Raw genomic sequence first — 57,671 nt, 5'->3', positions numbered from 1 at the left:
GACAGGCAGCCATATTGGTTTCATCTGAGTTGGTTACCGCAACCAGCATATCTGCGTCCTGGGCTCCGGCTTCCTGCAGAGTACCCGGATGGCTGGCGTAGCCGGTGACTACCCGTAAATCATATTTGTCCTGAAGCTCTCTGAGCCTGTCTCCATCGCGGTCAACAACGGTAATATCGTTGTTCTCACCTACCAGGTTCTCTGCCAGTGTTCCGCCTACCTGACCCGCTCCAAGAATGATGATTTTCATAACGGTTTGTTCTCTGTTCTAAGTTTTATTGTGCTTTTTGTAAAACTGCGTAGTAGAAGCCATCCATATCCTCTTCACCCGGAAGGATCTGGCGACCCGGATTCTCAGGGTCTGACTCTACAAGAACAGCATTTTCGGTTCTTGCTAAAAATGCTTTCACCTGCTCACTGTTTTCCTGAGGAGTAATGGAACAGGTTGCGTAAACCATTGTGCCACCAGCTTTTAGTTGTTGCCACATAGCATCTATGATTTCAGACTGAAGTTGGGAAAGCGCTTCAATATCTTCTGCACGACGCAGCCATTTTATATCCGGGTGACGGCGAATAACGCCGGTCGCAGAACATGGCGCATCCAGCAGGATGCGGTCAAACTGTTCACCCTGCCACCACTCTTCCGGGGCTCTGGCATCTCCGCAGATCACTTCCGCTTTCAGGTTCAGACGTTTCAGGTTGTCATAAACACGTTTAAGGCGGCTGTCGTCACAATCGATAGCCACTACTCTGCTGTCCTGAGTTCTTTCAAGAATATGGGCTGTTTTTCCGCCCGGTGCTGCGCAGCAGTCAAGGATTAGCTCGCCATCTTTTGGTGTCAGATAGTTTACCGAAAGCTGAGCGGCGGCGTCCTGAACCGAAACCCAGCCTTTATCAAAGCCGGGCAGTTTGGTGACATCACAGGCACTTTCAAGTTTCAGTGCATCTTCCGCTTGTGGATGAAGTGTTGCACTGATGTCTTCTTTTTCAAGAAGAGCAAGGTACTCATCTCTTGTGTGATGCTTGCTGTTTACCCGTAGCCACATAGGCGCTTTGCTGTTATTGGCTTCAACGATAGATTCCCAGCTGTCCGGATAAGCTTCCTTTAACAGCTTGAGAAGCCAGCTCGGATGGGCATATTTACCGGCATCATGGCTGACAGAGAAGGTATCCAGCTCTTCCTGGTTTCTCTGGTAGTTGCGCAGAACCGCGTTGATAAGACCGCGAAGTCTCGGTTCTCTGAGCGTCTTGGTAGCTTCTACGGTTTCACCGACTGCAGCATGAGCCGGAATACGCATGTAGTTTAGCTGATACAGGCCCACAAGAATCAGGTGGTGCAGGACTCTCTTTTTGCCTTTAAGCGGGTTATCCATCAGCTGTCCGGCAATGGATTCAAGCCTTGGCAGATAACGAAGAGCACCGTAACAGATCTCCTGTAACAGGGCGTGGTCTCTGGGTTTAATTGTCTGCTGGGCAAGTGGCAGTGCGGTGGACAGTGATTGTCCCTTATCGACTACCTGGAAGAGAACTTTGGCTGCTGCAGCGCGAACATTCATTCTGTGAACCTATTGAATTCTGTTGCTAAGGTCCCTGCGCAGCAGGGACGACTTAATGGATTAATTTAGCTGAGAGTTTACTTCAAACCAGCTTGCACGAGAGTTCAGTACGTCCTGAACTGACATGGCTTTCTTACCCGGAATCTGAATCTGTTCCAGTACAAGAACATCTTTCCCGGTCATCACGTGGATGCCGGTTTTATCTGCTTTGAGGATGGTTCCGGCGGGTTTATCTGAACTGCTTTGTTCAACCTTTGCCTGCCATACTTTGACGTTATTCTCTTCAACAGAAAAATAACTCATCGGCCATGGATTAAAGGCGCGAATGCATCGTTCAATAAACTCAGCATCCTGAGTCCAGTCGATTTTGGCTTCTTCCTTGGAAAGCTTTTTCGCGTAGTTAGCTTGTTCATCGTCCTGCTTAACAGGAACCGCTTTACCTTCAGCGATATCCGCAAGGCATTCAACAAGCGCTTCAGGGCCTAGCTCAGCCAGTTTTTCATACATGGAAGTACTGGTATCTGTGGCTTCAATAGGCAGAGTTGCAATCTTTAGCATATCGCCGGTATCCAGCCCGATATCCATCTGCATAATGGTTACACCGGTTTCTTTATCACCAGCCCAGATAGATCGCTGAATCGGAGCGGCACCACGCCAGCGTGGCAGGATAGAGCCGTGCACATTGATACAGCCCAACTTAGGCGTATCCAGTACCTGCTGAGGCAACAACAAGCCGTAAGCAACGACAACCATAATGTCCGCGTTAAGCTCAGCAAGTTCCTGTTTAGCTTCGTCAGATTTGAAGTTTTCTGGCTGATAGACAGGAATATCATTTTCCAGGGCGATATTTTTTACAGGACTTGCAGTAAGTTTTTTACCGCGACCGGCAGGTCGGTCAGGCTGGGTATAAACCGCAATGACCTCATGCTCCGAAGACAACAACGCCGCCAGGTGACGGGCGGCGAAGTCCGGAGTACCTGCAAAGACAATACGTAATGACTGGCTCAAGGTAACCTCTTATTAATTGTTGCGTTCGTTGAATTTTTTGATTTTCTCAAGCTTATCTTTGATGCGCTTGCGCTTCAGAGGAGAAAGGTAATCAACAAAAAGCTTGCCTTCCAGATGGTCCAGTTCATGCTGAACGCAGATAGCCAGCAGATCTTCAGCTTCGAATGTAAACTCTTTACCGTCACGGTTCAGAGCTTTCACCGAAACCTCATGAGCGCGGGGAATAAGAGCACGTGCCCCCGGAACCGACAGACAGCCTTCTTCAATGCCGTCTTCACCACGTTTTTCTGTGATTTCAGGGTTAATCAGAACCATTGGCTGATCACGGCTATCTGAAATATCGATAACCACTATGCGCTGATGAATATTAACCTGTGTCGCCGCAAGACCAATGCCTTCTTCTGCGTACATGGTTTCAATCATATCATCGATAATTTGTTGAATTTCCGGTGTTACCTCTTCAACAGGCTTTGCGACTGTACGAAGGCGATCATCCGGGAAAACTAGAACTTGTAATACAGACATATCTTCTCGAAATATTGAGTTGTTGAGCCAGCTTTATAAAATTTACGCAATTTTAGACACTTTTTAGCCTAAATGACAGCGCTGCTACTGGCGTATTGCAGGTATTTTACTCCTTTTTTCCGGCAGGTTTTATTTCTTTTTTCATCAGTAAAGCTTTTGCGCTCAGAATCTTATATTTCATAACGGGTTAGCTGAAATACGCTTTTTAAAAAAAAGCGTTATAGATCGGCTGATAAATGCTAAGAATCCTCGAAAGATAAGTGAATAATATAGATCCAGAGCCTTCGAATCGCAGATTATTGCTCCACCTGAAACTACTGGTTCTGAATATGACATCTGAAAAACTTTCCGCATGGTTAACTCTGAGTTTTACTCCCTACCTGGGAGGAAACCGGCTATCACGGTTACTCAGATACGGTTCGGCTGAGGAAATCATTAACTTTACTCCGGAAAGGTTGAGGGGGCTTGGGTTTAAAGAGGTTCAGATCTCCTTTATTAAGGATAAAGCCAGAGCGGAGGTTGAATCTTGTCTTAAGTGGCGCGAGCGCAGTCATGACCAGCATATTATTACCTCTGCCAGTCCTGATTATCCGCCTCTTCTCAAAGAGATTAGTGCTTTTCCTCCGGTTTTATTTATTAAAGGTAACCCTTCCGTTTTATCTGAGCCTCAGCTTGCGATTGTGGGCAGCCGTAATGCTTCTGTTCATGGCTTAAACCACGCCCGGCAGTTTGCCCGGGACTTAGCTCAAAAGGGGCTGACAATCACAAGCGGAATGGCTTTGGGAGTAGATGGCTACGCTCATGATGGTGCGCTGGCCGGTGAGGGGAATACGATTGCTGTTCTTGGCTCGGGGCTGGATAATCTCTACCCAAAAAGGCATAAAAAGCTGGCACAGAGAATTATTGAAAATGGAGGGGCGTTGGTATCTGAGTTCCGGCCGGATGCTTTTCCAAGGCCTGAGCACTTTCCCAGAAGAAACCGCATCATTAGCGGCATGTCTCTTGGTGTGCTGGTTGTTGAGGCGGCGGAGAAAAGCGGCTCTTTGATAACAGCAAGATATGCCCTTGAGCAGGGCAGAGAGGTGTTTGCTCTGCCTGGTTCAATAAACTCACCGGGTGCAAGAGGTTGCAATGCCTTGATTAAGGAGGGTGCCTGCCTGGTTCAGTCCTCATCAGATATCTTAACTGAGGTCGAATACATCATGACCTGGTCAGCAAACAGGCAAAAAGACCTTTTTCACCACGAAGCGGACAATGAAGAATTGCCATTTACCGAACTCTTAGCTAACGTAGGAATAGAAGAGGCGACACCGGTTGATATTTTGGCAGAGAGAACCAATATCCCTGTCAATGAGATCATGATGCAGCTTCTGGAGCTCGAGCTTCAAGGGCATGTTGCCGCTGTATCCGGCGGTTATATTCGAACGAGGAGGGGTTAGCTATGATGGACATTCTGATGTATTTGTTCGAAACCTACATTCATAGCGATGTAGAGTTGATGGTAGACCAGGACGAGCTTGAAGAAGAGCTATTGAGAGCAGGCTTTCACCAGGAGGAGATCTATAAGGCTCTGGACTGGTTAGAAGACCTGGCTGCTCTACAGCAGAGTGATGCGCAGTCTGCGATCACTATGAGTGCTGCCACATCAACCCGTATTTATACTGCCAAAGAGATGGAAAAACTGGATGTGACAAGCCGAGGTTTCCTTCTTTTCCTTGAGCAGGTGAATGTGCTGACCACAGAAACCCGGGAAATGGTTATCGACCGAGTGATGGGACTGGAAACCCCGGAGCTGCAACTTGATGATCTGAAGTGGGTGATTTTGATGGTTCTGTTTAACGTACCGGGTAATGAAAACGCTTTTACCTTAATGGAAGAGTTGTTATATACCGCGGAAACCGGAGTCTTGCACTAATTGAGTGGAAAGATAGACCACAGTTTATTTGAGGCGCATGAGCATGCGCTGGAACATGAGCCTTGCCCCTTATGTGGTGGAGAGTTGACTCTCCGCCATGGAAAGCATGGCCCCTTTCTTGGTTGCACTAACTATCCTGAGTGTGACTATATCAAACCTCTCCATCAAAATGATGGGCATATCGTAAAAGAGCTGGGAGTGCCTTGCCCTGAGTGTCAGCGTGAGCTGGTTTTACGTCAGGGACGCTATGGGATGTTTATAGGTTGTAGCGGTTATCCGGAGTGTAATCATATTGAGTCTCTGGATCAGAGTGAAGAAGAGGCAGAACCTGAGAAACTGGCTTGTCCTGAGTGTGGCAAAGGGCATCTGGTGGAGCGTAAGTCCCGCTACGGCAAGACTTTCTATGCCTGTGATAACTATCCTAAGTGTAAATTTGCAGTGAATCAGAAGCCTGTTAAAGGTAAATGTGAGAAGTGCGGGTTTCCGTTGCTGGTGGAAAAGTCACTGGCTAGCGGGGTTCGTTATCAGTGCGCTGATCGTAAGTGTCATCATACGCAGGAGGTTTAGCTGTCAGTTATCGGCTTTTAGCTGTCAGAAGGTGAGCGGATTAAATCAGGCCGCTTTAGTTTAAGGACGCCGCGAGTACGTCCATGTAGGCTTCAATTTTTCGTCCATGAAAAATAGACCTTAAACTAAAGCAACCTGATTCAATCAGTTAGAACTTGGCTACGCTTTCCTTTAGAGCCGGGTAAGCTTCTTCATCAAGAATTGCTGCTAACTTAGTTAGCTCCTGCTTGAGCTCTTTAACTGAAGCGGCTGACACGTTTATGTGTCCCATCTTTCTTCCCGGACGCTTTTCCTTTCCGTACCAGTGGATATGGCAGGATTTCTGGGAAAGCACTTCTTTTGGAAGCGTGTCTTCTCCAAGAATATTGACCATGGAAGTCGGGCGAATCAGTTCTGTGCCTCCCAGAGGCATCCCACATACTGCACGCAGATGATTTTCAAACTGACAAACTTCAGCGCCTTGCTGAGTCCAGTGACCGGAATTATGAACTCGTGGTGCGATTTCGTTGACCAGAAGCTTTCCCTGTACATCAAAGAATTCAAGTGCCAGAACACCGACATAATCCAGTTCATTTGCCACAGAGGTAAACATCGCTTTTGCCTGAGCCTGAAGCGCTTCGTCAATTATGGCTGTAGAGAGTGTGAGTACGCCGTTGGTGTGTACATTTTCTGCAAGCGGGTAAACGGCAACATCACCACCTTTACCACGCGCACCTACCAGAGAGACTTCTCTGTCGAATGGCACAAACTCTTCTGCCACAATCGCCTGATTTGGTGTTTCAGCGATGCATTGAGCCATTTCCGGCCAGATAGCTTCTGCCTGATCTGCCTGCTTTAAGCGCCACTGGCCTTTACCATCGTAACCGCCAAGTGTGCTTTTAAGAACCATAGGAATGCCTACGTGTTCAATGGCCGCTTTAAAGTCTTCTTCGTTGTTAATAACGAAATACTTGGCGTTAGAAACGTCGGCTTTATCCAGAAGCGCTTTTTCCAGCCTGCGGTCACCACCGGCTTTGATTGCTTCTGTACTTGGAAGGAACTTACCGCTCTTCTCACAGATATCCAGCACATCGTGAGGAATATGTTCAAACTCAGCGGTAATCACATCCGCCTGATCTATGGCGTTCTGCAGGCCATGACCAAGAACTTCAAGTGTCAGCGGATGCACAATATTCTCGCTTCGCACGTCGAAAGCGGATATCTGAATATTCAGCGGAGCACCGGCAAGAGCCATCATTCTTGCCAGCTGTCCAGCACCTAAAACCAATACCTGCATTGAAATTAGTCCTCAGCCGGGTTTGGGTTTGCCAGAACAGTGTCTGTTTGCTCAGTGCGGAAGGCTTCTACCTTCGCCATTACCTCTTCATCGTGTGTACCTATGATCTGTGCTGCAAGGATACCTGCATTGGCCGCACCTGCTTCACCGATAGCCAGCGTGCCCACTGCAATGCCTTTAGGCATCTGAACAATGGAAAGCAGTGAATCCATACCTTTCAGAGCTCGTGACTGAACAGGTACACCAAGAACAGGAAGGCTTGTGAAGGCTGCTGTCATACCCGGAAGGTGAGCTGCACCGCCGGCACCGGCGATAATCACCTTAATACCACGCTCTTTTGCACTGTTAGCATAGTCAGCCAGCAGTTGTGGAGTTCGGTGTGCAGAAACCACTTTGGTTTCGTATGGAACGCCAAATTGATCAAGCATATCTGCTGCCAGTTTCATTGTTGGCCAGTCTGACTTTGAACCCATGATAATTCCGACTTTCATCCCTAACTCCTGCAATTTTAATAAAGGTAAGTAGATAATTTGCGCGCATTATAAGGGGAAAATAGCGCAAGGAAAACGTTTGCGTCAGTTATTTTTACCTTATTTATATTTTGCAAACAATTAGGCTTAGGCAGTTTAAATGGGAATTAGTACACTATTCTTTATAGAAAACAGAGATGAGCTGACGATGAGTGATTTAAAACAGGCTGTTCAGGCATTGGTTGATGGCGAAGTGATTGCCTATCCGACAGAGGGCGTATTTGGCGTTGGATGTGACCCTGATAATAAAAGCGCGATCCAAAAACTGCTGGATATCAAGCAGCGCCCGATAGAAAAGGGGCTCATTCTGATTGCGGCAAACTATGAGCAGCTTATTCCCTATATTGATGAAAGCCAGCTTAGCGCTGAACAGCTGAAAGAAATTCATAGCACCTGGCCCGGTCCGGTAACCTGGGTGATGCCGGTGAGTAAAAAGGTGACTGACTTTGTATCCGGCCAGTTTGATTCTGTAGCAGTCAGGGTTACGGATCATCCGTTGGTCAGAGAGTTATGTCATGCCTTTGGTAAGCCTGTTACTTCTACCAGTGCAAACCTAACAGGGCAGCCTCCCTGCATGACTACGGAAGAAGTTGTCGATCAGTTAGGTGAGACGGGTGTTGTGATTCTTGATGGTAAAACCGGTGGCAGGGATAAACCCTCAGAAATCAGAGATGCAAGAAGCTCTAAGGTACTGCGTCAGGGGTAAAACAGAGTTGTTGCTAAATTTGTCTGAAGTGATAGGGTCTTAAGATGACCCTTTTTTAATTTTGTAGGCAAGGAAATGGCTAGCGCACCCGAACAGTACCTCGTATTTGGTAACCCTATCTCTCAAAGTAAATCTCCTTTTATTCATACGCTTTTTGCTCGTCAGACGATGCAGAATATGGTGTATGCAACGGCACAGCCGGAAGTTGATGCTTTTCAGGAATCAGCTAAAGCTTTTTTTGAGCAAGGCGGAAAGGGGTGCAATATCACGGTTCCATTTAAAGAGGATGCTTTTAAGTTCGCTGACCGCCTGACGGAAAGGGCACAGTTAGCAGGAGCGGTAAATACGCTCAAAAAGCTTGATGATGGAGAAATCATTGGTGATAACACTGATGGAGAAGGCCTGGTTCAGGACTTGCTGCAGTATCAGGTTCCGTTAAAAGGCGTGCGAATTCTGATTATCGGTGCAGGTGGTGCGGCAAGAGGGGTTATTAAGCCTCTGTTAGATAAAGAACCGGCAGAGCTGGTTATCACTAACCGTACTTTTGAAAAAGCTCAAACACTTGAAGAGATGTTTCAACCATATGGAAACGTAAAAGCGGTTCCTATGGAGTCGATCAATGAATCTTTCGATGTGATTATTAACTCTACTTCAGCAAGCTTACACAAACAGCTACCGGATATTTCGGCCGCAATATTCTGCGAAACAAGCGTGTCTTATGACATGATGTATGGTGCAGGTATCACTACTTTCAGCCAGTGGGCAATGGATAGTGGTGTTGCAAAGGCTTATGACGGGTTGGGAATGCTGGTAGGACAGGCTGCAGAAAGCTTTATGCTATGGCGTGGTATAAGACCGGGCACCAAGCAGATCCTCAGAGAACTAAGAAAGAACCTGGAAGGTCAATAATGAATCAGTCTATTCTTTTTCCTGATATTCAAACCTGGGATGCAGACAGTGAAAAGGTGGTTTTTCCTGCTCAGCAATCTGGTGCGCTGATCGAGTGTGAGATATCAAAATCAAAACTGGAAGGCATTTCGGGAGCGTCTGTAGATAGCGAAGAAGAGGCTCTTCAACAGTTCAAAACTTGTCGCTTTGATATTGAAGAGCTGGCCGAAGAGTTAATAGAAGACGAGATGTTTAACTCAAAAGGCAGAATAGAGATTAATTAGCCTTCTACCGGCATTACATGCGTAAGGTAGTCATTTTTAGTCTCTACATAGTTATCTGCGGACTTTTGTAAGAAGGCTCGTTCCTCATCCTTTAGTGGGCGAGCCTGTTTTACCGGACTTCCTATATAGAGGTAGCCGCTTTCCAGTACTTTATTTGGCGGAACCAGGCTTCCCGCACCTATCATAACCTCTTCTTCTATTACCGCGCCGTCCAGTACGATAGAAGCCATGCCGACTAATACTCTGTCTTTAATAGTACAACCATGCAGCATGACTTTATGGCCTACAGTAACATCATTACCGATTATTAAGGGATAACCGATCGGGTTTTCCTTATTCTTATGCGTAACATGAAGAACACTGCCATCCTGAATATTGGTGCGCTTTCCTATAGAAATATGGTTAACATCACCTCTGGCTGCCACTAAAGGCCAAATACTTGAGTTTTCTCCAATGGCGATATCGCCTATTAACACAGCGCTATCGTCAATATATACGTGTTCCCCTACTTTGGGGCTAATTCCTTTATAGCTTCGTAATTTGCTCATAATTTGTCCTCAACTTGGGTTTTCTAGCATATAGGTTTGAAGAAAATTAGTAAAATTGGCCCTTTTCGAACAAAAAACATCCGAACAGTAAAAAAAAAGAAATAATTGCAAAAAAGGGCTTGCCAATGTGACGCATGTCTCTATAATGCGCCCTCACTGACACGGCGGACACCGAAAGGAAACGTCGAAATCAGTTGGACGAACCGCTGGCAACAGCGGCTAGCAAAAAGATTTAAAAAAGTGTTTGACACTGTGATTTATCTCGCTAGAATGCACGTCCGCTTTGAGGGAAAGCCTCGAAGCAAAGCTCTTTAACAATTTAAACCTATCAATCTGTGTGGGCACTCGTTGATGACAATCAAAATAGTTTCTTCGGAAACAATTTGGTTTCAATGAACTGAGTGACCAATCGATAGAAATATCGGCACAGTCAATTCAACATTACATGTAATGTTATCAGTATTCATTGAGCCTCAAAATCTTAAATTGAAGAGTTTGATCATGGCTCAGATTGAACGCTGGCGGCAGGCCTAACACATGCAAGTCGAGCGGAAACGACATAAACAATCCTTCGGGTGCGCTTATGGGCGTCGAGCGGCGGACGGGTGAGTAATGCTTAGGAAGTTGCCCTGGTGAGGGGGATAACCATTGGAAACGATGGCTAATACCGCATAACACCTTTGGGTCAAAGTGGGGGATCTTCGGACCTCACGCATCCGGATACGCCTAAGTGAGATTAGCTAGTTGGTGAGGTAAAGGCTCACCAAGGCGACGATCTCTAGCTGGTCTGAGAGGATGATCAGCCACACTGGAACTGAGACACGGTCCAGACTCCTACGGGAGGCAGCAGTGGGGAATATTGCACAATGGGCGCAAGCCTGATGCAGCCATGCCGCGTGTGTGAAGAAGGCCTTCGGGTTGTAAAGCACTTTCAGCAGTGAGGAAGGTAGTAAGTTTAATACGCTTATTATTTGACGTTAGCTGCAGAAGAAGCACCGGCTAACTCCGTGCCAGCAGCCGCGGTAATACGGAGGGTGCGAGCGTTAATCGGAATTACTGGGCGTAAAGCGCATGCAGGTGGTTTGTTAAGTCAGATGTGAAAGCCCGGGGCTCAACCTCGGAAGGTCATTTGAAACTGGCAAGCTAGAGTACTGTAGAGGGGGGTAGAATTTCAGGTGTAGCGGTGAAATGCGTAGAGATCTGAAGGAATACCGGTGGCGAAGGCGGCCCCCTGGACAGATACTGACACTCAGATGCGAAAGCGTGGGGAGCAAACAGGATTAGATACCCTGGTAGTCCACGCCGTAAACGATGTCTACTTGGAGGTTGTTCCCTTGAGGAGTGGCTTTCGGAGCTAACGCGTTAAGTAGACCGCCTGGGGAGTACGGTCGCAAGATTAAAACTCAAATGAATTGACGGGGGCCCGCACAAGCGGTGGAGCATGTGGTTTAATTCGATGCAACGCGAAGAACCTTACCTACTCTTGACATCCAGAGAAGCTAGAAGAGATTTTAGTGTGCCTTCGGGAACTCTGAGACAGGTGCTGCATGGCTGTCGTCAGCTCGTGTTGTGAAATGTTGGGTTAAGTCCCGCAACGAGCGCAACCCTTATCCTTGTTTGCCAGCGAGTAATGTCGGGAACTCCAGGGAGACTGCCGGTGATAAACCGGAGGAAGGTGGGGACGACGTCAAGTCATCATGGCCCTTACGAGTAGGGCTACACACGTGCTACAATGGCGCATACAGAGGGCGGCAAGCTTGCGAAAGTTAGCGAATCCCAAAAAGTGCGTCGTAGTCCGGATTGGAGTCTGCAACTCGACTCCATGAAGTCGGAATCGCTAGTAATCGTGGATCAGAATGCCACGGTGAATACGTTCCCGGGCCTTGTACACACCGCCCGTCACACCATGGGAGTGGGCTGCAAAAGAAGTAGGTAGTTTAACCTTCGGGGGGACGCTTACCACTTTGTGGTTCATGACTGGGGTGAAGTCGTAACAAGGTAGCCCTAGGGGAACCTGGGGCTGGATCACCTCCTTAAACGATAGATTGTTGTTGATTAGTGTCCACACAGATTGATTAGGTTTAGAAAGTAAAGAGACGATGCTGGGTCTGTAGCTCAGGTGGTTAGAGCGTTCGCCTGATAAGCGAGAGGTCGGTGGTTCAAGTCCACTCAGACCCACCAATTTTTCTTCCCGGTTGAATTGGATGGCATCGACACTTTTGATGGGGCTATAGCTCAGCTGGGAGAGCGCCTGCCTTGCACGCAGGAGGTCAGCAGTTCGATCCTGCTTAGCTCCACCATCTTTAAGGGTTTTTCCTTAAGAATCTTTAAAAATGGTTTTCGAAAGAAAATCTTTGCTCTTTAACAATTTGGAAAGCTGACAATTATCTATTTTGATTGAATAGATAATGTAAAAGTTCTCAAATCCTATTTCTTAGGAAATAGGTACCAAAACAACACATTCAAGTGTTCTTGGGAATGACATTTATGTTGTTCATATTTGAGTCCGGCAAAATCGTGTCTGCACATGTATAAAAATGCAGACAAACTTTGGTTGTTTGATTAAACAATCTTAAGCGTTTCTTCGAAACTTCTTGGGGTTGTATGGTTAAGTGACTAAGCGTACACGGTGGATGCCTTGGCAGTCAGAGGCGATGAAGGACGTATTAACTTGCGATAAGCCCAGATTAGGCAGTAAAAGCCACTTGAGTCTGGGATTTCCGAATGGGGAAACCCACTTACATAAGTAAGTATCCTTAACTGAATACATAGGTTAAGGAGGCGAACCGGGGGAACTGAAACATCTAAGTACCCCGAGGAAAAGAAATCAACCGAGATTCCGAAAGTAGCGGCGAGCGAAATTGGACTAGCCCTTAAGCTTTTAATGATACAGGTGAAGGCTCTGGAAAGTGCCGCGATACAGGGTGATAGCCCCGTAACCGACATATCATTTTAAGTGAAATCGAGTAAGGCGGGACACGTGATATCCTGTCTGAATATGGGGGGACCATCCTCCAAGGCTAAATACTACTGACTGACCGATAGTGAACCAGTACCGTGAGGGAAAGGCGAAAAGAACCCCTGTGAGGGGAGTGAAATAGAACCTGAAACCGTGTACGTACAAGCAGTAGGAGCCCCATCACTAAGCTTGGTGATGATGTGCTCATTGCGAGTACTTTTGCTGATGGCGGTTAACAATGCGTCTTTTTGCATTGTTCAACCTAGCAAATCAAGCAGAGGTGGCTTAGTGATGGGGTGACTGCGTACCTTTTGTATAATGGGTCAGCGACTTATATTCAGTGGCAAGGTTAACCATTTAGGGGAGCCGTAGGGAAACCGAGTCTTAACTGGGCGTTTAGTCTCTGGATATAGACCCGAAACCAGGTGATCTAGCCATGGGCAGGTTGAAGGTTGAGTAACATCAACTGGAGGACCGAACCGACTAATGTTGAAAAATTAGCGGATGACTTGTGGCTAGGGGTGAAAGGCCAATCAAACCTGGAGATAGCTGGTTCTCCCCGAAAGCTATTTAGGTAGCGCCTCGGACGAATACTACTGGGGGTAGAGCACTGTTAAGGCTAGGGGGTCATCCCGACTTACCAACCCTTTGCAAACTCCGAATACCAGTAAGTACTATCCGGGAGACACACGGCGGGTGCTAACGTCCGTCGTGGAGAGGGAAACAACCCAGACCGCCAGCTAAGGTCCCAAATTATAGCTAAGTGGGAAACGATGTGGGAAGGCTAAAACAGCTAGGATGTTGGCTTAGAAGCAGCCATCATTTAAAGAAAGCGTAATAGCTCACTAGTCGAGTCGGCCTGCGCGGAAGATGTAACGGGGCTAAGCTATAAACCGAAGCTGCGGCTGCATACTTTGTATGCGGGGTAGGGGAGCGTTCTGTAAGCCGTTGAAGGTGTATCGTAAGGTATGCTGGAGGTATCAGAAGTGCGAATGCTGACATGAGTAACGATAATGGGGGTGAAAAACCTCCACGCCGGAAGACCAAGGGTTCCTGTCCAACGTTAATCGGGGCAGGGTAAGTCGACCCCTAAGGCGAGGCTGAAAAGCGTAGTCGATGGGAAACGGGTTAATATTCCCGTACTTCTTACAATTGCGATGGGGGGACGGAGAAGGCTAGGTGGGCCTGGCGACGGTTGTCCAGGTTCAAGTGCGTAGGCTTGAGAGTTAGGTAAATCCGGCTCTCTTTAAGGCTGAGACACGACGTCGAGCTGCTACGGCAGTGAAGTCATTGATGCCATGCTTCCAGGAAAAGCCTCTAAGCTTCAGATTGTAAGGAATCGTACCCCAAACCGACACAGGTGGTCGGGTAGAGAATACCAAGGCGCTTGAGAGAACTCGGGTGAAGGAACTAGGCAAAATGGTACCGTAACTTCGGGAGAAGGTACGCTCTTAACGGTGAAGTCCCTTGCGGATGGAGCTATTGAGAGTCGCAGATACCAGGTGGCTGCAACTGTTTATTAAAAACACAGCACTGTGCAAAATCGTAAGATGACGTATACGGTGTGACGCCTGCCCGGTGCCGGAAGGTTAATTGATGGGGTTAGACTTAGGTCGAAGCTCTTGATCGAAGCCCCGGTAAACGGCGGCCGTAACTATAACGGTCCTAAGGTAGCGAAATTCCTTGTCGGGTAAGTTCCGACCTGCACGAATGGCGTAATGATGGCCACGCTGTCTCCACCCGAGACTCAGTGAAATTGAAATCGCTGTGAAGATGCAGTGTACCCGCGGCTAGACGGAAAGACCCCGTGAACCTTTACTACAGCTTGGCACTGAACATTGAGCCTACATGTGTAGGATAGGTGGGAGGCTTTGAACCCGTGTCGCCAGATACGGTGGAGCCATCCTTGAAATACCACCCTTGTATGTTTGATGTTCTAACTTAGCCCCATTATCTGGGGTGAGGACAGTGCCTGGTGGGTAGTTTGACTGGGGCGGTCTCCTCCCAAAGAGTAACGGAGGAGCACGAAGGTGGGCTAATCACGGTTGGACATCGTGAGGTTAGTGCAATGGCATAAGCCCGCTTGACTGCGAGAATGACAATTCGAGCAGGTGCGAAAGCAGGTCATAGTGATCCGGTGGTTCTGAATGGAAGGGCCATCGCTCAACGGATAAAAGGTACTCCGGGGATAACAGGCTGATACCGCCCAAGAGTTCATATCGACGGCGGTGTTTGGCACCTCGATGTCGGCTCATCACATCCTGGGGCTGAAGTCGGTCCCAAGGGTATGGCTGTTCGCCATTTAAAGTGGTACGCGAGCTGGGTTTAGAACGTCGTGAGACAGTTCGGTCCCTATCTGCCGTGGGCGTTGGAGAATTGAAAGGGGCTGCTCCTAGTACGAGAGGACCGGAGTGGACGAACCTCTGGTGTTCGGGTTGTCATGCCAATGGCATTGCCCGGTAGCTAAGTTCGGAATCGATAACCGCTGAAAGCATCTAAGCGGGAAGCGAGCCTTGAGATGAGTTCTCCCTGGCAGTTTAACTGTCCTAAAGGGTTGTCGTAGACTACGACGTTGATAGGCAGGGTGTGTAAGCGTTGTGAGGCGTTGAGCTAACCTGTACTAATTGCCCGTGAGGCTTAACCATACAACACCCAAGGGGTTTTGATGGACTCAAAGCAAGAACGAATAAACTTGAATGTGAATTGAGAATCTGGCCCTGGGCCCTGGGAACGGACTTCGTCCTACAGGCACTGGGAAAAGAAAAGACAGCTTTCCGAATTGATAAGGTACTTTGTCCCAGGGCCTATAAACCCAGGGCCCAGGGCCTTATAAAAAGAATTTGCTTGGCGACCATAGCATTGTGGACCCACCTGATTCCATGCCGAACTCAGAAGTGAAACGCAATAGCGCCGATGGTAGTGTGGGGTTTCCCCATGTGAGAGTAGGACATCGCCAGGCTTTGAACACCTTTTTGTTTTCAGATTTTTCAGAAAAATCTAAAGGCAAAAACTGATAGCTGACAGCTTAGGACTGACAGCTTGATGAGTGGAGCGGTAGTTCAGTTGGTTAGAATACCGGCCTGTCACGCCGGGGGTCGCGGGTTCGAGTCCCGTCCGCTCCGCCACTTTATATGAAACCTCAGTCGAAAGGCTGAGGTTTTTTGTATGTGTTGAATTTAGAGGGAAATATTGTGCTTTCTGAAAATCGGCCCTGGGCCCTGGGGACGGACTTCGTCCTATAGGCCCTGGGATGGTGTGCTAGATACCACTTTCCCAGGGCCCAGGCACCAGCAGGGAGCTTGCGACCGATCTTAGGGCCTGCAGTCGAATCAAATTTTGCACAGCCCCATAGTTAGTAAAAGTGACCCCCGTAACATTTAAAATCCAAAACCTAATCCAGTGTATTCACTCGTACTTTTTATTGGAAAAATAGCGGCATATAGCTACAATCACAGCCAGTTTATCGATGTGAGTAGGTTGTATGAACCAGTTTTCAGTTTTGGCGTTTATCGCGGTGGGGGGAGCATTTGGTGCATGTTCCCGGTATTTGATCTCTGAGTTGTGTGTGGTTTTTCTGGGACGAGGTTTTCCCTATGGTACGCTTACAGTTAATGTTGTGGGTTCTTTTATTATGGGGCTTCTGATTGCGGCTTTTGAGAATGAGATGCTTGCGGTGGCTCCATGGCGCCAGATTATCGGCCTGGGCTTTCTTGGTGCACTGACAACCTTTTCTACCTTCTCGATGGATAACGTGCTCCTGATGCAGCAGGGGGCCTTTTTTAAGATGGGTGTTAATGTATTGCTTAACGTACTGCTTAGCATTACAGCTGCCTGGGTGGGGTTTCAGTTGCTAATAAAAAGCTAAGAAAATAGGCTTTAGTAAAAGAAATGAGAAGTGTAGTTAGATTGCTATAGGGGGCTGAAAAGCTAATCTGCGTTTCACGTGAAACATAAAAGCCCTCTCTTAGCTAAGAGGGCTTATTCAATAAACTTTAGCAAAGGTTGCTGTTATTCGTTTAGCGCGCAATAGGTGATGTAGCTTGTTTAAGCCAGTTATATACATCGCTTTCAACTAATGCACTTAGATCATTCCACACTTTCTGATGATACTCGTCAAGCCAGTTTATTTCGAGAGGGGTAAGCAAGCTAACTTCGATACAGCGTTTATCTATCGGGCAGCGAGTAAGGGACTCAAAACCTAGAACATTGAAATCGCCGTGAGTTTCTACTTCGACTACAATCTCAAGGTTTTCAATTCGAATACCGAACTCTTCCTCTCTGTAGTAACCAGGTTCATTAGACAAAACCATTCCAGGAAGAAGAGCAACAGAATTAGCTACTTTAGCTATGCGCTGAGGACCTTCATGCACATTCAGGAAGTGTCCGACACCATGGCCTGTGCCATGGTCAAAGTCAAAGCCATTAGCCCATAGATGCTGTCGTGCTAAAACGTCTAACTGATGTCCTGTTGTGCCGGTCGGGAACTTAGCATTTGCAAGGCTGATATGACCCTTAAGAACCAGGGTAAACTGATTCTTCATTTCCTGAGTTGGTGTGCCTATAGCGATGGTTCGGGTAATGTCTGTAGTACCGTCCGGATACTGGCCACCGGAATCAACAAGATACATGCTGCCCATCGATAGCTGAGTAGGTGAGGGTTGATTGATATGGTTGTAGTGACACATTGCGGCGTTAACACTAGCTGCTGAAATGGTGTCAAAACTTAAATCCACCAGGCTTGGGTCTTCCCGGCGGAAGGATTCAAGCTTTTCAGCCAACTCAGCTTCATCATGCAGCTTGTTCGAGCTGACCTCAGAATCTAACCAACTTAGAAACTTAGCCATTGCCACGCCATCGCGAATATGGCTTGCTTTCATTCCCTTAGCTTCAGTTGCATTTTTTTGTGCCTTCGGCAACAAACAAGGATCATCAGAATGGATTATCAGTGCATCTGCGTTTTCTAATTGACGGGAGAACCATGCATTGCTGTTGTTTGGATCTATAAGCACTGTTTTACCTGATAGGGATTGAATTTCAGAAATCAAACTATCAGGATGTTTAACATTAATCCCTGCTCCAACATGATTCTGGAACTCTGCCGGCAGACGGGTAGGGTCCAGGAAGAGAGTCATACTAGAGTCTGAATAGATTATGGCACTGGCCAGTATAACTGGAAGGCGTGATACATCCAGACCACGAATGTTTAGCAACCAGCAGATGGAATCAAGTTGAGTCAAGATCGCGGCATCAACGTTTTGTGCTGTCAACAAACCTGAGATTTCTTCTCTTTTGTTTTCGCTATTGCGGCCAACATAGTTGCTTTCCATCAGCATAATTTCTGATAGCTCAGCTTCCGGTCTGTCAGTCCAAAGTTGATCAATTGGGTTTGACTCTATTTCTGTGACAGACAATTTCCCTTCCAATGTCGCAATCAGAGAGTCAAACCAGCGCTTGGAGTGCAGTTTAGAATCTAAAGCAACCACAGATTGCTTATCAAGATTCTCTTTCAGCCACTCAGATACAGGCTGCTGGATAAGGTGGCAGTAATCAAAAATCTCAGAAGGAGCTTGCTTAGTTACCTGAACCGTATAACGGCCATCTACAAAAATTGCTGCTTTGTCCTGAGCGATTACAGCCGCACCCGCAGAGCCGGTGAAGCCAGTGGCCCATTGCAGCCTTTCGTTATGGGCAGGTAAATATTCGCCGAGAAACTCATCTTCATGGGGGATGATAATTGCGTCGAAGTTTTGTTCTTTAAGCCACGCTCTTATTGCGTCTACGCGGCTGGATATTGATTGAGTCATCTTGATGTCCTGTCGATAAAGTGGCTACCTGAGAGAAGCGTCTTTGTAAGAGGTAGCCGATGCTGTAAAAGCTATAGCTTTCTGGTTGAATAATCAAATCTTTGATTATCTTAGTTGACGGGTACCTTCACGGATAATGTTTATTAACCATTGCAAACCGGGGTCTGTTTTGCTGGTTGGCTTTAAGCCCATGTGCTGTCCGGATAAAAAGAGGGTCATTAAATTGCTCTCTTAATTTAGCCAGCGATTTGCTTACCGCTGACTGGCTTAGAGAGAGTCTTGAGGCAGCACGTGTAACGCTCAACTCTTCGCTAACTACTTTCAGAACCACCAGGAGGTTTATGTCTAAACGGGCTAACTTATCCAGCTTCATTGAAAATTCTCTATTGGAATATCTGAAATGAGTATAAGTGATTTCTGTTCATATCACTAACCATGTAGAATTGACGCGAATATAAATGATGGACTGTAACGAATTAGATTATGATTAACCCAAGTAAAATGCAGCTGACAATGCTAGTTCTTCTGGTGCTATTTAGCCCTTTAGCGATCGATATTTATCTTCCGGCTTTACCTGAAATCGCAGAAGTGTTTCACGTGAAACATACACAGGCACAGGATACGATCAGCTGGTTTCTGTTTGCTATGGGAGTAGGGCAGTTATTTGCGGGACCTCTTGCGGATAAGTATGGTCGTAAAAGCATCGCGGTGTCGGGAATAGTGATTTATGGAGTCGCGGCTTACCTGGCCAGTGTAGCAGCGAATATTGAGTGGATGCTCGCATCCAGATTGCTGCAGGGGGTGGGTGCCTGTGCAACATCTGTAGCTGCATTCGCTACTGTAAGAGATCTCTACGGAGAAAATAACAGTGGTAAGATGATCAGCTACCTGAATGGTGCTATCTGCTTTATTCCTGCTCTTGCACCGGTTCTGGGCAGTTATCTCACACAAGCGTTTGGCTGGCGCAGTAACTTTACCCTAATGGCACTGTTTGCTGTTGTCGTCTTAGGTATGGTATTGCCCCTGATGCGAGAAACAAACCCAAAGAGAGCCAGCGGTGCTGTTTTCAAACCTTCGAGATATCTGAGTGTACTGTCTTCAGGAACATTCCTCTTCCATGCGCTTCTTTGTATGTTGTCCATGGCGATTATCCTGGCTTATGTAAGCGCGGCACCAATGGTGCTAATGAGCGAAATGGGGCTGAGCATGAATCAATTTACCTTTTGGTTTGGTATCAATGCCTCGTTAAATATCATTGCTGCATTTTCTGCCCCTAAAATGATGGCCCGGAAGGGGACATTTTTCTGTCTGCAGTTTGGAATTGTCACCTTCGCTGTTGGTGCGGTACTTATGCTACTTATGAGTGAAGAAAAATCACCATTGGCATTTATGCTACCGATTTTCCTGTCATCAATTGGTTTTTCACTTGTGCTTGGTGCAGCAGCAGGTAAAGCGCTTGCTCCTTTTGCTGATAAAGCAGGAACAGCAGCAGCGCTTCTTGGTCTGTTTCAGATGAGCGGTTCTGGATTACTTGTGGGTTTAACACAGAGACTGGAATTGGAGCCAAGAATACATATCGCTATGCATATGATTATTGTGCTGCCTGCACTGCTAATTTTACTTAGTAATAAAGGAAGGCAATGGCATCAGGTATATAATGAGAGTTAAATAAAATAGCAGAAAATAAAACTATTATTATGTTTTCCAATTACAAGATCAGGTGTATATTTAGGCTTCTTATTATTTCCGAATACCCTCAAGATGCCCCCCTTATCTTGGGGTTACTTGGCGTACTTATTATTGAATCTTGGAATAAGTTTTATAATGTCACTGACTACTTATGAAATGGCTCGCGTACTCGAGCAACTGGAAGACTCTCCGGAAAAAGTAATGTTTGGCAAACTTCTTGCGGAACTGGGCAATCAGAGTGAAGAGCGTATTCGCAGTGCAGCTAAGCAAGTTCCTCTGCATATGCTGAGAGATATTGTTTATCAGTTCCAGCAAGTAATTGAATCACGTAAAGGTGAGCAAGTTCAGAGTCTGGCTCAGGAACTGGCAAAAGACGGAATTTCTGTCGAAGAGTTGCAGAAATATCTGGCTAATAAATAAAACATCCCGCTCATAATGCGGGATGTTTTTCTATATTAATTTCTAATATTGGTTTATTTAAATTTTTTCCTGATTAGTTGATCCAAGGAAAGGGAACCTGCGCCCCAAATAATGCTAATTGCCAGCATTAACCCCCATAGTTGATGATCATAAAATCCCTGTTCCCACAAAACAGGATATGAAATGACAGCAACAATATTAAACAGAAATAAAACAACTGTTGTAAGCCGGGTTAACAAACCCAGAGCAAGAAATACTGGCAGCGCTAGTTCGGTTGCTGTTGCCAGATAAGCGGCAAGTTCCCAGTGCAGCAGCGGCACCTGATATTCAAGTTGAAACAGATACAAGGTACTATCCCAGGCTGACAATTTATTTAAGCCAGATTGAAAAAATACCCATGCAACCCATAGTCTGAGGAAAAGCAGCAGGGCAGGTAATATGGCATTTTGAATTCTGATTACTGCGGACTCGTATTGCTCGATAGCATTTTTCAGTGTTTGAGACATAAAACTAACCCTCAATCTGATTTATAGTGAAGCCGGCGATCAGCGGGTACTGCAAAAGATTTGGCAACTGGCCGAGTAAGCGCTCGGGAATTGAGTTCAAGGAACCTTGCTGTTCAATACAGGACAAAAGAGTAAACTCAGCCTCTGTTAACGTTTGAACGAATAATTGTCCGGTCTGAGGATGACAGACAAAACCTTGTTCCTCTGAATATATGTCTATGCCGTCAAACCGGTTACCGACAATACCTTCACGTATTGAAAAGATGGCGAACTCAGAACAAAGCAGTATGACGCTTGGGTGCAATATCAGCCTTATATCTCCCTGCTGGTTTTCGTCAAGCTGGCTTAATTGCTCAAGCGGGAAAACCTCATTCGAGCAGGAATCATCCGAGGCTATTCGGTTACTGAAATCAATAGCATGCTCCAGGCGCGCAATATCGGCTAAGTAAGGCACGGTGTTGATAACGTTTCTGGCAGCAACAATTGTTTTTTCAAACCTATCACCGTAATTGGATACGCTGCCCTGGCTGAGCGGGTTAGAGAGCACATGTGAACGGGCAAGGCCAGCGAAGCATTGGTCACCAACCAGAGCTTTAACCAGGGGATAGGTTAACTCAAGAATTTCACTTAAGCTGACTACAAAGTTGTTGCGGTAAATCTGAATCCTACGGTCTGCTGAAAAATGATCTGATACTATTTCGCACCCTTCAGCACCTGTCTGGTAGAAAAGTGCCTGCGCAAAATTTTTCTGTATTTGAGCAAGGGAAATGGTCATGCAGCACCCCGGTAATCAGACTCAGGTTTTCTAAGAATTTCGCTCGCCTTCAATGCTTCATTTAGCAATACACTCGGCACAGGAATATCCAAATCCCACTCTATAAGTGCTCTTCTGGGACCATTTTCCGCTAACCAGTTGGCGAAAAGTGTCCACACAGAATCACTGACCGGCCGGCTATGAGTATCAATCCATATTTCTCCTTCCGGGAACTGTTTAACAGTGAACCCGGCCAGGTGTATTTCATCAACGCTGGAGGCATCGATATTCCGCAGATATTCCTGGCAACTGAAACCATGATTGAAGGCCGATACATAAATATTGTTAAAGTCCAGCAGAAGGCGGCATTCGGTTCTTTTCCGGACCTGGTTTAAAAACTCCCACTCAGGCATTGTTGAATGGTTAAACCTGAGATAACTGGAAGGGTTTTCAATCAGGATAGGGCGTTTCAGAAACTCCTGTACCTGAATGACATTGCGGCAAAAGACATCCAGAGCCTCTTCGGTATAGGGTAATGGCAGCAGGTCGTTAAAATAATGCCCGCCTTGTTCGCTCCAGCTTAGATGGTCTGAAACCAGCACAGGCTGAATTTCATCTATCAGGGCTTTGAGCTGTTTTAGGTGCTGGAGGTTTACTTTTGAAACAGATCCAAGGGAAAGGCCGATACCATGGCAACTAATATCGTAATTGCTTCGAATTACCCGGAGTTGCTCCCGCAGTACTGAGCGCGGCTGAAAGTAGTTTTCGCTATGAATTTCCAACCACTCCAGATGTTTTGGCTCGTTTAAAAAGTGGGGGATATGAGGGGTTCTAAGGCCAACCCCTACGTTTTTATGTAATGTTGTCATCAGCAGTTCGTTCCTTGAGTTGGGTTAGGTGAGAGAGCAATTGGACACCCATGATCCAACTGCTCTTTAAGCTAACTTAGCTGGAAGTTTTGCTTCCGCCAGCCAGGCGATCACACAGACCTTTAGGAATGACTATAAAGGCATCTTTCTGAAAATCTTCTTTTGAAGTGCCGGCACAGGAACTGCTTTTTGTTGCGCAGTCGTTTTTTCCGGCTTTAGCGACGCCGTAGCATTTTTCTTTCTCTCCCGCGACAGCATGCGTGGCGGTTAGTGTAGTTGCACCAAGTGCCAGAAGGCTTGAAACAGCAGCGGTAATAGCAATGTTTGACTTTTTCATCTTAGTTCCTCGATGTAATTTCCTTTATCTGAATATTCACAAGCAGACGGTGTTTTGTGTTGAGCATGTCTTTGGCTTGCTTGAAGATAAAGAGCCGCTGGGTATCGAAAATCTTTCAAAAAATTATCATTTACATTCGTATTTAAATTGGTAGAACGCTAAGTGATTGATTTCGATTAAAGGTGGTCTAAATTTTTTTCTCGGGAAATATCGCAGTAAAACAGCAAATATTTAGGTTATAATCACTTCTTATGTATAAATACACAGTGGCACTAACCGGACAATCTGATGGACGCTTCCTTATTACTTGATGGCTTAAATGACAAACAGCGCGAAGCCGTTGCTTCACCAACTGAAAACATACTGGTTTTGGCCGGAGCCGGAAGCGGCAAGACAAGAGTGCTGGTTCACCGCATTGCATGGCTGATGTCTGTGGAACAGGCTTCGCCGTTCTCTATCATGTCGGTAACCTTTACTAACAAAGCGGCGGCAGAGATGCGTGGTCGTATTGAAGAACTGATGATGGGAAGTGCCTCAGGAATGTGGAACGGGACTTTCCATGGTATCTGTCACCGTATTCTGAGAGCCCACTATCTGGATGCGAAACTTCCGGAAGATTTTCAGATTATTGATTCTGATGACCAGCAACGTCTGCTTCGCCGGTTAATCAAGGCTCAGAATTTAGATGAAAAACAGTGGCCGGCTAAGCAAGCTGCCTGGTGGATTAACGGTAAGAAAGATGAAGGACTCAGACCACATCATATCGATGCCTATAACGACCCGGTGACTCAGACCTGGCTGCAGGTTTATAAAGCTTATCAGGAAGCGTGTGACAGAGCGGGCCTGGTGGACTTTGCTGAAATCCTGCTAAGAGCACACGAGTTGCTCAGAGACAATAAGTTTATCAGAGAGCATTATCAGGCAAGATTTAAACACATTCTGGTGGATGAATTTCAGGATACCAACAACATTCAGTATGCCTGGCTTCGAATGATGGCCGGACGCGATTGTAATGTCATGATTGTTGGTGATGATGACCAGTCAATCTATGGCTGGCGAGGCGCGAAAATTGAAAACATTCACAGATTCACAGAAGAGTTTCCTTCGGTTTCCACGATCCGGCTGGAACAGAACTACCGCTCAACCAAGACAATTCTGAAAGCGGCCAACGAGCTTATCTCAAACAACAATGAGCGCATGGGTAAAGAGCTGTGGACTGACGGCAGCGAGGGCGAAAAGGTATCGGTTTACTCTGCCTATAATGAACTGGATGAAGCCAGATTTGCCGTTAATAAGATTAAGGAATGGCAGGATAAGGGTGGAGCACTGTCCGATACCTCTATGTTATACCGGAATAACGCCCAGTCCCGTGTGCTTGAAGAGGCCTTGATACAGGCAGGTCTGCCTTACCGGATTTACGGTGGTATGCGTTTCTTCGAACGTCAGGAAATTAAAGATGCTCTAAGCTACCTGAGACTTGTTGCCAACCGCAATGATGACGCCTCTTTTGAAAGGGTGGTTAATACACCGACCCGGGGTTTAGGGGACAAGACTCTGGAAACCATCCGCTTTGCTGCCAGAGACAGAGGCGCAACTATGTGGGAAGCCTGTGTTGCCTTGCTGGATGAGAAGGTACTGGCAGGCCGTGCAGCAGGAGCCCTGAGTCGCTTTATTGAGCTAATCAATGCCTTGGAAGATGACACTGCAGAGATGTCGCTGCACGAGCAGACCGACCATGTGATCAAAGCATCCGGTCTGTTTAGCATGTATCAGCAGGAAAAAGGCGAAAAGTCTAAAGCGCGAATTGAAAACCTTGAGGAGCTGGTAACAGCAACAAGGCAGTTCGAGAAGCCGGAAGAGGCAGAAGAGATGACGCTGCTTTCTGCTTTCCTTTCCCATGCCGCACTGGAAGCCGGTGAAGGACAGGCTGATGAGTTTGATGATGCTGTGCAGCTTATGACACTGCACAGTGCGAAAGGTCTGGAGTTCCCGCTGGTGTTTATGGTCGGTGTGGAAGAAGGTATGTTCCCGAGCCAGATGTCAGCGGAAGAAGCCGGACGTCTGGAAGAGGAGCGCAGACTTTGCTACGTAGGTATGACCCGTGCAATGGAGAAGCTGTATATCACCTATGCTGAAATGCGCAGGCTATATGGCCAGGACAAGTACCATAAACCGTCGCGTTTTATCCGTGAGCTTCCGGAGGAGTGTCTGGAAGAAGTCAGAATGAAGGCGCAGGTGAGCCGTCCGGCTTCCAGTGGCCGGTTCAGTCAGACAAGCGTGAAGCAGAACTTTAATGAGACCGGGTTTAATTTGGGCCAGAGAGTGAAGCACCCTAAGTTTGGTGAAGGTACCATCATTAACTTTGAGGGCAGTGGTCCCCAGAGCAGGGTACAGGTAGCCTTTAACGGTGAAGGTATTAAGTGGCTGGTGACTCAGTACGCCAAACTGGAAACCATGTAATCAGGATAAGAAAAGCCCCGATACTTGCGTATCGGGGCCGTAGTCTTACTCGCAGCTATCCGGCCACTAAAAATGCTCCATGCATCTAATCCATGATAGTGTACTGAATTCCGTCAGCTCAATCCTTTCATCGCTTTCCTAGCGGTGTCCTTGATCTTATCCTGATCTGCTAACAATCCTCGTTAGCGCACGTCACTTATTCCCTGAGCGGCGTTCCTTTACATCATCCTGATGTTCATTCCCTGCCTCTTCCTGAGGTGTCCTGATTCATCCTTAAAGTAAACTTCCTGTTTACTGATGCTTCCGTTCATTATCCGTTTTGCGTTCCGTGCTGGTTTCTCTTCCTGAGTAACCAAATCTTCTTCCTGAAGATAGCAATCCTTGGCTTTCCTGTTTCCTGTGTCTGCTCCCTGCTGACAACTTAACTATGACTTACAGAGCGCAAAGGAACAAGACAGGTTGAGGGAAAATAAACTGACCAATAAACGCTCAGATTTGAATAGTTCTTAAAAAACGTAGGGTTAGGTGGTCCTGGTATTAAAGGCTCAAGCAATAAAAAGACTTTAGCTTACGTTTTTGTAAGAGATCTCTTACAAAGTTATGGGGAGATATCTTCCGTAATTTAACCTGTTGTTTACATCGGAGTTTGCCTAATATTCACTCAATTAGTTATCTGCTGCATTTGTATGCATTAAAGCTGAATTTCCAGTCTTGCTTCATTTGTTTGTGCTATCTGATTTTACATTTGGTTAACTCGCGAACAGCTCTCTTTAAGAGGCAGAGACCAGCTTAGACTGTCTGGCGCGTTTTATTCCGTCAAAACTGAAAATAGCCAAAGCACACCAGATAAAAGCGAATGTAATGGCTTTATCCTGCGTTAAGGGTTCCTGATAAACGGTGACAGCAAGAATAAACATCAGGCTAGGGCCTATGTACTGGAAAAATCCAAGGGTAGAAAGCATCAGGCGTGTTGCCGCACCATTAAAGCAGAGTAATGGCGCGGTAGTGACGATGCCTGCTGACACCAAAAGCAGGTTCAGGGTAGTGGTGTTGCTGAACATATCTGAAGTCGCACTGTCAGCAAAAGCAAGCAGGTAGATCAGCGCACCGGGAAGAAGAGCCATGGTTTCAACAAAAAGTCCCACCTGAGCATTTAGGTTTACTTTCTTTCTTAAAAGCCCATAAAGCCCGAAGGAAACCGCTAAAGCGATAGCAACATAAGGGATAGAGCCAAAAGCAACGACCTGAATCATTACGCCTATAAAGGCCAGAGCCACGGCAACCCATTGTAGCTTTCTCAGCCTTTCGCCCAGAAACAGCATACCGAGCAGGACATTAAACAACGGGTTGATATAGTAGCCCAGGCTGGCATCCAGCATATGGTCGGCATTCACCGCCCAGATAAAGATAAGCCAGTTGACGCCAACAAGGAGCGAGGTTGCAACTAAAGCCAGCAGCTTCTTTTTCGCTTTAAATACGTCGGCAAACGCACTCCAGTTTCTAGTGAAGTGGATAAGCAGAGCCAGAACAAAGAAGGACCAGATAATCCGGTGGCAGAGTATCTCGAAGGGAGTTACTGCAGCCAGCGCTTTAAAGTAGATAGGTGCAATGCCCCACATGGTGTAAGCGCTGACGGCTAAAAATACACCCTGGCGGGATCTCGCTTGCTGTTCTTGTGTCATTGCATCTGTGCCTATAAGTATGATTTTATTCTGAAGTTGCAGAGTATAAGAGCTATAGCGCTGGCAGGCTATTAATTTGCAGTTTCATTAACGACCAATCCCCACTACAATGACGTTCCTTCGCTTCAACTAAGGCTAACGATGACATCAACTCTTCTGGCAGAACAACCTCTCCCGACGCTTGCAGACGCGCAAAAGGTGTTGTCTGATACTTTCGGCTACCAGGAGTTCAGGAAGGGACAGGAAGAGGTGATTGAGTCGGCTATCGGTAACCTGGACAGTCTGGTTATTATGCCGACCGGTGGTGGTAAGTCTCTCTGCTATCAGATCCCGGCGCTGCTTAAAGATGGCCTGACATTAGTGATTTCACCGTTAATCTCTTTGATGAAGGATCAGGTGGACCAGCTAAAAGCAAACGGCGTTGCTGCAGAATGCATTAACTCATCCATGCCAAGAGATGAGCTGATTTCGGTCTATAACCGGATGAACAGGGGAACGCTCAAGCTTGTCTATGTTTCTCCAGAAAGAGTGCTGAATTATGACTTTCTTGAAAGGCTGGAGTCTATTCAGCTATCAATGATAGCGGTAGACGAGGCGCACTGTATTTCACAGTGGGGACACGACTTCAGGCCGGAATATGCAGCGCTTGGTCAGTTGAAGCAGCAGTTTCCCTATGTTCCGGTTATGGCGCTGACTGCGACCGCTGACGATGCCACCAGAAAAGATATCGTCTCGCGCTTAGCGTTGAATGAGCCCCATATTTATCTGGGCAGTTTTGACCGTCCGAATATACGTTACAACCTGGTGGAGAAGCATAAGCCGGTCTCTCAGGTTATCCGTTTTCTGGCAACTCAGCAGAATCAGTGTGGCATTATCTACTGCGGCAGCCGTAAAAAGGTAGAGATGCTGACAGAGAAGCTTTGCAACAACCATATCAGAGCTGCGGGCTATCATGCCGGTATGGATACCGATGAACGGGCTTATGTTCAGGATGCCTTTCAGCGTGATGATCTGCAGGTTGTTGTGGCAACCGTTGCCTTCGGTATGGGCATCAATAAGCCTAACGTCCGTTTTGTGGTGCATTTTGATATTCCGAGAAATATCGAATCCTATTATCAGGAAACCGGAAGGGCGGGCCGGGATGGTCTGCCAGCTGAAGCTATGATGCTTTACGATCCGGCTGATATCTCCTGGTTGCGGCGAATGCTGGATGAAAAGCCGGAAGGCCCGCCGAAGCAGGTGGAAACTCATAAGTTAAATGCGATGACTGCTTTTGCGGAAGCTCAGACCTGCAGAAGGCAGGTGCTGCTGAACTATTTTGGCGAGTACCGTCATGAGCCGTGCGGTAACTGCGATATCTGCCTTGATCCTCCAAAGCACTTTGATGCCACTGAAGCGGCGCAAAAGGCGCTGTCCTGTGTCTACCGGGTTAATCAGGCCTTTGGTATGAACTATGTGGTTGAGGTGATGCGTGGTATGCAGAATATCCGTGTGCGCGAAAACGGCCACGATAAGCTTTCCACTTACGGTATCGGCAGAGAGCACAGCCATGATTACTGGATCAGTATCTTTCGTCAGCTGATACACAAAGGCCTGCTGTCTCAGAACATTACCCGCAATTCAACACTTCAGCTAACCGAGGAAGCAAGGCCGGTTCTGCGTGGGGAACGTGCTTTAGAGTTGGCGGTGCCAAGACTTGATACCGCAGCCAGAGCCGCTAAGTCGGATAAACTGGCAAACAAAAACTACGATAAGGTGCTGTTTGCCAAGCTGCGTAAGCTGCGTAAGACGATTGCGGATGAAAACGATGTACCGCCTTATGTTGTGTTCAGTGATGCAACCCTGATTGATATGGCGGAAGTTCTTCCTGCTTCTTACGGTGAAATGCTTGCGGTAAATGGAGTGGGGCAGGTTAAGCTTGAACGCTATGCGGATCCGTTTTTGGATCTGATTCAGGAGTACCTGGTCCATGGCTGATTTCGGGCTGGCTGAGTACAGTCAAAATGCGGGCAAGCTGATACTGATTACTCCGGACTTTGATTTTGACAGCTTTCCTGTCATAGGCGAGAGGTTGGTTTCACAGCTCTCTGCTAAGATTATTGAAAAGCAGACAGATGCAGATATCCATTCCTGGCTGATAGACTTTGAAGGTTGTCAGTTTATGCTTAAAGCAGAGCATTACAGCGAATCGGTCTGGCTGGAGGCGATGGATGTGAAGACCAGCAGGGAAGAGGTGGAATATCTTTCCCGGCTGTTTCAGGCAGGAATTTAGCGCGTCAAACGTTTGCGTTCCGGATCATGGTTGCGGCCTGATTTGATTAATGTATAATCGCCGCCCGCTCTGTTGAGCTTTGATTTTAACCGGAAGAGAAATCTTCAACTTGGGTTCCCTCAACCCCAAGCAAAACGAAAAAGGTACAAAATGAGTAACTTTACCCCTGCGCAAATGCGCAAAGCACTTTCTATCCTTGTTCTGTTTCACCTTGTGATTATTGCGTCCAGCAACTATCTGGTACAGATTCCTTTTACCATCTTTGGTATGCACACCACCTGGGGCGCATTTACATTCCCGTTTATCTTCCTGGCAACGGATCTGACTGTTCGTATCTTTGGTGCGAAACTGGCGAGAAAGATTATCTTCCTGGTAATGCTTCCGGCACTGGTGGCGTCCTATGTTCTTTCTGTTCTTTTTTATGAAGGCGCGTTTCAGGGCATCGGTGCGCTAGCTAGCTTTGATCTGTTTGTAGCACGAATCGCTATCGCCAGCTTTATGGCTTACCTGCTGGGACAGATTCTGGATGTGCATGTATTTAACCGTCTGCGACAGCTAAAACAGTGGTGGGTAGCACCTACCTGTTCAACCTTGTTTGGTAACGCGCTGGATACGCTGGCTTTCTTTGCTATCGCTTTCTATCAGAGCCCGGATGCCTTTATGGCAGAACACTGGACTGAGATTGCGCTGGTGGACTATGGCTTTAAGCTGGTAATTAGCCTGGGTCTGTTTGTGCCAATGTATGGTGTGGTGCTTAACTATCTGGTTAAGAAGCTAACTGCTGTGAATCCTGAGCTTACCGTTTCAGGTGTGAAAGTTTAATTCCGTTGATCGCAGAACTACTGGCAGGTATCGATAAGCAGACCTGCCAGTAGTTCTGCGGGAAAATTTCTTTATTAAATGGCCTGAATGCTCAACGGCCAGCCCATATCCGACTGCCTGTTAGCCTCTATTTCCAGTTCTGCATTGGTCAGAGGGTTCTTATCCAGCCACTGTCTTGGAATGCTCAGAGTCAGCTGTTCCTGCTCAGCTGTTAGCTGAAACTCCGGCAGAAGCTTTGAGTCTCTGCGGTGAGAAAGCAGTACCGCCAGTCTTAACAGTCTTAGTATCCGGCTGCTGCTCAGATCGGAAATAGCACGCTGACCGTGGATGTTGCTTAGCTGCTCACGGTATCTTCTGGCTAGTTCGGCAATCAGGTATTTCTGGGCGCGGGTGAATCCCGGCATATCCAGATTGTTCAAAAGGTAGGCGCTATGCTCACCGCCCTTTTTAAAATCGATGGAAAGGCCGATTTCGTGCAGTTTAGTGACTGATTCAAGCAGCATTGGTGCCTGGGGTTCTGGAATCCAGCCATCGCTTCCACACTGTTTGAAGAGAGTAAGTGCTAACTTAGAAACCTGTTCGGCATATTCGATATCTATCTGATAACGGGTCTGAACGCTTTTGATTGTTCTTGCCCGGATATCGTCCTGACGCATTTCAGCAATCATTTCGTATACCATGCCTTCACGCAGAGCTCCGCCTGCGAGAGTCATAGAATCGATTTCAAGAAGCTCAAAAACAGCAATCAGAATGGAAAGCCCACTTGGAAAAACCAGTGCCCGCTCAAGAGTCAGGCCTTCGATCTCCAGCTCTTCCAGATGATCGGCCAGCATGGCCTGTTTTTGCAGGCGCTTGAGTTTGGAGTGAGTGATTACTTCGTCCATACCCTGTGCCAGCATGATCTCCTGAAGCGCCTGTACGGTGCCGCTTGCGCCGACGCAGACATCCCAGCCGATAGCGGTATACTGCTGCAGAATCGGGGCCAGAGTTTCCTTGGCTTTTTCTATTGCCAGTTCAAAATTGCTTTTGGATAGCTGGCGGTCTTTAAAGTACTTCTCCAGCCAGGTTACACAGCCCATTTTAAGGCTGGTAAGCGCGCGGGCATCAAAGCCTTCACCGATCACCAGTTCTGTACTGGCTCCGCCAATATCAACAACCAGACGTTTGCCCAGTCCTCCGGAAGTATGGGCCACGCCTTTATAGATGGTGGCTGCCTCTTCTTCACCCGAGATGATATTGATGTTATGGCCCAGTATATGATTGGCTTTTGTCAGGAACTGATCCACATTGGTTGCGGTACGGAGCGTTGCCGTACCAACAATGCGGATGTTTTCCGTCGGAATATCCTGAAGCCTTTCTGCGAAAAGGCTCAGACAGTCCCAGCCTCGCTGCATGGCATCCAGACTTAATGAGTTGTTTTCATCAAGCCCGGCTGCCAGCCGTACTTTGCGCTTTATCTTAGCCAAAGTCTGAACGCTGCCATCTATATGACGCACAACGAGCATATGAAAGCTATTCGACCCGAGATCGATAGCAGCGTATAGAGGAGAGGATACTGCCTGGTTCATTCTATTCCTTTAGTCCTGAGCTTATTTTCTTGGCTGACGCGGTCTTGTATTGCGCTTGCCACGGTTACCGCCTTTGTACGACCCGCCAGTATTGGTACGTCGGTTCTGGCTGTTGCGTGAACGCATACGGATTGGAGCCGGAAGGTCCTCAATCAGAGCGCTTGGATCGTATTCAGATACAGGAATAGCGTGTTCAATGTATTCTTCGATAGCTGTCAGGTTAATTGCGTACTCTTCACAGGCAAAGCTGATAGAGTGGCCGCTGGCACCGGCACGACCGGTACGGCCGATACGGTGAACATAGTCTTCACAATCATCAGGCAGGTCATAGTTAAATACGTGCGTTACCTGAGGAATATGCAAGCCACGGGCAGCAACATCGGTTGCAACCAGAATATCGACTTCACCACGGGTGAACTGCTCGAGAATTTTCTCGCGCTTCTTCTGTGGTACATCACCGGTCAGAAGGCCAACTCGGTGTCCGTCTGCTGCCAGGTGGCCCCAGATGGAATCACACTTGAACTTAGTGTTGGCAAATACGATGGCTCTGTCAGGCCACTCTTCTTCAATAATGGTTTGCAGAAGCGACATTTTGTCTTCATTCGACGGGTAGAAAAGCTCTTCCTGAATGCGGTGACCGGTTTTACGCTCCGGTTCAACAACAACATGCTCAGGGTTGTGCATATGTTCAAAAGCCAGTTCTTGCACGCGGTATGACAGTGTTGCAGAGAACAGCATGTTCAGACGTTCTTTAGGTTCCGGCATTCTGCGGAACAGGAAGCGGATATCTTTAATAAAGCCAAGATCGAACATACGGTCAGCTTCATCAAGCACAACAGCCTGAATATTGTTCAGGTTGAAAACACGTTGCTTGTAGAAGTCGATGATCCGGCCTGTTGTGCCGATCAGGATATCCGTGCCTTTTTCAAGCTGAGCCAGCTGCTTATCGTAGCTTTCGCCACCGTAAGCCAGTGCGGCTTTCAGACCGGTTGACTCGATCAGACATTGCGCATCGTTGTAGATCTGGATTGCCAGCTCACGCGTCGGAGCCATAATAATGGCCCTTGGCTGTGTGCTTTTCTGGCCTTCAGGTGTCTCAGTTTTAAGTAAATGGTTAAAAGTAGCAGTAAGAAACGCTAAGGTTTTACCAGTACCCGTTTGGGCCTGGCCTGCAATATCTTGGCCGGTGAGCAGGACCGGCAACGCCAGGGCTTGGATTGGGGTACAGTATTCGAACCCTTTTTTCTCAAGACCTTCAATGACTTGCGGAAGTAAATCGAAGTCGGCGAATTTTTGCTCTGTGATATGCGTCTTTTTCATCACTATAGAATATCAGGTAAGGGTTGCATTACGGAAGTAATTCAAGTCCAATAGGGAATCTATTTTCTGGTTATCATCCAACCAGTAGCATAAATAATAATTGGAGTGGAAGATGAGTGATAAAATTTTGCAGCTGTCAGATGAAGCTTTTGAAGACGATGTAATCAAAGCTGCAGGCCCGGTATTAGTGGATTTTTGGGCAGAGTGGTGCGGTCCTTGTAAGATGATTGCTCCGATTCTGGATGAGATCGCTGAAGAATACGAAGGCAAACTCACTATCGGTAAACTAAATATCGACCAAAACGCAGGTACGCCACCTAAGTTTGGTATCCGTGGCATCCCAACGCTGCTTCTGTTTAAAGATGGCGGTGTAGCAGCAACTAAGGTTGGTGCTCTGTCTAAGTCTCAGTTAAAAGAATTCTTAGACGCGAACCTGTAATACGGGTAGTGCTTTGGAAAAGAGAAACCGTGCATATTAACAATTGCGCGGTTTTGTTTTTTACAAAGCTAGACTACAGTTATTTTTAGTGATAGTTTATCGCACGTTAAATAAACAAACGTTCATTTCTTGGTCGATCCTGTGACCAAAAAATCCTTAACTAACACAAACAGATCCTATTTTGACTACAAAAGCTAAAGTAACCACCACTATGAATCTGACTGAATTGAAGAACAAGCCTGTTTCTGAGCTTGTGAAACTTGGTGAAAGTCTTGGTCTAGAAAACCTTGCTCGTCTTAGAAAGCAAGATATCATTTTCTCTATCCTGAAAGCTCACGCGAAAAGCGGTGAAGACATTTTCGGCGATGGTGTCCTTGAAATCCTTCAGGATGGTTTTGGTTTCCTACGTAGTGCAGACAGCTCTTACCTTGCTGGACCTGATGATATCTACGTTTCTCCTAGCCAAATCCGCCGTTTTAACCTTCGTACTGGTGACTCTATTGCAGGCAAGATTCGTCCTCCTAAAGACGGCGAACGTTACTTTGCTCTGTTGAAAGTAAATACGGTAAATGACGACAAGCCTGACAATGCCCGTAATAAGATTCTGTTTGAGAACTTAACTCCTCTGCACGCAAACGAGCGTATGGTGATGGAGCGTGGTAATGGTTCAACAGAAGACATTACAGCACGTGTTCTTGACCTGGCTTCACCTATCGGTAAAGGTCAGCGTGGTCTGATTGTTGCTCCGCCAAAAGCGGGTAAGACAATGCTGCTGCAGAATATTGCACAGAGCATCGCACATAACCACCCTGAATGTGAGCTGATGGTACTTCTTATCGACGAACGTCCGGAAGAAGTTACTGAGATGCAGCGCCTGGTAAAAGGTGAAGTTGTAGCATCAACCTTCGATGAGCCGGCTTCCCGTCACGTACAGGTAGCTGAGATGGTTATCGAAAAAGCTAAGCGCCTTGTAGAGCATAAGAAAGATGTTGTTATCCTTCTTGACTCTATCACCCGTCTGGCTCGTGCATACAACACAGTGGTTCCTTCATCTGGTAAGGTTCTGACTGGTGGTGTGGATGCAAATGCTCTGCATCGTCCAAAGCGTTTCTTCGGTGCGGCACGTAACGTAGAAGAGGGCGGCAGCCTGACAATCATCGCAACGGCGCTGGTGGATACCGGTTCTAAGATGGATGAAGTTATCTACGAAGAATTTAAAGGTACAGGTAACATGGAACTGCACCTTAACCGTAAGATTGCAGAAAAACGTGTATTCCCTGCTATCGACTTCAACCGTTCTGGTACTCGTCGTGAAGAGCTGCTTACTAAGGCAGATGAGCTTCAGAAGATGTGGATCCTGCGTAAGATTGTTCATCCTATGGGTGAAATCGACGCGATGGAGTTCCTTATCGACAAGCTGGCAATGACTAAGACTAACGATGAGTTCTTTGATGCGATGCGCAGACAATAACTAATTGTTTTTCAAAAGTAGCTGAATAAGAAAACGCCACCCATACTAATAGGGTGGCGTTTTTTATTATGTGCATATCAGATATATGCCTGTCAGTTAGGGAGGACGGATATGGAACGTCGGCTACTGTCGTATATTTTTCTTATCTGCCTGAGTTGGAATGTTTTTGCCTCTGGTGTGGAGATGTCTCCGAATACCAGACAAATGTGGCTTCAGAATGAGGTTGTTCAGCAAAAGACTAAAGAGTTTTATAAATATGCTGACAAAGATAAGGTAGATACCATTATTTATGAGATGGAAACCTTAACCCAGCCAGAGCAGGAAGCTATACGCTTTTTACTTTTACAAAGTATGGAACAGCAGAAGATGCCTCTCACCGGTAAGTTGGCCGGATATATTGAGAGCCTGCTGAAAACCCCGCCTGTCTATCAGATGAATCATGTGGGTGATGGCTATGAATTTACAACGCCTGCCTTTGCCTATCCGGCTGTAGCAAACCGTCTGCTTAATGTCTGGAAACAGGACCAGAAGATTCTGCAGTTTGTGCTTGCCGCTGAAAGGGAAGAGCTGCATCTTGAAACCTGGCTGAATGATGGTACGGAAAAAGAACGTTTAGCTCGTGAACAACTTTTTATCGCTGAGCTGGACGGACTCTCACCCCCCGCGTTAAATCTGATCGTAGAACAAGTAGTAGATGCAGAAAACAGGCTGATTTTTTGGCTTCCTTCCAATCCTGTTATGGTTCGTCTTGCTCAGGTTAGTGAGGACCCACGGGTTTATAAATTGCTATGGCGTATGCGGGCGACCAGTGAAAGCCAGAAAGAGCTGTTCAGGTTGATGGATAAAGAAGATCCGGCTTCCGTCGATATCATTATTGATGCAACCAATAATCCTAAGCTTCAAATTGATGCAATACAGTACCTGGCTTCTTATCAACCAAGGTCCGGGGTAATTAAAGCCTTCTTTATTGATAAGCTTTCGTCAAAGAATCAGAGCGAAGTGGACTTTGTTGCCAATGAGCTGGTCAGGCAGGGTTATTCAGACTGGCTAAAAACCTTGCTGGAGACCAATGATGAAGTTAATAAGGCTGTGATCCAGAAAGCTCTGGAAGAGTAAGTTTTAAGCCCGAGAGGTTATTAATTTGTTATAATCCACGTAATAGTTAATAGCCAGCAGAAGGCCTATGAGTTTTAAGGATTTACGCGATTTCATTGACCATCTGGAAAAAGAAGGGCAGTTGAAACGCATTTCTCATCCGATTGATCCCAAACATGAAATGACGGAGATCAGTGACCGTACGCTTAGAGCCGGCGGTCCTGCTCTGCTGTTTGAAAACCCGGTGGGCAGTGATATTCCGGTATTAACCAACCTTTTTGGCACCACCGAACGGGTTGCCATGGGGATGGGGCGAGAGGATGTGTCAGAGCTAAGGGAAGTGGGGAAGCTACTTGCTTATCTGAAAGAGCCGGAGCCACCAAAAGGTTTTAAAGACGCTCTGGACAAAATCCCTGTATTTAAACAGGTTCTGAATATGCCCACTAAACGGCTTCGAAAGGCGCCGTGCCAGCAGGTTGTCTGGGAAGGTGACGATGTTGACCTGGATAAAATTCCGGTGATGAGTTGTTGGGCTGACGATGTGGCGCCACTTCTAACCTGGGGGCTGACTATTACCAAAGGCCCTAAGAAGAACCGCCAGAACCTGGGTATCTATCGCCAGCAAAAGCTGAGTAAAAATAAAATCATTATGCGCTGGCTGGCTCACCGGGGCGGAGCGCTGGATCTTCAGGACTGGATGGAAACCAATCCGGGGGAGCCATTTCCTGTATCCGTTGCCTTCGGCGCTGACCCGGCAACGATTTTAGGCGCGGTAACCCCGGTGCCGGATACGCTTTCTGAATATGCCTTTGCCGGTTTGCTGCGAGGCAGCAAGACAGAAGTGGTGAAATCAATAAGCAATGACTTAGATGTACCAGCCAGTGCCGAGATAGTTCTGGAAGGCTATATCGATCCAAATGAGTTTGCTGAAGAAGGGCCTTACGGTGATCATACCGGTTACTATAATGAAGTAGAGCAGCACAGGGTGTTCACTATTACTCATGTAACCATGCGGGAAAATCCGATCTATCACAGCACTTACACAGGCCGTCCGCCTGATGAGCCTGCGGTACTGGGTGTTGCTCTGAATGAAGTCTTTGTGCCTATCCTGCAAAAGCAGTTTCCTGAAATTGTGGACTTCTATCTGCCACCGGAAGGCTGTTCGTACCGAATGGCGGTTGTCACCATGAAAAAGCAGTATCCGGGGCATGCTAAGCGGGTCATGATGGGTGTGTGGTCATTCCTGCGCCAGTTTATGTATACCAAGTTTGTCATAGTTTGTGATGATGACGTAAATGCCCGTGACTGGAATGATGTCATCTGGGCGATTACAACCCGGATGGATCCGTCACGTGATACCGTGATGATAGATAACACGCCCATAGACTCTCTGGACTTTGCCTCTCCTGTAGTGGGTCTGGGCTCTAAGATGGGGCTGGATGCGACTAACAAATGGGAAGGTGAAACCCAAAGAGAATGGGGTAGACCCATTAAAAAAGATCCTGAGCTGGTGGCTAAGATAGATGCCATCTGGGATGAGCTGAATATAATGTAAGATGAAACATGGCTCAAAAAGTAACCTTAACACCGGCTAATTTAGAGTTCGAGGTACAGGACGGAGAAACGGTGTTGGAAGCTGCGCTCAACAATAATATTAATTTTCCACACCGCTGCCAGGTTGGTGCATGCGCTATGTGCCTGTGCCGTAAGCTTGAAGGCGATATCTCGTATCACCTTGAGCCTATGTTAACTGAAAAAGAGAAAGCAGATGGCTGGATATTTCCATGTCAGGCCTATGCTGAAAGTGACCTGAAACTTACCTTTGAAGAGTAAGAGGAAACAATGACCATAAAATGTAAAGTAAAGTCTATAGAGCCTCTGGCCTGTAATACGCACAAAATCCTGCTGCACCCGGAGCAGCCGGTAACTTTTAAAGCCGGGCAGTATCTGCTGGTAGTAATGGGAGATAAGGACAAAAGGCCTTTTTCCATTGCAAGCAGTCCGTGCCGTCATGAAGGAGAGATAGAGCTTCATATTGGTGCTGCGGAAGAAAATGTCTACGCAACGGAAGTTGTGGATGCAATGCGTAAAGCACTAGATAAGGAATCTGATATCCAGATCGATGCACCACACGGTGATGCCTGGTTAAAAGAGAGTGAACGGCCTTTATTGCTGATCGCTGGTGGTACCGGGTTCAGTTATGTCCGCTCCATCCTGGATCACTGTGTTAGTCAGAATATCGCAAAACCAATTTACCTGTATTGGGGCGCTAAGTCGGATTGTCAGCTTTATGCTTATAACGAGATGGCAAAAATAGCGGAGCAGCATTACAACATCCATTTCGTGCCTGTAGTTGAAGCTGCACCAAAAGGGTGGCAGGGCAAAGTTGGAAATGTACTCACTGCGGTTAAGTCTGATTTCGATAGCCTGGCAGATTTTGATATCTATATAGCAGGGCGATTCGAAATGGCCGGAGCTGCTCGTGAGCAATTTAGTCAGGAAAAAGAAGCAAAACGTGACCACATGTATGCGGACGCTTATTCATTTATCTAAGCATTTCTTCGCTTGATGGCTAAAAAGGAGAGTTTTTGAGCTCTCCTTTACTATTTTTGCTGCTTTTATCAGCAGACAAATAAAAAATTCAAATTAATTTAAAAAAGGGGTTGCGTCACAAATAAATCTCCCTATAATGCGCAACTCCCAACGGCGAGGCCTTACAGGTTAAGGGATTCGGCAGAGGGAACAAAATTTGGTCATAAGAAAATAATTTGAAAAAAGTGGTTGACACGACAAGTTATCTCGCTAAAATGGCCGCCCACTTCAACGGGAAAGTCGAAAGGCTTAAAACTAACAGTTTACTCCGATGAAGTTGCTCTTTAACAATATAAACCTATCAATCTGTGTGGGCACTCGTTGATGACAATCAAAATAGTTTCTTCGGAAACAATTTGGTTTCAATGAACTGAGTGACCAATCGATAGAAATATCGGCACAGTCAATTCAACATTACTTAGTAATGAAATCAGTATTCATTGAGCCGACAAAATCTTAAATTGAAGAGTTTGATCATGGCTCAGATTGAACGCTGGCGGCAGGCCTAACACATGCAAGTCGAGCGGAAACGACTTAACTGAACCTTCGGGGAACGTTAAGGGCGTCGAGCGGCGGACGGGTGAGTAATGCTTAGGAAGTTGCCCTGTAGAGGGGGATAACCATTGGAAACGATGGCTAATACCGCATAACCTCCCTTCTTTAAACGGAAGGAAGTAAAGTGGGGGACCGCAAGGCCTCACGCTATAGGATACGCCTAAGTGAGATTAGCTAGTTGGTGAGGTAAAGGCTCACCAAGGCGACGATCTCTAGCTGGTCTGAGAGGATGATCAGCCACACTGGAACTGAGACACGGTCCAGACTCCTACGGGAGGCAGCAGTGGGGAATATTGCACAATGGGCGCAAGCCTGATGCAGCCATGCCGCGTGTGTGAAGAAGGCCTTCGGGTTGTAAAGCACTTTCAGCAGTGAGGAAGGTAGTAAGTTTAATACGCTTATTATTTGACGTTAGCTGCAGAAGAAGCACCGGCTAACTCCGTGCCAGCAGCCGCGGTAATACGGAGGGTGCGAGCGTTAATCGGAATTACTGGGCGTAAAGCGCATGCAGGTGGTTTGTTAAGTCAGATGTGAAAGCCCGGGGCTCAACCTCGGAAGGTCATTTGAAACTGGCAAGCTAGAGTACTGTAGAGGGGGGTAGAATTTCAGGTGTAGCGGTGAAATGCGTAGAGATCTGAAGGAATACCGGTGGCGAAGGCGGCCCCCTGGACAGATACTGACACTCAGATGCGAAAGCGTGGGGAGCAAACAGGATTAGATACCCTGGTAGTCCACGCCGTAAACGATGTCTACTTGGAGGTTGTTCCCTTGAGGAGTGGCTTTCGGAGCTAACGCGTTAAGTAGACCGCCTGGGGAGTACGGTCGCAAGATTAAAACTCAAATGAATTGACGGGGGCCCGCACAAGCGGTGGAGCATGTGGTTTAATTCGATGCAACGCGAAGAACCTTACCTACTCTTGACATCCAGAGAAGCTAGAAGAGATTTTAGTGTGCCTTCGGGAACTCTGAGACAGGTGCTGCATGGCTGTCGTCAGCTCGTGTTGTGAAATGTTGGGTTAAGTCCCGCAACGAGCGCAACCCTTATCCTTGTTTGCCAGCGAGTAATGTCGGGAACTCCAGGGAGACTGCCGGTGATAAACCGGAGGAAGGTGGGGACGACGTCAAGTCATCATGGCCCTTACGAGTAGGGCTACACACGTGCTACAATGGCGCATACAGAGGGCGGCAAGCTTGCGAAAGTTAGCGAATCCCAAAAAGTGCGTCGTAGTCCGGATTGGAGTCTGCAACTCGACTCCATGAAGTCGGAATCGCTAGTAATCGTGGATCAGAATGCCACGGTGAATACGTTCCCGGGCCTTGTACACACCGCCCGTCACACCATGGGAGTGGGCTGCAAAAGAAGTAGGTAGTTTAACCTTCGGGGGGACGCTTACCACTTTGTGGTTCATGACTGGGGTGAAGTCGTAACAAGGTAGCCCTAGGGGAACCTGGGGCTGGATCACCTCCTTAAACGATAGATTGTTGTTGATTAGTGTCCACACAGATTGATGGTTTATAAAGTAAAGAGAAAAGAAAGTGCCCAACACTTTCACATTAGTGTCCCGTTCGTCTAGAGGCCTAGGACACCGCCCTTTCACGGCGGTAACAGGGGTTCGACTCCCCTACGGGATACCACTTCTTCTCGAAGTAAAAAGGGTCGTTAGCTCAGTTGGTAGAGCAGTTGGCTTTTAACCAATTTGTCACAGGTTCGAATCCTGTACGACCCACCATTCTTTCTCCACGAAGGAATTGAAACTTAAAGTGGGCGATTAGCTCAGTTGGGAGAGCACCTGCCTTACAAGCAGGGGGTCACTGGTTCGAGCCCGGTATCGCCCACCACTCTCTAAGTATTTTTGGACGTTGTAATCCAAACCAATAAGAAGTATCGAGTTGGTTGGATTTTTGAGCTCTGAGAATCTTTAGAAAGTGTCATTCTTTAAGTAGAAAGTAACACTTTGCTCTTTAACAATTTGGAAAGCTGACAAAATAACAATTGATTATTGTTATTTGTAAAAGTTCTCAAATCCTAAATCTTAATGATTTAGGTACCAAAACAACACATTCAAGTGTTCTTGGGAATCTTACTTTTAAAGTAAGTATTCATATTTGAGTCCGGCAAAATCGTGTCTGCATCATGTTTAAATAATTGCAGACAACTTTGGTTGTTTAACAAAGACCCTTTGGGGTTGTATGGTTAAGTGACTAAGCGTACACGGTGGATGCCTTGGCAGTCAGAGGCGATGAAGGACGTATTAACTTGCGATAAGCCCAGATTAGGCAGTAAAAGCCATTTGAGTCTGGGATTTCCGAATGGGGAAACCCACTTACATAAGTAAGTATCCTTAACTGAATACATAGGTTAAGGAGGCGAACCGGGGGAACTGAAACATCTAAGTACCCCGAGGAAAAGAAATCAACCGAGATTCCGAAAGTAGCGGCGAGCGAAATTGGACTAGCCCTTAAGCTTTTAATGATACAGGTGAAGGCTCTGGAAAGTGCCGCGATACAGGGTGATAGCCCCGTAACCGACATGTCATTTTAAGTGAAATCGAGTAAGGCGGGACACGTGATATCCTGTCTGAATATGGGGGGACCATCCTCCAAGGCTAAATACTACTGACTGACCGATAGTGAACCAGTACCGTGAGGGAAAGGCGAAAAGAACCCCTGTGAGGGGAGTGAAATAGAACCTGAAACCGTGTACGTACAAGCAGTAGGAGCCCCATCACTAAGCTTGGTGATGATGTGCTCATTGCGAGTACTTTTGCTGATGGCGGTTAACAATGCGTCTTTTTGCATTGTTCAACCTACCAAATCAAGCAGAGGTGGCTTAGTGATGGGGTGACTGCGTACCTTTTGTATAATGGGTCAGCGACTTATATTCAGTGGCAAGGTTAACCATTTAGGGGAGCCGTAGGGAAACCGAGTCTTAACTGGGCGTTTAGTCTCTGGATATAGACCCGAAACCAGGTGATCTAGCCATGGGCAGGTTGAAGGTTGAGTAACATCAACTGGAGGACCGAACCGACTAATGTTGAAAAATTAGCGGATGACTTGTGGCTAGGGGTGAAAGGCCAATCAAACCTGGAGATAGCTGGTTCTCCCCGAAAGCTATTTAGGTAGCGCCTCGGACGAATACTACTGGGGGTAGAGCACTGTTAAGGCTAGGGGGTCATCCCGACTTACCAACCCTTTGCAAACTCCGAATACCAGTAAGTACTATCCGGGAGACACACGGCGGGTGCTAACGTCCGTCGTGGAGAGGGAAACAACCCAGACCGCCAGCTAAGGTCCCAAATTATAGCTAAGTGGGAAACGATGTGGGAAGGCTAAAACAGCTAGGATGTTGGCTTAGAAGCAGCCATCATTTAAAGAAAGCGTAATAGCTCACTAGTCGAGTCGGCCTGCGCGGAAGATGTAACGGGGCTAAGCTATAAACCGAAGCTGCGGCTGCATACTTTGTATGCGGGGTAGGGGAGCGTTCTGTAAGCCGTTGAAGGTGTATCGTAAGGTATGCTGGAGGTATCAGAAGTGCGAATGCTGACATGAGTAACGATAATGGGGGTGAAAAACCTCCACGCCGGAAGACCAAGGGTTCCTGTCCAACGTTAATCGGGGCAGGGTAAGTCGACCCCTAAGGCGAGGCTGAAAAGCGTAGTCGATGGGAAACGGGTTAATATTCCCGTACTTCTTACAATTGCGATGGGGGGACGGAGAAGGCTAGGTGGGCCTGGCGACGGTTGTCCAGGTTCAAGTGCGTAGGCTTGAGAGTTAGGTAAATCCGGCTCTCTTTAAGGCTGAGACACGACGTCGAGCTGCTACGGCAGTGAAGTCATTGATGCCATGCTTCCAGGAAAAGCCTCTAAGCTTCAGATTGTAAGGAATCGTACCCCAAACCGACACAGGTGGTCGGGTAGAGAATACCAAGGCGCTTGAGAGAACTCGGGTGAAGGAACTAGGCAAAATGGTACCGTAACTTCGGGAGAAGGTACGCTCTTAACGGTGAAGTCCCTTGCGGATGGAGCTATTGAGAGTCGCAGATACCAGGTGGCTGCAACTGTTTATTAAAAACACAGCACTGTGCAAAATCGTAAGATGACGTATACGGTGTGACGCCTGCCCGGTGCCGGAAGGTTAATTGATGGGGTTAGACTTAGGTCGAAGCTCTTGATCGAAGCCCCGGTAAACGGCGGCCGTAACTATAACGGTCCTAAGGTAGCGAAATTCCTTGTCGGGTAAGTTCCGACCTGCACGAATGGCGTAATGATGGCCACGCTGTCTCCACCCGAGACTCAGTGAAATTGAAATCGCTGTGAAGATGCAGTGTACCCGCGGCTAGACGGAAAGACCCCGTGAACCTTTACTACAGCTTGGCACTGAACATTGAGCCTACATGTGTAGGATAGGTGGGAGGCTTTGAACCCGTGTCGCCAGATACGGTGGAGCCATCCTTGAAATACCACCCTTGTATGTTTGATGTTCTAACTTAGCCCCATTATCTGGGGTGAGGACAGTGCCTGGTGGGTAGTTTGACTGGGGCGGTCTCCTCCCAAAGAGTAACGGAGGAGCACGAAGGTGGGCTAATCACGGTTGGACATCGTGAGGTTAGTGCAATGGCATAAGCCCGCTTGACTGCGAGAATGACAATTCGAGCAGGTGCGAAAGCAGGTCATAGTGATCCGGTGGTTCTGAATGGAAGGGCCATCGCTCAACGGATAAAAGGTACTCCGGGGATAACAGGCTGATACCGCCCAAGAGTTCATATCGACGGCGGTGTTTGGCACCTCGATGTCGGCTCATCACATCCTGGGGCTGAAGTCGGTCCCAAGGGTATGGCTGTTCGCCATTTAAAGTGGTACGCGAGCTGGGTTTAGAACGTCGTGAGACAGTTCGGTCCCTATCTGCCGTGGGCGTTGGAGAATTGAAAGGGGCTGCTCCTAGTACGAGAGGACCGGAGTGGACGAACCTCTGGTGTTCGGGTTGTCATGCCAATGGCATTGCCCGGTAGCTAAGTTCGGAATCGATAACCGCTGAAAGCATCTAAGCGGGAAGCGAGCCTTGAGATGAGTTCTCCCTGGCAGTTTAACTGTCCTAAAGGGTTGTCGTAGACTACGACGTTGATAGGCAGGGTGTGTAAGCGTTGTGAGGCGTTGAGCTAACCTGTACTAATTGCCCGTGAGGCTTAACCATACAACACCCAAGGGGTTTTGATGGACTCAAAGCAAGAACGAATAAACTTGAATGTGAATTGAGAATCTGGCCCTGGGCCCTGGGAACGGACTTCGTCCTACAGGCACTGGGAAAAGAAAAGACAGCTTTCCGAATTGATAAGGTACTTTGTCCCAGGGCCTATAAACCCAGGGCCCAGGGCCTTATAAAAAGAATTTGCTTGGCGACCATAGCATTGTGGACCCACCTGATCCCATGCCGAACTCAGAAGTGAAACGCAATAGCGCCGATGGTAGTGTGGGGTTTCCCCATGTGAGAGTAGGACATCGCCAGGCTTTGAACATAAATTGTTCCCGTAACTTGCATCTTTTGCCGTTGCGATGCTCATGTACTGACGTACACTGCGCTTCTCACGCCAAAATCTGCGGCGTTACAGAAACAATTTAACGTCCAAAGCGGTCAGGGTAAGACTTTGGATAGAAAAAATTGTGGAGAGATGGCTGAGTGGTTGAAAGCACCGGTCTTGAAAACCGGCATACGTTAATAGCGTATCTAGGGTTCAAATCCCTATCTCTCCGCCACATTAAAAAGCCCGCTGAGAAATCAGCGGGCTTTTTGCATTTTGGCAATCCTCCTCTTCTATATACCTTTTGGTTTTAAAAGATAATCTATTATTCTTTTTTGTTATGCTGATAAATAGGTAATCTGACACGAAGCAATTCAACAGGAATATCGTGTCATGTCTATTAAGGAACTCCCGGCGGGAATCGCTCCAATCGGGGATAAGCAGTTTGAGCTGCTACAGCAGCTAACAACAGGGCTCTCTTCGCAGCAGTCTGCTTGGTTAAGTGGCTATCTTTGGGGGATTGGTCAGTCTCAGGTTTCTGGTGGCTCTGCGCAGCCTGTGGCCGGTTCTTTACCTTCTTCCGGGCAGGCAGGAAAGCTAACCATTGTTTATGCCTCTCAAACCGGTAATGCTAAAAGTGTTGCACAAGCTTTAGAGCAGCAAGCGGCTTCGCAGGGTATTCCTGTGGCTCTGTTTTCTGCCGGAGACTACAAGCCTAAGAATCTGGCGAAAGAGACGCATCTGATCATTGTTGCTTCTACAAATGGTGAGGGTGAAGCTCCGGATGATGCCATGGAGTTTCATGAATTCCTGCAATCTAAAAAAGCACCTAAGCTGAATAACCTGAAATACGGTGTTCTGGCGCTTGGTGATTCCAGCTATGAGTTTTTCTGTCAGACAGGTAAAGACTTCGACAACTTCCTTTCAAAGCTGGGTGCAGAGCCTTTTATTGAGCGTATTGACTGTGATGTTGACTACAACTCTGATGCGGCAGCCTGGAGTGATACGGCTCTTCAAAGAGTGAAAGAGACTCTGAGTAAGGGTACGGCAGCGGCTGAAGCTCCACAAGCGGTTCAGGCTAAGACAAGCTACAGTAAGCAAAATCCATACTCAGCAAGCTTGCTGGCAAGTCAGAAAATCACAGGAAGAAACTCCACTAAAGATGTTCGTCATATTGAACTGGATCTGGAAGACTCCGGGCTTGTTTACCAGCCGGGAGATGCTCTGGGTGTCTGGTATAAAAATGATGCGTCACTGGCAGAGGCCATTATTGCAAAAACCGGTCTGACAGACGATGAGCAGATTACTGTCGATGATGAGTCTATTTCTTTAAAACAGGCGCTGATCGAAAAGTATGAGATTACGGTGGCCAACCCGCAGCTAGTGACTAAATACGCTGAGCTTTCTGGCAGCAAGCGGCTTGAAAAGCTTATCAGCGATAAGGATAAGCTGCGTGAGTATGCTGCAAACACCCAGATTATCGATGTGCTGGCAGAAAAGAAGACAAGCCTGAGTGCTGAACAGCTTACCGGTTTACTTCGCCGCCTGACTCCCCGATTGTACTCCATTGCTTCAAGTCAGGAAGAGGTTGGAGAAGAGGTACACCTGACCGTAGGGCTTGTTGAGTACAGCCACGGAGACGAGCAGCGCATTGGTGGGGCATCCGGTTATCTGGCTCAGCGCCTTGAGGAAGGTGAGACTGTCGACGTCTTTATCGAATCTAACTCCAACTTCAAACTACCTGCAGACGACAGCACACCAGTCATCATGGTCGGGCCGGGAACCGGTATTGCCCCATTCAGGAGCTTTATTCAGGAGCGGGACAACCGTGACGCTTCTGGCAAGAACTGGCTCTTCTTTGGCGACAGAACCTTTACCCAAGACTTTCTGTATCAGGTGGAATGGCAGAAGTACCTTAAATCGGGCGCTTTAACCCGTATGGATGTTGCCTTCAGCCGTGACCAGCAAGAGAAGGTGTATGTACAGGACCGTTTATTGGAACACGCATCAGAAGTCTGGGAGTGGATTGAAAATGGCGCCTGCATCTACGTGTGCGGCGATGCAGGAAGAATGGCTAAGGATGTAAATACAGCCCTGATTGATATAGCCGAGAAACAGGGTGGGAAGAGCCGCGAAGAAGCAGAACAGTTTGTAAATCAATTGCGTAAAGATAAACGTTATCAGAAGGATGTCTACTAATGAGTGAACAACAAGAAGTATTGGGTCAGGTATTAGGGCCGCTGTCTGATAATGAGCGTCTTAAACGGGAAAGTAACTATCTGCGAGGCACGATCACTGAAGATCTTAATGATCATATGACGGGTGGTTTCAGCGCAGACAACTTCCAGCTGATCCGCTTCCATGGCATGTACCAGCAGGATGACAGAGATATCAGAGCTGAGCGCATAAAGCAGAAGCTGGAGCCTCTGCATAACGTGATGCTGCGTGCCCGTATGCCGGGAGGCGTTATCACTCCGCAGCAGTGGCTGGCGATCGATAAGTTTGCTCAGGAGAGCACCATGTACGGCAGTATCCGTCTGACGACCCGCCAGACATTTCAGTTCCATGGTGTACTGAAGCCTGACATTAAGAAGATGCACCAGACTCTGAACAGGATAGGTATAGATTCCATCGCCACAGCGGGTGATGTAAACCGCAATGTTCTCTGTACTTCAAATCCGGTTGAGTCAGAACTGCACCAGGAAGCCTACCAGTGGGCGGCTAAGATCAGTGAGCATCTGCTGCCTAAAACCCGCGCTTATGCCGAAATCTGGCTGGATGGTGAGAAAATCGAGGAGAGCGATAAAGAGCCGGTTCTGGGTAGTAACTATCTTCCCCGTAAGTTTAAGACCACAGTGGTAATACCGCCTCAGAACGATGTGGATGTGCATGCTAATGATCTTAACTTTGTTGCCATCGCAGAAGAAGGCAGGCTGGTTGGTTTTAATGTGCTGGTTGGCGGTGGTCTGGCAATGACTCATGGTGATACCTCCACTTATCCGCGCAGGGCGGATGACTTTGGCTTTATCCCGCTTGAGCACACTCTGGCCGTTGCTGAAGCAGTGGTGACAACCCAGAGAGACAGGGGCAACCGTTCGAACCGTAAAAATGCCAAAACCAAATACACACTGGATCGCGTGGGAATTGACACCTTCAGACAAGAGGTGGAAAGACGGGCTGGAGTGACCTTTGGTGCAAGTCGTCCCTATGAGTTTACCGGACGTGGTGATCAGATTGGCTGGCTTGAAGGCATTGATGGTAAGCACCATCTGACTCTGTTTATCGAGAATGGCCGTTTGCTGGACTATCCGGGGAAGCCTCTGAAAACTGGAGTGGCTGAGATCGCCAAAGTTCATAGCGGTGATTTTCGGATGACGGCCAACCAGAACCTGATTATTGCGGGTGTAGAGGCAGAAAACAAAGCCGCTATTGAGGCACTGGCGCGCCAGTATGGTTTGCTGGATGAGGCGGTCAGTGAGCAGAGAAAGAACTCTATGGCATGCGTGTCTTTTCCTACTTGCCCTTTGGCGATGGCGGAAGCTGAACGTTTTCTGCCAGAGTTTGTTACTGAGGTCGAAGGTCTGCTGGATAAGTACGGGGTAAATGGAGAGCACATAATCCTCAGGGTCACAGGGTGTCCGAATGGTTGTGGACGCGCCATGCTGGCAGAAGTTGGTCTGGTTGGAAAAGGGCCTGGTCGTTACAACCTGCACTTAGGCGGTAATACTGCCGGAACCCGAATTCCGAAAATGTATAAAGAAAACATAACCGACAAACAGATCCTGCAGGAGCTGGATACTCTGATAGGGCTTTGGTCCAAAGAGCGTAACCAGAATGAAGCCTTTGGTGACTTCGTTATCCGCAAACAGATTGTTGATGAAGTGTTTGTATCATGGAGGGATTTCCATGCCTGATTTTGGTCTGGCGGAGCTGAGCGCCCTGCCGAAAGAGGAGCAAACGCTTCGCCTTGCGCAAGTGAATTCAGAGCTGGAGCAGTTAAGTGCTCAGCAAAGAGTTCAGTGGGCTCTTGATAAGCTTGAGGGTGAGTTTGTCCTGAGTTCCAGCTTTGGTATCCAGGCGGCTGTGATGTTGCACCTGGTCACTCAGGAAAGGCCGGATACCCCGGTTATCCTGACTGACACCGGGTATCTGTTTCCTGAAACCTACAGTTTTATCGATGAGCTTAGCGAACGCCTGAGCCTTAACCTTAAGGTTTTTCGGGCTGATACCAGTCCGGTTTGGCAGGAAGCGCGCCATGGCCGCTTATGGGAACAGGGGATTGAGGGGCTTGAGAAGTACAACCGCCTGAACAAGGTTGAGCCCATGCGCCGTGCCCTGCATGAGCTAAAGGCCGGAACCTGGTTTTCAGGGCTTCGCCGGGAGCAGTCAGGCTCGAGAGCGAAGCTGCCGGTCCTGGCTATACAAAACGGAGTATTTAAGTTCTTGCCGCTGGTCGACTGGACTAATAAGGATGTTCATTACTATCTGAAAGAGAATGAGCTGCCTTACCATCCATTGTGGGATCAGGGCTACCTCTCGGTGGGGGATACTCACACCACTCAGAAGTGGGAGCCGGGTATGAGTGAAGAAGAGACCCGGTTTTTTGGTCTTAAACGAGAGTGTGGCTTGCATGAAGATAGCGGAGAGATCAATGGTTCAGGAATTTAAAGGCGAAGTTGTCCTGATTGGCGCCGGCCCGGGAGATGCTGATTTGCTGACCCTTCGTGCGCTGAAATTTATGCAAAAGGCAGAGGTGGTGCTGTATGACTACCTGGTCTCAGATGAAGTGATGGCGCTGGTAAACCGCGATGCAGAGTTAGTCTGTGTCGGCAAGCGCGCCGGGCATCATAGTGTGCTGCAGGAGGAGACCAACCGCTTATTGGTTAAGTTTGCCGGAACGGGTAAAAGGGTAGTGCGCTTAAAAGGCGGAGACCCCTTTGTTTTTGGCCGCGGTGGTGAAGAGCTGGAAGTTCTGGCTGATGCGGGCATTTCGTTCCAGGTCGTTCCGGGCATTACCGCTGCAGCCGGAGCAACCGCATACGCGGGTATCCCGCTGACTCATCGCGATTGTGCTCAGACCGCTATGTTTATCACCGGACATCAGAAGCCAGACGGAGATAAGCTTGACTGGTCTACTCTGGCGCGGGGTAAGCAGACTCTGGTCATTTATATGGGACTGATGAAGGCCGCTTATATTCAGGAGCAGCTTTTGCTGCATAAACGTGATGCCCGGACGCCAATCGCGATTATTGAGCGTGGCACACAGAAGCAGCAAAAGGTGATTACCGGTGAGCTGTATCAGTTAGCGGAAATGGCGCAATTAGCCAGTTCGCCTTCTCTGATAGTGATTGGAGAGGTGGTCACACTTTCAGAGAAATTACACTGGTTTGGCACTGCCGCACAGGTATATGAACCGGTACAGGCAGTGGCCGGCTTCGGCTAAACGCTGTTTTTGTTTAGCCCAGCAGAGTCGGTTCGCCAAAGTAGTATCCCTGAAGGAAGTCCACTCCCAGATCTTCTGCTATTTTGCACACCTGCTCGTTGTGGACAAACTCGGCAACGGTTGTTGCTCCAACCACCTTGCAGAGCTGAATCATGGTCTGTGTTACCTTCCTTTGCCTTGGATCGGTATCGATATTCTTAATCAGGCTGCCGTCAATCTTGATCACCTGAGGTTCAAGTTTGATTATCTCATCGATATTTGAGTAGCCTGAGCCAAAGTCATCGACAATGATCCGTGCGCCAAGGTTTTTCAGGTGATTACAGACCTCAATCATACGGCCATAATCGTGTATCTGCTGGGATTCAAGCACTTCCAGGCCTACCCGGGAAGGGTCATCAAAGGCCAGCAGGTATTGCTCAAGAATCTTAATGGTCTTGTCACTGAGCATATCCTGAGGCGACAGGTTGATGGAAAAGGCCTCCTGACGTTCTTTCATCAGAGAGAAGGTATTGGTGATCATCTGCCTGCTTAAGCGGGTATACAGATGAGTGCCTTCGATTATCGGCAGAAACTGTCCCGGAGAGATCAGTCTTTCACCATCTTTTATCCGGACCAGGCACTCACAAGCCACTTCTTTATGGCTATTCGCCTCTACGATAGGCTGAGCATAGGTCAGTACGTTGTTACTGATAATGGCTTTGCTGACACAGGACAACCAGTTCAGTTGAGACTGACGCTTATCATTCTCCGGCTCCAGCTGTTTGGCGTTGCAGACATGGTGATTGTTGATTCTTGCCCAGCGTCTGGCCTCAATGGACTTTATCAGCATTTCATCTACAGACAGTTCGGGATAATCCCGGCGGCTGATTAAACCAGTATTCAGGGAGACAGAAAGGTAATCCATCTCGGATATCCCTTCTGGTTTAAAGTCTATGTGTTCCAGTTTTTCGGTGAACTCGTAAAGCTCGCGCTTAATGGATGAGGTTGTCGCATCAGATTTAAGCACTAGCGCCCACTCACCGACGCCGATACTGAAGATATAGTTACCCGGGAAGCGGGACTCAAAATAGCGGCTTCCAAATTGGCTAAGCTCACGCAGTAACTGATCGCCTATCTGGTAGCCATATTTTTCGTTGATCTGCCGGAAGTTAGTCAGCTTCATCGTGACCAGATGGTCGTTGAGGCGCATCTTTTGCAGCCTTTCCCGCAGAGCTACCCGGTTAGGAAGAGAAGTCCGGAGGTCGACACGATAGCTCTCCGTCAGTTTTCTGGTCTGTTCTTTCAGCCTGAGCTCCATGCTGGAGTGCATCTTGTCAGCATCAGCAATGGCGTTGTGAATCAGAGAAAACAGAGGCGATATTTTGTCTCTTTTCGTGTCTTGCTTGCTACGTTCCACCCGGTTTACATCTGGCTCACCTTCCCTCAGGGCAAGATAAGTCAGGCTATGATGTAAAATATACTGCTGATTTGTCCTGCAGAGCTCGGCTGCAAAATAACTTCCCTGTGTTGGTGCTACGGCCTGAAATGCTTTTAACTCGTTATTGCTTTCTGCAAAGTTTAACCGGGAAGAGCAGTTGTAAATAAACAGGATGTCCGGCAGGTCGACAACAAGTTGTTCTGCTTCGTTCTGAACCTGTTCCAGAGTCAGAGAAGGGTGGTTATAGCTAAAACGAACCTTATCTCCAACCGTCAATGGCTCATTAAACTCGATAGCGCCATCGGGTAAAATCCGGGTGGGAACAAAGACGTTTTGCCGTGTCCGGTTTCCTAACATCAGAGGAAAGCTATTCAGATCATAAATGCTAAGTGACTTATCTTCCGCAAGGTAGTGCCTGTAAACATCGTAACAGGGCTGGTTATTCAGGCTAACAACGGCATTCCCTTCCACTTCAGTCACTTCGAAAAAGCGCCCGACAGGGTTCCATTCGATAAAACCGCCATGCCAGATACTCAGCTTATCTCCGTGTAAAGCAACAGCAGCCACGGCGTGCTTTGCTATCTGGCTGTTTAGTAATACCCAGGTGCCGTGAGCATTCTGCTGTGCTGCACCGCCCGCGACAGGCACTTCGTTCTGCAATGCATCGAAACTGCTGTACAGAGCCCGGTCTTTGGAGGTAATCCCATCGGCGAAGCTGATAACCGCTTTGGTTTCGGACGACATAGCCAGCCGGTCAGTAAGGGACAGGCTATCCTGAGTCTGGTTTTCGGATATGGGGATCAGAGCGGAAGTGAGCCTGGTATCGGTAAACTCGGTGATAAGAATCAGGCTTCCGTGTTCTTTGATTTCCGCGTTATAAATATAGTTGCTGGTACTGTGTCCGATCACCGTTGCAGTGGTAAGCTCTGAACGGATAATTTCGCTGAACGCCAATCCATGCTCCGCACCCTGAGTGGAGCATATCTGGATCAGGTATGTATTCGCCGGACTCAGATCCAGCTTGTTTAAGCTGTCCAGCAGTTGTTGTTCATCGGCAACGATGAATGAAAAGTTGCGCATTACTTACTTTGATACCTGTCTGACGTTATCTTTCTTCGGGGGAAATAAATTTAATCTTAGTAAAACCCTAGAATCTTAGTTCTAGTTTGTTACGAACATTGTATGAAATTGTCAGTATTGAGTCATTACTGGTGTCGCATTTTTAAACAATACGTAGTATCAGACTAAAGCAAGAAGCTCGGACAGGTCACAAATTTCTATATCGGGCAGTATACGGGCTTTTTTTGTATCCCTGATGGTCTGACCCGAGTAGTTGGTCCAGCAAGCCTGAAAGCCTGCATTTTTAGCACCGCACACGTCGGTTCTCAGGTGATCGCCAACATGCAGAATGTTTTCCCGGTTTATCTTCAGGTGTGCTGCGCTTAAATCAAACATATCTGAAAAAGGTTTGGCTTTTCCGTCCGGGCCTGCTTTATATACCTGGCGGAAGTAGTGAGCAATACCGATTTTCTCCGGGTCAACATTGCCATTGGTAATGGCGATAAGGGGGATTTTGCTGGCCAGTTTTTCCATAACCTCATGTGTTTCACATGGAACATCTACCTGATTTCGCAGCCATAACGCATGCTCGATACCATCCTTAGCCGCATTTTCAGCCTGCTCCTGAGCATAGCCTAAACGGGTCAGTCCTTCCTGAATCTGAGTCTGGCGCCAGAGCGTCACATCATGGCATATTTCAGGGTTAGCTAAGGCTATCTCCCTTTTTATCTGCTGCCAGTGGGTGACCGGAATCGTTGACGAAACCGGGTGATGGGTGTGAAGCCACTTAACCATTTCTCGTTCTACATTCTGGATAACGGGCTTGTTGTCGTAGAGTGTGTCATCCAGATCAAATGTCATGGCCTTAACTGGCTTAGGGCTTCGGTATATCAGCATAGTGGTTTCACTTGTTTTTCTTTGCTCGGGGATGGGCTTTATCGTATTCCTGAGCCAGGTGTTGGAAATTCAGGTGCGTATAAACCTGAGTGGTTGAGATGTTCTCATGCCCCAGCAGTTCCTGAACTGCTCTGAGGTTTCCGCTGGATTCCAGAATATGTGTTGCAAAGGAGTGGCGTAGTTTGTGCGGGGAAATATGGCTGGCAACGCCTTGCTTTAATCCCCACTCTTCCATTCTTTTCTGTATATTCCGGTGCGAGATCCGGCGGCCGAGTTTTGAGAGAAACAGTGCAGGCTCATCGGCATCCTTTACCAGAGCGGGGCGAACTTTCAGCCACTTGCTGACCCACTCTCTGGCATAACCGGTAAAAGGAACCTTACGTTCTTTATTTCCTTTACCCACAACCCGTAGCTCATCTTTCTGAGTGTGAATATCTTTAAGGTTGATATCCACCAGTTCTGCCAGTCGCAGACCGGTTCCGTACATCAGCTCCATAATAGCTCTGTCACGGACGGCCAGCGGATCGCTTTCATCTACTTCGAGCAACTGATTAACGGAATCCACATCTATATTTTTAGGCAGTCTTTTCTCTTTTCTTGGCGCGCTAATACCTTTTGCCGGATTGGCAGAGAGTTCGCCCTGTAAGATCAGGTAGTCAAAGAAACTTCTCAGGGAAGAGAGGCGGGTGGAAATGCTGCTGGGTTTTATATCCTGTTTTACACACAGAGTAACCAGGTGCCGGACCCAACTGGGATCTATGTCTTCCCAGTGCTCTAAACCTCTTTCATGAAAGAGCTGACTAATGATTTCAAGCTGTTGCCGGTAGTTCTTTATCGTATGCTGGCTAAGCCCTCGCTCAGCTCTGAGATATTCGAGAAAGCGCTCCAGAGAAGCGCTTAAACTATCAGGCAGGGGTTTGTTCGATGACATGGTCAGTGTCCCCACAACTTGATGTCATGCAGGAAACCAGGTGAGAAACCGTCAGCGCAAGGTGTTTCAGGAACAGGGTGTCCATATTTGGCTGAAAGTGGCCGCCATCTTCGCTGGAGAATGCGATAACGCCCAGAGGCTTATGCTTGGTTAGTGACAGAACCACATAGGAGCCAAGCTCAGGGACGCTCTCATTACCAAACAGCAGTTCACGGTCTGCTTTTCTCAGTCTTCCCAGGTACGCATCTTTGCCATTGAAGTGGCTGGCTGCAAAACTGTGCCAGTTATCGTAGCTCAGGTAGTGTGCCTTTTCCGGGCTGTCTATCAGGCGAACATAGCCTTTAAGGCCAAGAGAAGCTGCTTTCTGCGCAACGGCGGTGATCAGCTCATTAACCGTTGAGCATTTCAGAACCTGCTCCTGCAGCTCCATAAACTCGTAAAAGGTTTTATCGTTTTTAGCCGCAAGAGACATCAGCTGAGTGATCTCTTCTTCCAGTTCGGCGATTTTTTCTCTTTGTCTGCGAAGCTGAATCTCTACCAGAGAGACAGCTCCCTGCTCTTTATGAGACAGGGACAGCTTTTCGATCAGTGCCGGTCTGTTCTTGAGAAAGTCCGGATGATCTCTTAAATACTCTTCTACAATTTCAGCGGATAAAGCGCCCGCTTCTATCTGAGACACAATATGTCCTCTTTTGATCTGTTGGGTTAGCAGGAGATCTGGCCATCGAAAACATGGGCTACAGGTCCAGTCATATAAAGCGGATGACCCGGGCCTTCCCACTGTATGGTCAGTTCGCCGCCTGGCAGGTTAACTTTTACTTTGTTATCCAGCAGACCCTGAACGATACCAACAGCAACTGCGCCACATGCGCCTGTACCACAAGCCTGTGTTTCACCTGCACCACGTTCGTATACACGCAGACGTATTTCTTCACGGCTTACTACCTGCATAAATCCGGCATTGGCACGCTGGGGGAATCTCTCATGAGACTCAAGCAGAGGACCAAGCGTTTCAACATCTGCGGTGTCTACGTCATCAACCACAGTAACCACATGCGGGTTGCCCATGCTGACCGCTCCACAAAACAGAGTATGTTCGTCAGCGCGAAGGATATAGGTTTTCTCTTCCTTTTTGGCCTTAAAAGGAATCTTGCCCGGTTCAAAAACCGGTTCACCCATATTGACGGTCACAAGGTCATTCTCTTCCACCTTCAGGACAATCTTGCCCTTCTTGGTGCTGACATCAATGCTGTACTTATTTGTCAGGCCTTTCATTCTGACAAAGCGGGCGAAACAGCGTGCGCCGTTTCCGCACTGCTCAACTTCACCACCGTCAGAATTGAAAATACGGTAGTGGAAGTCTGTTTCCGGGTCATAAGGAGCTTCGACAACCAAAAGCTGATCAAAACCGATGCCTGTATTGCGATCCGCCAGACGGCGGATCAAATCCGGAGAAAAGAAGATGTTCTGGGTAATGCAGTCAACGACCATAAAGTCATTACCCAGCCCGTGCATTTTAGAAAAATGGAAATGCATAGTGGTTTATTTTACTCCGGTAGCAGGTGTTCCAGATTCCAAAGATCTGAAATCTTCTCGCGTTCTCTGATCAGGTGAACCGCATCACCATCAACCATAACTTCAGCCGCTCTTACTCTGGCGTTATAGTTTGAAGACATGGTAAAGCCATAAGCACCGGCAGAACGAACGGCCAGCAGGTCATCCTGCTCAAGTGTCAGTTCGCGGTCTTTGCCGAGGAAGTCGCCGGTTTCACATACAGGGCCAACGATATCGTAAGTGTTTGCTTCACCTTCACGAGGTGTTACAGGTACGATTTCCTGCCATGCAGAGTAAAGTGCAGGGCGCATCAGATCGTTCATCGCTGCATCAACAATAGCGAAGTTCTTAAATTCAGTGTGCTTGAGGAATTCTACTTTAGTCAGCAGAACGCCGGCGTTAGCTGCGATAGCGCGGCCTGGTTCGAAGATCAGCTCAATCTCAGGATGATTCTCAAGGCGTGCAAGCAGCGCCTTTGCGTAATCGGATGGCTGAGGAGGCAGTTCGTCACGGTAGATAACACCAAGACCACCACCAACATCCAGGTGCTTGATATGAATACCATCAGTAATCAGAGCATCGATCAGTGCCAGCAGTCGGTCAGTGGCATCGATAAAGGGTTCAATCTCTGTCAGCTGTGAACCGATATGGCAGTCGATACCATGAACCTCGATAAACTCAAGGCTGTCTGCAAACTTATAAACTTCTCTTGCTCTGTCAAAAGCGATACCGAACTTGTTGTCACGCAGACCGGTAGAAATATAAGGGTGCGTTTTTGCGTCTACGTCCGGGTTGATTCTCAGAGAGATAGGCGCTTTAACACCCAGCTCGCCGGCAACCTTGTTAAGGCGTTCCAGTTCCGGCTCTGATTCAACGTTGAAACACTTAATCTTCAGTTCCAGAGCGCGCTTCATTTCGGCTTCTGTTTTACCAACGCCGGAAAAAACAACTTTAGATGCATCACCACCAGCTGCGATAACACGCTCAAGCTCACCGCCTGATACGATATCAAAGCCAGAGCCCAGACGAGCCAGTGCATTCAGTACACCAATGTTGCCGTTTGCTTTTACTGCATAACAGACCAGGTGCGGATGTTCGCTAACGGCTTTATCAAATGCATTCCAGTGGCGCTCAAGAGTCGCGCGTGAATATACATAAAGTGGTGTACCGTATTGCTGAGCAATTTGTTCTAGTGGGACGTTTTCGGCCCATAGCTGGCCATCATCCTGATAATTAAAATAATCCAAAGTCGTGTTTCCTACCAATTAGCGATATTGTTCTATTGAGATTGCGTCTGCTCTTTCTGTGGCGCATCTTCGGGCATATATAAAGGACCTGTGTTTCCGCATCCGGCCAGGCCCAGAATGGATGTCAGGCATAGTGCTGCAAGAATTTTTTTCATAGTACATATCGTGATTATTAATTCAATGCCCCCTAT

43 protein-coding genes, 7 tRNA genes, 6 rRNA genes and 3 pseudogenes (2 of these 59 running past the window's edge) are annotated in these 57,671 nt (G+C 47.5%); 36 read left to right on the top strand and 23 right to left on the bottom strand.

Translation table 11 applies throughout. The annotated features are described in order from the left end of the window. The 4 genes in view from trkA to def are tightly spaced (at most 60 nt apart) and all read right to left on the bottom strand, a layout consistent with a single transcriptional unit that may run on beyond the window. Positions 1-250, bottom strand: the 5' portion of a protein-coding gene (gene trkA / locus L3Q72_RS14720) for a Trk system potassium transporter TrkA (protein ID WP_275130640.1). 1,127 nt of this gene lie to the left of the window's left edge; only the first 250 of its 1,377 coding nucleotides appear in the window; it begins with the start codon at positions 248-250; its stop codon lies beyond the left edge, outside the window. 25 nt (positions 251-275) lie between these two features. Beyond that, positions 276-1,556, bottom strand: a complete 1,281-nt coding sequence (gene rsmB / locus L3Q72_RS14715; RefSeq protein ID WP_275130639.1) for a 16S rRNA (cytosine(967)-C(5))-methyltransferase RsmB — start codon at positions 1,554-1,556, stop codon at positions 276-278. Between the two features lie 60 nt (positions 1,557-1,616). After that, positions 1,617-2,564: a methionyl-tRNA formyltransferase gene (gene fmt, locus L3Q72_RS14710; RefSeq protein WP_275130638.1), complete on the bottom strand. Its 948-nt coding sequence runs from the start codon at positions 2,562-2,564 to the stop codon at positions 1,617-1,619. Between the two features lie 12 nt (positions 2,565-2,576). Next, positions 2,577-3,089, bottom strand: a complete 513-nt coding sequence (def, locus tag L3Q72_RS14705) for a peptide deformylase (RefSeq protein WP_275130637.1) — start codon at positions 3,087-3,089, stop codon at positions 2,577-2,579. 329 nt (positions 3,090-3,418) lie between these two features. Between def and dprA the strand changes: the two genes are divergently transcribed. Genes dprA through L3Q72_RS14690 form a run of 3 tightly spaced genes read left to right on the top strand, consistent with a single transcriptional unit; the run spans position 3,419 to position 5,571 of the window. Next, entirely contained in the window at positions 3,419-4,528 is a 1,110-nt protein-coding gene (gene dprA, locus L3Q72_RS14700; protein ID WP_275130636.1) for a DNA-processing protein DprA, read from the top strand. A 2-nt stretch (positions 4,529-4,530) separates the two neighbouring features. Next, complete coding sequence (locus tag L3Q72_RS14695; protein WP_275130635.1) at positions 4,531-5,004, top strand: DUF494 family protein; 474 nt, start codon at positions 4,531-4,533, stop codon at positions 5,002-5,004. Then, positions 5,005-5,571: a topoisomerase DNA-binding C4 zinc finger domain-containing protein gene (locus L3Q72_RS14690; protein WP_275130634.1), complete on the top strand. Its 567-nt coding sequence runs from the start codon at positions 5,005-5,007 to the stop codon at positions 5,569-5,571. Between the two features lie 148 nt (positions 5,572-5,719). On the opposite strand, the gene L3Q72_RS14685 is transcribed toward L3Q72_RS14690, so the two are convergent. Both L3Q72_RS14685 and purE read right to left on the bottom strand, forming a co-directional pair. Beyond that, positions 5,720-6,847, bottom strand: coding sequence for a 5-(carboxyamino)imidazole ribonucleotide synthase (locus L3Q72_RS14685; RefSeq protein ID WP_275130633.1), 1,128 nt, complete (start codon positions 6,845-6,847; stop codon positions 5,720-5,722). A 5-nt stretch (positions 6,848-6,852) separates the two neighbouring features. After that, complete coding sequence (purE, locus tag L3Q72_RS14680) at positions 6,853-7,338, bottom strand: 5-(carboxyamino)imidazole ribonucleotide mutase (RefSeq protein ID WP_275130632.1); 486 nt, start codon at positions 7,336-7,338, stop codon at positions 6,853-6,855. 187 nt (positions 7,339-7,525) lie between these two features. On the opposite strand from purE, the gene L3Q72_RS14675 reads away from it, so the two are divergent. The 3 genes from L3Q72_RS14675 (at position 7,526) to L3Q72_RS14665 (ending at position 9,255) form a co-directional block, all read left to right on the top strand. Further along, a complete protein-coding gene (locus L3Q72_RS14675; RefSeq protein WP_275132125.1) occupies positions 7,526-8,083 on the top strand; it encodes an L-threonylcarbamoyladenylate synthase in 558 nt (185 codons plus the stop codon). A 75-nt stretch (positions 8,084-8,158) separates the two neighbouring features. Next, the gene (gene aroE / locus L3Q72_RS14670) at positions 8,159-8,992 is read left to right on the top strand and encodes a shikimate dehydrogenase (RefSeq protein ID WP_275130631.1); all 834 of its coding nucleotides are present in this window, start codon (positions 8,159-8,161) and stop codon (positions 8,990-8,992) included. After that, positions 8,992-9,255 (top strand): DUF1488 domain-containing protein, encoded by a 264-nt coding sequence (locus L3Q72_RS14665; protein WP_275130630.1) that lies wholly within the window; start codon positions 8,992-8,994, stop codon positions 9,253-9,255. Before aroE ends, L3Q72_RS14665 begins: the two co-directional genes overlap by 1 nt. On the opposite strand, the gene L3Q72_RS14660 is transcribed toward L3Q72_RS14665, so the two are convergent. Continuing rightward, positions 9,252-9,803 (bottom strand): gamma carbonic anhydrase family protein, encoded by a 552-nt coding sequence (locus L3Q72_RS14660; protein WP_275130629.1) that lies wholly within the window; start codon positions 9,801-9,803, stop codon positions 9,252-9,254. The two genes, L3Q72_RS14665 and L3Q72_RS14660, sit on opposite strands and share 4 nt — an antisense overlap. 483 nt (positions 9,804-10,286) lie before the next feature. On the opposite strand from L3Q72_RS14660, the gene L3Q72_RS14655 reads away from it, so the two are divergent. From L3Q72_RS14655 to crcB, 7 genes are all read left to right on the top strand, one after another. Further along, positions 10,287-11,839, top strand: a 16S ribosomal RNA gene (locus tag L3Q72_RS14655). A 68-nt stretch (positions 11,840-11,907) separates the two neighbouring features. Beyond that, positions 11,908-11,984, top strand: a tRNA-Ile gene (locus tag L3Q72_RS14650). Positions 11,985-12,027: 43 nt separating this feature from the next. Continuing rightward, positions 12,028-12,103: transfer RNA gene (locus L3Q72_RS14645), tRNA-Ala, on the top strand. A gap of 306 nt (positions 12,104-12,409) precedes the next feature. Further along, positions 12,410-15,407, top strand: a 23S ribosomal RNA gene (locus L3Q72_RS14640). A 198-nt stretch (positions 15,408-15,605) separates the two neighbouring features. Next, positions 15,606-15,721 (top strand): 5S ribosomal RNA (gene rrf, locus L3Q72_RS14635). Together the 16S, 23S and 5S rRNA genes with 3 tRNA genes alongside form the textbook arrangement of a ribosomal RNA operon. An 89-nt stretch (positions 15,722-15,810) precedes the next feature. Next, a tRNA-Asp gene (locus L3Q72_RS14630) sits at positions 15,811-15,887 on the top strand. A 356-nt stretch (positions 15,888-16,243) separates the two neighbouring features. Continuing rightward, the gene (gene crcB, locus L3Q72_RS14625) at positions 16,244-16,627 is read left to right on the top strand and encodes a fluoride efflux transporter CrcB (protein ID WP_275130628.1); all 384 of its coding nucleotides are present in this window, start codon (positions 16,244-16,246) and stop codon (positions 16,625-16,627) included. Positions 16,628-16,778: 151 nt separating this feature from the next. Here crcB and L3Q72_RS14620 read toward each other — a convergent pair whose 3' ends face one another. Then, positions 16,779-18,566: an aminopeptidase P family protein gene (locus L3Q72_RS14620; protein WP_275130627.1), complete on the bottom strand. Its 1,788-nt coding sequence runs from the start codon at positions 18,564-18,566 to the stop codon at positions 16,779-16,781. Between the two features lie 184 nt (positions 18,567-18,750). After that, positions 18,751-18,939, bottom strand: a pseudogene (locus L3Q72_RS14615) (LysR family transcriptional regulator); the annotation flags it as partial. Positions 18,940-19,049: 110 nt separating this feature from the next. Here L3Q72_RS14615 and L3Q72_RS14610 point away from each other — a divergent pair. Beyond that, a complete protein-coding gene (locus L3Q72_RS14610; protein ID WP_275130626.1) occupies positions 19,050-20,234 on the top strand; it encodes a multidrug effflux MFS transporter in 1,185 nt (394 codons plus the stop codon). 156 nt (positions 20,235-20,390) lie between these two features. Next, positions 20,391-20,675, top strand: a complete 285-nt coding sequence (locus L3Q72_RS14605; RefSeq protein WP_275130625.1) for a hypothetical protein — start codon at positions 20,391-20,393, stop codon at positions 20,673-20,675. A gap of 53 nt (positions 20,676-20,728) precedes the next feature. Here the strand turns inward: L3Q72_RS14605 and L3Q72_RS14600 are convergent, their stop codons facing one another. From L3Q72_RS14600 to L3Q72_RS14585, 4 genes are all read right to left on the bottom strand, one after another. Next, on the bottom strand, positions 20,729-21,181 hold the full coding sequence (locus L3Q72_RS14600) for a DoxX family protein (RefSeq protein ID WP_275130624.1): 453 nt from the start codon (positions 21,179-21,181) through the stop codon (positions 20,729-20,731). Positions 21,182-21,185: 4 nt separating this feature from the next. Next, positions 21,186-21,956 carry a DNA-binding domain-containing protein gene (locus L3Q72_RS14595; protein ID WP_275130623.1) on the bottom strand — a complete coding sequence of 257 codons (771 nt, stop codon included), beginning with the start codon at positions 21,954-21,956 and terminating at the stop codon, positions 21,186-21,188. Then, positions 21,953-22,804 (bottom strand): DUF692 domain-containing protein, encoded by an 852-nt coding sequence (locus L3Q72_RS14590; protein ID WP_275130622.1) that lies wholly within the window; start codon positions 22,802-22,804, stop codon positions 21,953-21,955. The genes L3Q72_RS14595 and L3Q72_RS14590 overlap by 4 nt, the downstream gene beginning before the upstream one ends. Before the next feature lie 76 nt (positions 22,805-22,880). Further along, the gene (locus tag L3Q72_RS14585; protein WP_275130621.1) at positions 22,881-23,141 is read right to left on the bottom strand and encodes a DUF2282 domain-containing protein; all 261 of its coding nucleotides are present in this window, start codon (positions 23,139-23,141) and stop codon (positions 22,881-22,883) included. A 285-nt stretch (positions 23,142-23,426) separates the two neighbouring features. On the opposite strand from L3Q72_RS14585, the gene uvrD reads away from it, so the two are divergent. Then, entirely contained in the window at positions 23,427-25,601 is a 2,175-nt protein-coding gene (gene uvrD, locus L3Q72_RS14580) for a DNA helicase II (protein WP_275132124.1), read from the top strand. 770 nt (positions 25,602-26,371) lie between these two features. Here the strand turns inward: uvrD and rarD are convergent. Next, a complete protein-coding gene (gene rarD / locus L3Q72_RS14575; RefSeq protein WP_275130620.1) occupies positions 26,372-27,283 on the bottom strand; it encodes an EamA family transporter RarD in 912 nt (303 codons plus the stop codon). A gap of 141 nt (positions 27,284-27,424) precedes the next feature. Here rarD and recQ point away from each other — a divergent pair, with 141 nt between their 5' ends. From recQ to L3Q72_RS14560, 3 genes are all read left to right on the top strand, one after another. Then, a complete protein-coding gene (gene recQ, locus L3Q72_RS14570) occupies positions 27,425-29,260 on the top strand; it encodes an ATP-dependent DNA helicase RecQ (protein WP_275130619.1) in 1,836 nt (611 codons plus the stop codon). Next, on the top strand, positions 29,253-29,555 hold the full coding sequence (locus L3Q72_RS14565; protein ID WP_275130618.1) for a DUF3630 family protein: 303 nt from the start codon (positions 29,253-29,255) through the stop codon (positions 29,553-29,555). Before recQ ends, L3Q72_RS14565 begins: the two co-directional genes overlap by 8 nt. A 150-nt stretch (positions 29,556-29,705) precedes the next feature. After that, the gene (locus L3Q72_RS14560) at positions 29,706-30,377 is read left to right on the top strand and encodes a 7-cyano-7-deazaguanine/7-aminomethyl-7-deazaguanine transporter (RefSeq protein ID WP_275130617.1); all 672 of its coding nucleotides are present in this window, start codon (positions 29,706-29,708) and stop codon (positions 30,375-30,377) included. 74 nt (positions 30,378-30,451) lie between these two features. Here L3Q72_RS14560 and gppA read toward each other — a convergent pair whose 3' ends face one another. Together gppA and rhlB are read right to left on the bottom strand one after the other, a co-directional pair. Then, complete coding sequence (gppA, locus tag L3Q72_RS14555) at positions 30,452-31,945, bottom strand: guanosine-5'-triphosphate,3'-diphosphate diphosphatase (protein WP_275130616.1); 1,494 nt, start codon at positions 31,943-31,945, stop codon at positions 30,452-30,454. A gap of 21 nt (positions 31,946-31,966) precedes the next feature. Further along, positions 31,967-33,265 (bottom strand): ATP-dependent RNA helicase RhlB, encoded by a 1,299-nt coding sequence (rhlB, locus tag L3Q72_RS14550; protein WP_275130615.1) that lies wholly within the window; start codon positions 33,263-33,265, stop codon positions 31,967-31,969. 112 nt (positions 33,266-33,377) lie between these two features. On the opposite strand from rhlB, the gene trxA reads away from it, so the two are divergent. The 17 genes and pseudogenes from trxA to cobA form a co-directional block, all read left to right on the top strand. Continuing rightward, entirely contained in the window at positions 33,378-33,704 is a 327-nt protein-coding gene (gene trxA / locus L3Q72_RS14545) for a thioredoxin TrxA (RefSeq protein WP_275130614.1), read from the top strand. 211 nt (positions 33,705-33,915) lie between these two features. After that, complete coding sequence (rho, locus tag L3Q72_RS14540) at positions 33,916-35,175, top strand: transcription termination factor Rho (RefSeq protein ID WP_275132123.1); 1,260 nt, start codon at positions 33,916-33,918, stop codon at positions 35,173-35,175. Positions 35,176-35,286: 111 nt separating this feature from the next. Continuing rightward, the gene (locus L3Q72_RS14535; RefSeq protein ID WP_275130613.1) at positions 35,287-36,291 is read left to right on the top strand and encodes a hypothetical protein; all 1,005 of its coding nucleotides are present in this window, start codon (positions 35,287-35,289) and stop codon (positions 36,289-36,291) included. 67 nt (positions 36,292-36,358) lie between these two features. Further along, the gene (gene ubiD, locus L3Q72_RS14530; RefSeq protein WP_275130612.1) at positions 36,359-37,825 is read left to right on the top strand and encodes a 4-hydroxy-3-polyprenylbenzoate decarboxylase; all 1,467 of its coding nucleotides are present in this window, start codon (positions 36,359-36,361) and stop codon (positions 37,823-37,825) included. Between the two features lie 8 nt (positions 37,826-37,833). Next, entirely contained in the window at positions 37,834-38,103 is a 270-nt protein-coding gene (locus L3Q72_RS14525; RefSeq protein WP_275130611.1) for a 2Fe-2S iron-sulfur cluster-binding protein, read from the top strand. 9 nt (positions 38,104-38,112) lie between these two features. Then, positions 38,113-38,823: an NAD(P)H-flavin reductase gene (fre, locus tag L3Q72_RS14520; RefSeq protein WP_275130610.1), complete on the top strand. Its 711-nt coding sequence runs from the start codon at positions 38,113-38,115 to the stop codon at positions 38,821-38,823. A gap of 497 nt (positions 38,824-39,320) precedes the next feature. Continuing rightward, positions 39,321-40,887: ribosomal RNA gene (locus L3Q72_RS14515) — 16S ribosomal RNA — on the top strand. Between the two features lie 89 nt (positions 40,888-40,976). After that, positions 40,977-41,052, top strand: a tRNA-Glu gene (locus L3Q72_RS14510). Positions 41,053-41,071: 19 nt separating this feature from the next. After that, positions 41,072-41,147 (top strand) — tRNA-Lys (locus tag L3Q72_RS14505). A gap of 33 nt (positions 41,148-41,180) precedes the next feature. Then, a tRNA-Val gene (locus L3Q72_RS14500) sits at positions 41,181-41,256 on the top strand. Positions 41,257-41,609: 353 nt separating this feature from the next. Further along, positions 41,610-44,607: ribosomal RNA gene (locus L3Q72_RS14495) — 23S ribosomal RNA — on the top strand. Between the two features lie 198 nt (positions 44,608-44,805). Then, positions 44,806-44,921 (top strand): 5S ribosomal RNA (gene rrf, locus L3Q72_RS14490). A gap of 155 nt (positions 44,922-45,076) precedes the next feature. Next, positions 45,077-45,167: transfer RNA gene (locus L3Q72_RS14485), tRNA-Ser, on the top strand. Between the two features lie 158 nt (positions 45,168-45,325). After that, the gene (locus L3Q72_RS14480) at positions 45,326-47,131 is read left to right on the top strand and encodes an assimilatory sulfite reductase (NADPH) flavoprotein subunit (protein ID WP_275130609.1); all 1,806 of its coding nucleotides are present in this window, start codon (positions 45,326-45,328) and stop codon (positions 47,129-47,131) included. Then, complete coding sequence (gene cysI, locus L3Q72_RS14475; RefSeq protein WP_275130608.1) at positions 47,131-48,846, top strand: assimilatory sulfite reductase (NADPH) hemoprotein subunit; 1,716 nt, start codon at positions 47,131-47,133, stop codon at positions 48,844-48,846. The genes L3Q72_RS14480 and cysI overlap by 1 nt, the downstream gene beginning before the upstream one ends. Beyond that, positions 48,839-49,600: a phosphoadenylyl-sulfate reductase gene (locus tag L3Q72_RS14470; RefSeq protein ID WP_275130607.1), complete on the top strand. Its 762-nt coding sequence runs from the start codon at positions 48,839-48,841 to the stop codon at positions 49,598-49,600. The genes cysI and L3Q72_RS14470 overlap by 8 nt, the downstream gene beginning before the upstream one ends. Position 49,601: 1 nt before the next feature. Next, positions 49,602-50,375, top strand: a pseudogene (cobA, locus tag L3Q72_RS14465) (uroporphyrinogen-III C-methyltransferase); the annotation flags it as partial. Between the two features lie 13 nt (positions 50,376-50,388). Here cobA and L3Q72_RS14460 read toward each other — a convergent pair. The 7 genes and pseudogenes from L3Q72_RS14460 to L3Q72_RS23425 form a co-directional block, all read right to left on the bottom strand. Further along, complete coding sequence (locus L3Q72_RS14460) at positions 50,389-52,872, bottom strand: EAL domain-containing protein (protein ID WP_275130605.1); 2,484 nt, start codon at positions 52,870-52,872, stop codon at positions 50,389-50,391. 159 nt (positions 52,873-53,031) lie between these two features. Beyond that, the gene (gene yigB / locus L3Q72_RS14455) at positions 53,032-53,748 is read right to left on the bottom strand and encodes a 5-amino-6-(5-phospho-D-ribitylamino)uracil phosphatase YigB (RefSeq protein ID WP_275130604.1); all 717 of its coding nucleotides are present in this window, start codon (positions 53,746-53,748) and stop codon (positions 53,032-53,034) included. A 7-nt stretch (positions 53,749-53,755) separates the two neighbouring features. Then, entirely contained in the window at positions 53,756-54,685 is a 930-nt protein-coding gene (gene xerC / locus L3Q72_RS14450) for a tyrosine recombinase XerC (RefSeq protein ID WP_275132122.1), read from the bottom strand. Continuing rightward, the gene (locus L3Q72_RS14445; RefSeq protein WP_275130603.1) at positions 54,654-55,358 is read right to left on the bottom strand and encodes a DUF484 family protein; all 705 of its coding nucleotides are present in this window, start codon (positions 55,356-55,358) and stop codon (positions 54,654-54,656) included. The genes xerC and L3Q72_RS14445 overlap by 32 nt, the downstream gene beginning before the upstream one ends. Before the next feature lie 26 nt (positions 55,359-55,384). After that, positions 55,385-56,215 (bottom strand): diaminopimelate epimerase, encoded by an 831-nt coding sequence (gene dapF / locus L3Q72_RS14440; protein WP_275130602.1) that lies wholly within the window; start codon positions 56,213-56,215, stop codon positions 55,385-55,387. Between the two features lie 11 nt (positions 56,216-56,226). After that, positions 56,227-57,480, bottom strand: coding sequence for a diaminopimelate decarboxylase (gene lysA, locus L3Q72_RS14435; protein ID WP_275130601.1), 1,254 nt, complete (start codon positions 57,478-57,480; stop codon positions 56,227-56,229). A gap of 32 nt (positions 57,481-57,512) precedes the next feature. Beyond that, positions 57,513-57,671, bottom strand: a pseudogene (locus tag L3Q72_RS23425) (lipoprotein); it runs 61 nt beyond the window's last position.

It is taken from the genome of Vibrio sp. JC009 (assembly GCF_029016485.1).
Lineage (GTDB): Bacteria > Pseudomonadota > Gammaproteobacteria > Enterobacterales > Vibrionaceae > Vibrio.
This window is presented reverse-complemented; position numbering and strand designations above follow the sequence as displayed.

Bases quoted from the DNA above. Each gene is read 5' to 3' on its own strand.
- rsmB (WP_275130639.1), bottom strand. From the start codon at position 1,556: ATGAATGTTCGCGCTGCAGCAGCCAAAGTTCTCTTCCAGGTAGTCGAT.
- def (WP_275130637.1), bottom strand. From the start codon at position 3,089: ATGTCTGTATTACAAGTTCTAGTTTTCCCGGATGATCGCCTTCGTACA.
- dprA (WP_275130636.1), top strand. From the start codon at position 3,419: ATGACATCTGAAAAACTTTCCGCATGGTTAACTCTGAGTTTTACTCCC.
- L3Q72_RS14695 (WP_275130635.1), top strand. From the start codon at position 4,531: ATGATGGACATTCTGATGTATTTGTTCGAAACCTACATTCATAGCGAT.
- L3Q72_RS14685 (WP_275130633.1), bottom strand. From the start codon at position 6,847: ATGCAGGTATTGGTTTTAGGTGCTGGACAGCTGGCAAGAATGATGGCT.
- purE (WP_275130632.1), bottom strand. From the start codon at position 7,338: ATGAAAGTCGGAATTATCATGGGTTCAAAGTCAGACTGGCCAACAATG.
- L3Q72_RS14675 (WP_275132125.1), top strand. From the start codon at position 7,526: ATGAGTGATTTAAAACAGGCTGTTCAGGCATTGGTTGATGGCGAAGTG.
- aroE (WP_275130631.1), top strand. From the start codon at position 8,159: ATGGCTAGCGCACCCGAACAGTACCTCGTATTTGGTAACCCTATCTCT.
- L3Q72_RS14665 (WP_275130630.1), top strand. From the start codon at position 8,992: ATGAATCAGTCTATTCTTTTTCCTGATATTCAAACCTGGGATGCAGAC.
- L3Q72_RS14660 (WP_275130629.1), bottom strand. From the start codon at position 9,803: ATGAGCAAATTACGAAGCTATAAAGGAATTAGCCCCAAAGTAGGGGAA.
- crcB (WP_275130628.1), top strand. From the start codon at position 16,244: ATGAACCAGTTTTCAGTTTTGGCGTTTATCGCGGTGGGGGGAGCATTT.
- L3Q72_RS14620 (WP_275130627.1), bottom strand. From the start codon at position 18,566: ATGACTCAATCAATATCCAGCCGCGTAGACGCAATAAGAGCGTGGCTT.
- L3Q72_RS14610 (WP_275130626.1), top strand. From the start codon at position 19,050: ATGATTAACCCAAGTAAAATGCAGCTGACAATGCTAGTTCTTCTGGTG.
- L3Q72_RS14605 (WP_275130625.1), top strand. From the start codon at position 20,391: ATGTCACTGACTACTTATGAAATGGCTCGCGTACTCGAGCAACTGGAA.
- L3Q72_RS14600 (WP_275130624.1), bottom strand. From the start codon at position 21,181: ATGTCTCAAACACTGAAAAATGCTATCGAGCAATACGAGTCCGCAGTA.
- L3Q72_RS14595 (WP_275130623.1), bottom strand. From the start codon at position 21,956: ATGACCATTTCCCTTGCTCAAATACAGAAAAATTTTGCGCAGGCACTT.
- L3Q72_RS14590 (WP_275130622.1), bottom strand. From the start codon at position 22,804: ATGACAACATTACATAAAAACGTAGGGGTTGGCCTTAGAACCCCTCAT.
- L3Q72_RS14585 (WP_275130621.1), bottom strand. From the start codon at position 23,141: ATGAAAAAGTCAAACATTGCTATTACCGCTGCTGTTTCAAGCCTTCTG.
- rarD (WP_275130620.1), bottom strand. From the start codon at position 27,283: ATGACACAAGAACAGCAAGCGAGATCCCGCCAGGGTGTATTTTTAGCC.
- recQ (WP_275130619.1), top strand. From the start codon at position 27,425: ATGACATCAACTCTTCTGGCAGAACAACCTCTCCCGACGCTTGCAGAC.
- L3Q72_RS14565 (WP_275130618.1), top strand. From the start codon at position 29,253: ATGGCTGATTTCGGGCTGGCTGAGTACAGTCAAAATGCGGGCAAGCTG.
- L3Q72_RS14560 (WP_275130617.1), top strand. From the start codon at position 29,706: ATGAGTAACTTTACCCCTGCGCAAATGCGCAAAGCACTTTCTATCCTT.
- gppA (WP_275130616.1), bottom strand. From the start codon at position 31,945: ATGAACCAGGCAGTATCCTCTCCTCTATACGCTGCTATCGATCTCGGG.
- rhlB (WP_275130615.1), bottom strand. From the start codon at position 33,265: ATGAAAAAGACGCATATCACAGAGCAAAAATTCGCCGACTTCGATTTA.
- trxA (WP_275130614.1), top strand. From the start codon at position 33,378: ATGAGTGATAAAATTTTGCAGCTGTCAGATGAAGCTTTTGAAGACGAT.
- rho (WP_275132123.1), top strand. From the start codon at position 33,916: ATGAATCTGACTGAATTGAAGAACAAGCCTGTTTCTGAGCTTGTGAAA.
- L3Q72_RS14535 (WP_275130613.1), top strand. From the start codon at position 35,287: ATGGAACGTCGGCTACTGTCGTATATTTTTCTTATCTGCCTGAGTTGG.
- ubiD (WP_275130612.1), top strand. From the start codon at position 36,359: ATGAGTTTTAAGGATTTACGCGATTTCATTGACCATCTGGAAAAAGAA.
- L3Q72_RS14525 (WP_275130611.1), top strand. From the start codon at position 37,834: ATGGCTCAAAAAGTAACCTTAACACCGGCTAATTTAGAGTTCGAGGTA.
- fre (WP_275130610.1), top strand. From the start codon at position 38,113: ATGACCATAAAATGTAAAGTAAAGTCTATAGAGCCTCTGGCCTGTAAT.
- L3Q72_RS14480 (WP_275130609.1), top strand. From the start codon at position 45,326: ATGTCTATTAAGGAACTCCCGGCGGGAATCGCTCCAATCGGGGATAAG.
- cysI (WP_275130608.1), top strand. From the start codon at position 47,131: ATGAGTGAACAACAAGAAGTATTGGGTCAGGTATTAGGGCCGCTGTCT.
- L3Q72_RS14470 (WP_275130607.1), top strand. From the start codon at position 48,839: ATGCCTGATTTTGGTCTGGCGGAGCTGAGCGCCCTGCCGAAAGAGGAG.
- L3Q72_RS14460 (WP_275130605.1), bottom strand. From the start codon at position 52,872: ATGCGCAACTTTTCATTCATCGTTGCCGATGAACAACAACTGCTGGAC.
- yigB (WP_275130604.1), bottom strand. From the start codon at position 53,748: ATGCTGATATACCGAAGCCCTAAGCCAGTTAAGGCCATGACATTTGAT.
- dapF (WP_275130602.1), bottom strand. From the start codon at position 56,215: ATGCATTTCCATTTTTCTAAAATGCACGGGCTGGGTAATGACTTTATG.